Source organism: Streptomyces sp. NPDC001515 (assembly GCF_053597115.1).
Window position 1 is genome coordinate 57,672 of record NZ_JBSFHN010000028.1, and the last position, 55,793, is coordinate 113,464.

Consider the following 55,793-nt stretch of genomic DNA (forward strand, 5'->3'; position numbering starts at 1 on the left):
TGGTCGACCTGGCCGCCGCTGATCTGCTCCGGCGACATGTAGTGCGGGGTGCCCATGGCGATGCCCGCGCCGGTGAGGCGGGAGGTGACGGAGATGTCGTGGCCGAGCCGGGCGATGCCGAAGTCGCAGATCTTCACGGTGCCGTCGGTGAGCCGCATGATGTTGGCGGGCTTGAGGTCGCGGTGGACGATGCCCTGCTGGTGGGTGTAGCCGAGGGCGTCGGCGACCTGCTCGGCGATGTCCACGACGTCGTCCACGGGCAGCGGGTGCTGTTCGTTGTCCTCCAGGAGCTGGCTGAGGTTGCGGCCTTCGAGCAGTTCCATGACGAGGTAGAGCACGCCTTCGTACTCGCCGAAGTCGTGGACGACGGTGACGCCCCGGTGCTGGAGGGCGGCCGCGACGCGGGCCTCGCGGCGGAAGCGCTCGCGCAGGATGCGGGTGAAGTCCTGGTCGTGCTGCGGGCCCATGGGCTTCAGGCATTTGACGGCGACCTGGCGGCCCAGCGACTCGTCGCGGGCGCGCCACACCTCGCCCATACCGCCGCGCCCGATCAGATCGAGCAGTCGGTACCGGCTCTGGATCAGCCTGGTCTCCGCCATCCCCGCAGTCGCCCCCGTCACTCCGCCCGCTGTCCCTGCGCCCTCCCCGGCCCGTCCAGTATGGCCGCCTGCCTTTTCCGTGTGTACGGGGTGGGGCGGCTGCCGGGTCCGAGCCGCGCCATCGCGTTCACGATATGTCCGGGCGGCAGTCTCCAGCGCAGCCGGGCGGGGACGGCGCGGAGCACGGTCCCGGTGGCGCGCAGCCGGCGGTCGACGACGGCGGGGCGCGGCGCCGGACGGCCGTACAGCTCGTGCGCGAACGGCGGCAGCGACTGGTAGGCGAGGCCGGCGACGCACCGCCAGAGCACGGCGCGCGCCGGGACGAGCAGCGGTGGCACGGGCGGCCGGCTCAGGAAGGCGTCGACCTCGGCGGCCTCCGGCGATCCGGCCAGCTCCGGCCGTACGCGGGCGAAGTACGCCTCCAGTTGGGCGACGCTCGCCGGGACGTCGGCCGGGTCGAGTCCGACGAGGCGGGCGCTGTGGCGGTGCTCGTCGACGTACCGGTCGGCCTGGGCGTCGGTGAGCAGGAAGCCGGAGCGGCGTTCGACGCGGAGGTAGGAGTCGACCTCGGCGCAGTGCACCCACAGCAGCAGGTCGGGTTCGTCGACCCCGTAGGTCTCCCCGGTCGCCGGATCGGTGGCCTTGAGCAGGCGGTGGATCCTGCGGACCCGGGCGCCGGCCTTCTCGGCGGCCTCGGCGGTGCCGTAGGTGACGGTCCCGACAAAGCCGGCCGTCCGCATCAGCCGCCCCCAGGCGTCCTTGCGGAAGTCGGAGTTCTGCATCACGCCGCGCACGGCGCGGGGGTGGAGTGCCTGGAGGTACAGGGCGCGCACGCCCGCGACCCACATCATCGGGTCACCGTGCATCTGCCAGGTGACCGATGAGGGGCCGAAGAGGCCGGGGTCGGCGTCGGTCATGTACTCGTCCCTCCCGCCGAGCAGCGTACCGGCGCACCCGCCTCGTCCCTAAAGGTTCGCTCGTCCGTGCGATCCGCGCGCCCCGACAATTGGTCTGTACCAAATCGGCCGAACCCCTTGCCGGAAACGCCGCCCCTGGGCAGGATTCGACTCGCGATCAAGCAGGACATCACTCGACTTCTCCTGTCTTGTCGCACTTCGGTGTGCGCGCCGCCCCCGGCACCCCAGGGGTCGCCCACGCCTCGTACATGCGCCTCCCGCTCTCACGCATCGTCAACGGACGAAGGAGTTCCCATGTTCACGAAGCCCTCCACGCACCGGCGCCGCGTCGCCGGCCTCGCCGCCTTCGCGGCGGCCGTCGCGGGCACGACGCTCGCCCTGGCCCCCGCCGCCCAGGCGGCCCCCGGCACCTGCACCGTCTCGTCCACGAGCGGCGCGGTCTCCAGCCTCTGCACCAGCGGCACCGGTCTCCACCGCGTCCACGCCGTGCTGAACCCCCTCGACCCCAGACTCCCCCAGCGCATCGTCCTCGGTAACTGGGCCGCGGTCGGCCAGACCTCCACCGCCGCCAACCCGTGGGGTCCGTCCTACGTCGCCAACGTCTGGGTCGACCGCGTCGACTAGACACACCGGGAGCGGCGCGCCGGCGGGCTCCCCTTCCGCCGGCGCGCCGGCTCAGCGCCGCACCCGGGGCATCCCCAGTCCGATCCAGGAGATGATCTCCCGCTGGATCTCGTTGTTGCCGCCGCCGAAGGTGAAGATGACGGCGGACCGGTAGCCGCGTTCGAGTTCGCCGTGCAGGACGGCACCGGCGGAGCCCTCCTTGAGCGGGCCGGCCGCGGCGACGACCTCCATGAGCCAGGCGTAGGCGTCGCGGCGGGCCTCGGAGCCGTAGACCTTGACGGCGGAGGCGTCCTGGGGGGTGAGGGTGTGGTTCTCGACGGCGGAGACCATCTGCCAGTTGAGCAGCTTCATGGCGTCGAGCCGGGTGTGGGTGAGGGCCAGACGGGCCCGGACCCAGCCGAGGTCGATCACGCGGCGCCCGTCGGCGAGGCGGGTTTCGGCGGCCCAGCGGCGGACGTTGTGGAGGGCCCGGATGGCCATGGTGCCGTGGGCGGCCAGGGTGACGCGTTCGTGGTTGAGCTGATTGGTGATCAGCCGCCAGCCCTGGTTCTCCTCGCCGACGCGGTGGGAGACGGGGACGCGGACGTTCTCGTAGTAGCTCGCGGTGGTGTCGTGCGAGGCGAGGGTGTTGATCAGGGTGCAGGAGTAGCCGGGGTCGGCGGTCGGCACGAGGAGCATGGTGATGCCCTTGTGCGGGGGCGCGTCCGGGTCGGTGCGGGCGGCGAGCCAGACCCAGTCGGCGGTGTCGCCGTTGGTCGTCCAGATCTTCTGCCCGTTGACGACGTACGTGTCCCCCTCGCGCACCGCCCGCGTCTTGAGGGCGGCGAGGTCGGTCCCGGCGTCGGGCTCGCTGTAGCCGATCGCGAAGTCGATCTCGCCGGAGAGGATTCCCGGCAGGAACCGGGCCTTCTGCTCCTCGGTGCCGAACCGCATGAGGGTCGGACCCACGGTGTTGAGCGCCATCAGGGGCAGGGGGACGCCCGCCTGGGCCGCCTCGTCGAAGAAGATGAACTGCTCCATCGCGGACAGCCCCCGTCCGCCGTACTCGGTGGGCCAGCCGACACCGAGCCAGCCGTCGGCGCCGAGCCGGCGGATCGCCTCGCGGTAGAAGCGCTTCTGCGCGGCCGGGTCGGCGTAGCGCGCGTAGGCGTTGTCGGGGACCAGGGCGGCGAAGTACGTGTGCAGTTCGGCGCGCAGCCGCTGCTGTTCCGGCGTGTATTCGAGGTGCACGGCCCCTCCAGGAGTCTCGCGTCGCGTCGACCGTCTGCGGCGGCGCACACAGTAGAACGTGTTGCAAGAATCCGGAAGGGGCGGGGCCCGGGGGTCCGCCCCGGGCGGTCAGCGCTTGACGGCGCGCAGGACGACGAACTTCGGGTCGCCGGCCACCGTCGTGCAGTTGCCGAAGATCCGGCGCAGCCGGGTGTGGTAGCCGAGGTGGCGGTTGCCCACCACCCACAGTTCCCCGCCGGGGCGCAGCGCGGTGCGCGCCCCCTGGAACATCGCGCGGGCCGTCGCGTCGGTGGTGGCCTGATGGGAGTGGAAGGGCGGGTTGTTCAGCACCAGGTCCGCGCTGCCGGGCTCGGCGTCGGCCAGCCCGTCGCCGACGACGAAGCGGGCGCGTGCGTCGGAGCCGGTGTTGGCGCGGAAGGTCGCCTCGGCGGAGGCGACGGCCCCGTAGGACTCGTCGACGAAGGTGACCTCGGCCTCGGGGTTGGCCAGCGCGGCGGCGAGGCCGAGGACCCCGTTGCCGCAGCCGAGGTCCACGACGCGGTCGGGGCCGGTGCGGTCCGGGAGGTGCTTGAGGAAGAAGCGGGTGCCGATGTCGAGCCGGTCGGCGCAGAAGATCCCGGCGTGGTTGACGACGGTGCGTCCGGCGACGGTCCCGGCGTCCTCGGGCAGCGTGTAGCGGTACGGCCAGGGGCTGGGCCCGGGGTCGGCCGCGGGGTCCGGGGTGCAGTGGATCAGCCGCGCCTTGCCCACGGCGAGCGAGGTCCGGGTGGGGCCGATGATCCGCTCGAACAGGGCGAGGGTGGAGGTGTGGATCTCCTTCACCATGCCGGTGCCGACGACGACGGTCCCGGCGTGGACGGCCGGGGCCAGCCGGTGCAGCTCGTCCTCCAGGAGCGCGAGGCTCTTGGGCACCCGGACCAGCAGCACGTCGACGCGGGCCGGCGGGACGTCGCGCACGGACAGCCGGCGCACGGTGGCGGGGTCGATCCCGTTGCGCTCCAGGTTCGCGGTCGTGGCCCGCCGGGCCAGGTAGGAGTCGCCGATCTGTACGGGGCGGTGCGCCGCCAGCGCCGTGGCGAGCGCGCCCCAGCGGTCACCGACGATCACCACGCTGCCGGACAGGTCGACGGGACCGCCCTCGCCCTCTCCCTCCAGATGGCGCAGGAGATAGGCGTCGGCGGCGTCCCAGGCCCGGAACGGGTCGCGCGGGTTCTCGGGGAATCGGGCGAGGTCGTATCCGCCCGTTGACGTCGTCAAACGGTTCATAGCGCGTTCAGGCTAGCCGAGCGCGGGGCCCCGCCCGTACACCGCGGCCCGCGGACCCGGCGTCCCCGTGACCGGCTGCGGTCACGGGGACGCGGCCTGCTGCCGTACGCGGTCTACGGCAGCAGCTTGTCCATGGCCGCGCGGCCCTCCTCGGCGAGCCGCTGTTCCGCCCAGGCCAGGTTGCCGGGTGTCAGATCGCGCCCGGACGCGAGCACCAGGTCCTCGGCCGTCGGGTGGTCACTGCCCCCGGTGTGCAGCAGGCCGTCCGGGGTCACGGATTCGGGATCGTCACTCATGCCGCCCTCCTCGTCCTTGCGCCAATTCTCGCTCGGCGCCGACGGGCTCGCATCCGAGGGAGCGGGGACCGGGACCAGGCCCTCACTTGACCTGCACATGATAGGTACGCAGCGTTCACACCTCGGTCACGGTGCGTGTGGAAGGCTCCGGCTGACCACCCAGCTACGCGACCACCGCGGAGCCGTCCCCCACCCTGTGACGGCGCCGCGGTGCCCGTATTTCCGGAGAGGACACCCCACATGTCCCGTCGTCACCTTTCGCCCCGGCGCCCGCTGCTGACCGCCCTCGCGGCCTTCGCGGTGCTCGCCGGGACCGCGGCCGCCGCCCCGGCCGCGACACCGCCGTCCGCGCCGGCCGCGGCCACCCCGCTCTCCGCCCTGGACGACACCTATTACCAGGACGCCCTCGGCAAGACCGGCACCGCCCTCAAGAGCGCCCTGCACACGATCGTCCGCGACCAGTCCACGGTCAGCTACAGCCAGGTCTGGGACGCGCTGAAGAACACCGACGAGGACCCGGCCAACCCGTCGAACGTGATCCTGCTGTACACCGGGCGCTCCCAGTCCAAGAACGACAACGGCGGAAACGTCGGCCAGTGGAACCGGGAGCACGTCTGGGCCAAGTCCCACGGCGACTTCGGCACCGCCACCGGCCCCGGCACCGATCTGCACCACCTGCGCCCGGCGGACGTCGTCGTCAACTCCAAGCGCGGCAACAAGGACTTCGACAACGGCGGCAGCGAGCTGAGCGACGCGCCCGGCAACTACACGGACGGCGACTCGTTCGAGCCGCGCGACGCGGTCAAGGGCGACGTGGCCCGGATGATCCTCTACATGGCCGTCCGCTACGACGGCGACGACGCCTTCGCCGACCTGGAACCGAACGAGCTCGTGAACAACGGCTCCGCGCCGAACATCGGGCGGCTCTCCGTACTGAAGACCTGGAGCCAGGAGGACCCGCCCGACTCCTTCGAGAAGCGCCGCAACGACGTGATATTCGAGGACTACCAGCACAACCGGAACCCGTTCATCGACCACCCGGAGTGGGTGGAAGCCATCTGGTGAACCCGGCAGGGCGGGGCGCCGGGTTCAGCCGGTGCCCCGCCCCAGGCACCAGTCCACCGCCTCCTCGCGGGTGGCGAAGGTGCGCGGGTCGCCGTCCTCGTGGCCGGGGCGGCTCAGCAGGCCGCCCGGATCGGCCGCCGCTGCCCGCCGGCCGTCGGCGGTGAGCCGGGCCAGCCCGTCGCGCAGCATGGCACGGGCCACCCCGCCGACCCCGGTCACCCGCACCAGGTCCAGCACCGCGCCGCTCCGGCCCGGCTCGGCCTCGTCCAGGGCGTGGAGCACGCGTTCGGCGGCGGTGAAGTCGAGGGCGCCTTGGGCGGCGACGACCGCCACGTCCTCGTTGGCGGCGCGCTCCCGCCCGGCCGGGGCGGTCGGCAGATCGTCCGCGGTGGTGACCAGGGTGACGGTGGAAGCGGCGAGGGCGGGGTTGCGCATCAGGTGCAGACCGAGCCGCCGGGAGAGTTCCGCGAGGGCGAGGCGGCCGCGCACGGAAGTCCCCGTCGCGTCCAGGAGCGGACTGTACGTCGCGACGCCGAACCGGGCTGGGCCCGCGGCGATCAGCCCGCCCGAGACCCCGCTCTTGGCCGGCAGGCCGACGCGCAGCAGCCACGCGCCCGAGGAGTCGTACATCCCGCAGGTCGCCATGACGGCGAGGACCTGGGCGGCGACCGTCTCGGTCACCACCTGTTCGCCCGTCAGCGGATTGACCCCGCCGTGCGCGAGGGTGGCCGCCATCACCGCCAGGTCCAGCGCGGTGACGCGCACCGCGCACTGGCGGAAGTACGTCTCCACGGCCGCGACCGGGTCCACGGGCAGGGGCCCGGTGCTCCGGATGAGGTAGGCGAGGGCGCGGTTGCGGTCGCCGGTGAAGGACTCGGAGGCGTACACCTGCTCGTCGACGTCGAGGCGCCGGCCGGCGAAGCGGCTCAGGCAGTCCAGGATGCGGGTGAAGCGGGGGGCCTCGGGGGTGTGGGGGATCAGCGCGGTGGTGACGATCGCACCCGCGTTGACCATGGCGTTGGCCGGGCGGCCGGTGGTGCGTCCGAGGCTGATCGCGTTGAACGCCTCGCCGCTGGGTTCGGCGTCGACCCACCGGGAGACCTCGTCGAGGCCGAGCAGGGACAGCGCCAGGGCGTAGACGAACGGCTTGGACACGGACTGGGCCGTGAACGGCACGCCGGCGTCGCCGACGCTGTAGCGGTGGCCGTCCATGCTGACCAGGGCGATGCCGAAGGCGTCCGGATCGGCGAGGGCCAGTTGCGGGATGTAGTCCGCGAGTGCGCCCTCGCCGGCTTCCGCGTACCCGGCGTGCAGGTCGTTCAGCGCGTCCGTGACCGCGTCGGTGGCGGGGCTCACCGTCGCCGGGCCGTCAGCCGCGCTCGGCCTGGGCGATCCGGGGGAACGACTTCACTCCGGCGGCCTTGCGGCTGTTGGCGTGCCGGCTGACGGTGGTCGCCGGCCGGACGTCGTCGAAGCCGAGGACCACGGAGTCGAGGACCGTGCCGGAGGCGTCCACGAACTCCACGCGCACGGCGAAGAAGGCGGCCTTGTCGCCGGAGTTGGTGACCCGGACGAGCGCGCTGCGGAACTGCTCCGAGGGGGCGACGGGCAGTCCCTTGACGGAGACGTCGTCGACGGCGTCGCCCTTGCCCGTGACTCCCTTGAGCAGGGTCACCGCCCGCTGCCGTTCGCGCTCCGCGTCGGCGGAGACGGAGGCCGCGAAGTCCTGCTGGGTGCGCGGGCTCTCACTGGCCGAGGGGGACTCGGCGGGCGCCGCCGAGACCGTGCGGGTGCTGCGGGCCGTGCCCGCCGACGAGGTGTCGGAGTCGCCGCACGCGGCGGCGGTGGCGCCGAGCGCGAGCGCGAGCACGGCGGTGGTCAGGGTGCGGGCCGCGCGGCGGCCGGGGGCGCGTCGGACGGGACTGGTCTGGTGCACGGACGCTCCGTCTGCTCGTGAGGGCGGATGACCAACTCGCCCATACTAGGATCAAAAGGTATGAATTGACCCGTCGAATCACCCGTCCCGCACGGCAGTGCGCGCAAGTCCCCCGGGAGGGAACTGATGGATACGGACGCCCTGACCGCCGGTCTGCTGCGAGAGCTCCGCGCGGCCAAGACCTATCCGGCGCTGTCCCTGACCATGCCGACCCACCGCAAGGCCCCGGACAACGCGCAGGACGCCGTACGGCTGCGCAACCTGGTCTCCGAGGCCGCCGCCCGGCTGGACGCCGACCCCGCCGTCGGCCGCGAGGCGGGCGCCGCGGTCCGCGCCCAGCTGGACCGGGCGGTCGCCGAGATCGACCCCCGGCGGGCGCTGGACTCGCTGGTGCTGCTCGCCACGGCGGACGAGTACCAGATCTGGCAGTTGCCCCGCACCGCACCAGAACGGGTGGTGCTCAGCGACACCTATCTGACCCGCAACCTGGTCGCCGCGAAGGCCCAGGCACAGCCCTTCTGGGTGCTCACGGTCGCCGCCGACCACGCCGCGCTGTTCAGCGGGACCGCGGACTCCGCGCACGAGGAGCACCTCGGCGGCTTCCCGCTGACGGCTCCGCGGGAGGAGCCCAACCCGCAGCGCGAGGAGCGCATCGGGGACACCCCGAGCACCTTCAGCGACGAGGAGACCCGGCAGTTCCTGCGCGGGGTGGACGAGGCGCTGCGCGGGGTGCTGGCCACCGACCCGCGCCCGCTCTACCTGGTGGGCCTGGCCCCCGCCCTCGCGCTCTTCGACGAGGTGGGCGAGACGGGCGCGACGGCGGCCGGCCGTGTCACCAAGGGCGCCCCCGCCGACACCACCCCGAGCGGTCTGCTCACCGAACTGCGCCCCGCGCTGGAGGCCCGCCGCGAGCGGTTCGCCGCCGAGATCGACGGCCGGCTGGACGAGGCGCGCGGCCGGCGTGCCTTCGCCGGCGGCCTGGACGAGGTGTGGGCGGCGGTCCGCGAGGGGCGCGCCGGCCTGGTCGCGGTGGAGGAGAACTACCAGCAGACCGTCCGGGTGGACGAGGAGCACCTGGTGCCGGTCAACGCCGACGCGGTCGACCCCGCCGACCACCGCTACCGCGAGGACGTCGTCGACGAACTGGTGGAGGCGGCGCTGGACAGCGGCGCCGACGTGGTCTTCGTCGCCGACGACGCGCTCAAGGAGCACGGCCGGATCGCCGCGGCGCTGCGCTACTGAACCGCGTCCGCCGCACGGCGGGGCGAGGAGCCCGGACGGATTCCTCCGTCCGGGCCCCTCGCCGTGCGCCGGTCAGCCCTGCCAGGTCCAGTCGGCCACCTCGGGAAGGTCGGTGCCGTGGACGCGGATCCAGTCATGGTGGCGGGCGCGGGTGTCCGCCATTGCCTGACGCACCGCCACGGCCCGGACACCGAGCCCGGGAACGCGGTCGATCACGTCCATGACGAGCCGGTAGCGGTCGAGGTCGTTGCGGACGACCATGTCGAAGGGCGTGGTGGTGGTGCCCTCCTCCTTGTAGCCGCGTACGTGCAGGTGGGGGTGGCCGGCCCGGCGGTAGGCCAGCCGGTGGATCAGCCAGGGATAGCCGTGGTAGGCGAAGATGACCGGCTTGTCCCGGGTGAACAGGGCGTCGTACTCGGAGTCCGGCATGCCGTGCGGATGCTCCCCGTGCGGCATCAGCCGGGCCATGTCGACGACGTTGACCACCCGTACCGCCAGTTCGGGCAGATGGCGGCGGAGCAGGCCGGCCGCGGCCAGGGTCTCCAGGGTCGGGACGTCGCCGGCGCAGGCGAGGACGACATCGGGTTCGCGCCCGCCGTCCTCGGTCCCCGCCCATTCCCACACCCCGGCGCCGCGGGCGCAGTGGGCGCGGGCCTGGTCCAGGGTGAGCCAGTCGAAGCTCGGCTGCTTGCCCGCCACGATCACGTTGACGTAGTCCCGGCTGCGCAGCGCGTGGTCGGCCGCCGCGAGCAGAGTGTTCGCGTCCGGCGGCAGATAGACGCGCACGACCTCGGGGCTCTTGTTGAGGATGTGGTCGACGAAACCGGGGTCCTGGTGCGAGAAGCCGTTGTGGTCCTGGCGCCAGACGTGCGAGGTGAGCAGGTAGTTGAGGGAGGCGATGGGGCGGCGCCAGGGCAGCCGGCGGGAGGTGCGCAGCCATTTGATGTGCTGGTTGACCATCGAGTCGACGATGTGCGCGAACGCCTCGTAGCAGGAGAAGAGGCCGTGCCGGCCGGTGAGGAGATAGCCCTCCAGCCAGCCCTGGCACAGGTGCTCGGAGAGGACCTCCATGACCCGGCCGTCGCGGGCCAGGTGCTCGTCGGTCGGCAGGGTGGCGGCCTCCCATGCCTTGCCGCTCGCGGCGTAGACCGCGTCCAGCCGGTTGGACGCGGTCTCGTCGGGGCCGACGATCCGGAAGTCGCGGCGCTCCGCCGTGGCCGCCATGACGGCCTCCAGCAGCCCGCCCAGAACCCGGGTCGGTTCGTGCAGGGCCTTCCCCGGAGCGGTCACCTCGACGGCGTGCCGCTCCAGCGGGGGCACCGGCAGATCGCGCAGGAGCAGCCCGCCGTTGGCGTACGGGGTCGAGCCCAGCCGGGCCGCGCCCTCGGGGACGCAGGCGAGCACCTGCGGGGTGGGGCGCCCGTCGGCGTCGAAGAGCTCCCCGGGCCGGTAGGAGCGCATCCACCGCTCCAACTGCCGCAGATGCTCGGGGTTGTCCCGGACCCCGGGCAGCGGGACCTGGTGGGCGCGCCAGGTGCCCTCGACCGGGAGGCCGTCGACCTGACCGGGACCGGTCCAGCCCTTCGGGGTGCGCAGGACGATCATCGGCCACCGAGGGCGGTCGGTGGCGCCGCCGTCGCGGGCGGCCCGCTGGATCTCCCGGATGCGCTCGTACGCGGTGTCCATCGCGCCGGCCATGGCCCGGTGCACGGTGAGCGGGTCGTCGCCCTCGACGTACAGCGGGTCGTGGCCGTAGCCGCGCAGCAGCGCGTCCAGTTCGGGTTCGGGGATGCGGGCGAGCACCGTGGGGTTGGCGATCTTGTAGCCGTTGAGGTGGAGGACCGGCAGGACCGCCCCGTCGTGGACGGGGTCGAGGAACTTGTTGGCGTGCCAGGAGGTGGCCAGCGGCCCGGTCTCCGCCTCGCCGTCGCCGATGACACAGGTGACCAGCAGGTCGGGGTGGTCGAGCGCTGCGCCGTAGGCGTGGGCGAGGGCGTAGCCCAGTTCGCCGCCCTCGTGGATGGAGCCGGGGGTCTCCGGGGCGACATGGCTCGGGACGCCGCCGGGGAAGGAGAACTGGGTGAAGAGCCGGCCCATTCCGGCCGCGTCCCTGGTGACGTCGGGGTACGTCTCCGAGTAGCTGCCCTCCAGCCAGGAGTTGGCGAGGACGGCGGGGCCGCCGTGTCCGGGACCCCAGACGCACAGGGCGTCGGCGGAGCGAGTGCGGACGAGGCGGTTGAGGTGGGTGTAGACCAGGTTGAGGCCGGGTGAGGTGCCCCAGTGGCCCAGCAGCCGGGGTTTGATGTCCGTGGGGACCAGCGGCCGGGTCAGCAGCGGGTTGTCCATCAGGTAGATCTGCCCGACGGCGAGGTAGTTGGCCGCCCGCCAGTGGGCGTCGAGCGCGGCCGCCTCCTCGTCGGACAGGGGGGTGGGCGGCGGGGCGTCGCTCATGGTCACCTCTCGGGGCGGTCGGGGCGGGACGGTGGCCCGGAGTGCTCAGTGCGGGTCGGGGCCGTACCAGACGGTGGTGGCGTTGCAGAACTCCCGGATGCCGTGGCCGGCCAGCTCGCGTCCGTAGCCGGAGCGCTTCACCCCGCCGAACGGCAGCGCGGGGTGGGAGGCGGTCATGCCGTTGAAGAACACCCCGCCGGCCTCCAGGTCGCGCACGCAGCGCCGGCTCTCCTCGGCGTCCCTGGTCCAGACGTTGGAGCTGAGGCCGAACGGCGTGTCGTTGGCGATCTCCAGGGCCTCGTCCAGGCTCTCGGCGCGGTAGAGCGTGGCGACGGGGCCGAAGGTCTCCTCGCGGTGGACGCGCATGGCGGGGGTGATGCCGGTCAGGACGGTGGGGGCGTAGAACCAGCCGTTCTCCAGGCCCCCGGCCAGTCCCTCGGGCGCACCGCCGCCGCACAGCGCGCGGGCGCCCCGCCGCAGGGCGTCGTCGACGAGTTCCGCGAGGTCGTCGCGGCCCTGGCGGCTGGAGAGCGGGCCGACGTCGGTGGACTCGTCCATCGGATCTCCGACGGTGAGGTCGCGCATGCCCACGGTGAAGCGTTCGGCGAACTCCTCGTACACCTCGGAGTGGACGATGAACCGCTTGGCGGCGATGCAGGACTGGCCGTTGTTCTGGACCCGGGCGGTGACGGCGGTGCGGGCCGCCTTGGCGACGTCGGCCGAGGGCAGGACCAGGAAGGGGTCGCTGCCGCCGAGTTCCAGGACCGTGTGTTTGACCTCGTCGCCCGCGACGGCGGCGACGGCGCGGCCGGCCGGTTCGCTGCCGGTGAGGGTGGCGGCGGCGATCCGGGGGTCGCGCAGGATGTCCTCGACGGCGCCGGAGCCGATCAGGAGCGTCTGGAAGCAGCCGGCGGGGAATCCGGCCCGGTGGAAGAGGTCGCCCAGGTAGAGGGCGGTCTGCGGCACGTTCGAGGCGTGCTTGAGGAGCCCGGTGTTCCCGGCCATCAGCGCGGGGGCCGCGAAGCGGACGACCTGCCAGAGCGGGAAGTTCCAGGGCATCACCGCCAGGACGGTGCCCAGCGGCCGGTAGCGGACGTAGGCGCGGGAGGCCCCGGAGTCCTCGACGTCGGCCGGGGCGGGGTGCTCGTCGGCGAGGAGTTCCTCGGCGTGGGCCGCGTACCAGCGCATCGCCTTGGAGCACTTCGCGGCCTCGGCGCGGGCGGCCTTGAGGGGTTTGCCCATTTCCAGGGTCATGGTGCGGGCGATGTCCTCGCGGTCCTCGTCGAGCAGGTCGGCGGCCCGGTTGAGCAGTCGGGAGCGTTCGCCGAATGGGGTGGTGCGGTACTCCCTCCGGGCCGCCTCGGCCGCCGCGAGCCGTTGTTCGATGCCGTCCGCGTCCAGGGCGTCGAACGTCCTGAGGGTTTCGCCGTTCGCCGGGTTGACCGTCGCGATGGGCATGACGGTGTCCTCCTTGCCTCGGTACTTCGACCGTGCCGTGCCCCGCCCGGCGGCGCAAACGCGGGCCGCGCCCCCCGCACGCACGGCCGGCGCGGACCGGGCCCGCGCGGGGCGGGCGGTCCGCGCCGGCCGGGGCGCGTTCCGGGGGCCGGGGGCGGCGGGGCCGCCCGGCTCCGGCCCCGGTCAGACGAGGGCGGGGGCGTCGGTCCGGACCGGGGCGGCCGGCGGAAGGTCCGTCACCGCGGCCGGGGTCCGGCGGAATTCGCGTACGCCCGGCAGCGGGGGCAGCGGCACGCGCTCGATGTGCTGCGGCTCCTGCGCGTAGCGGGTGAACCAGACGACCTTGCCCCCGGCGGTCCGGCAGGTGCCCCAGCTGTCGCTGAGCGCCATGACCCGGCTGAGGCCGCCGCCCTCGTGGAGCAGACGCGGCATCTCGGAGCCGTTGTCGGCGACGGAGACCGTCAGGTGCCGTCCGGACCAGCGCAGTTCGACGACGCAGTCGTTGTCGTCACCGACGTGCCGGTGGACGTTGGTCAGCAGCTCCTCCACCGCGCGGCACACGGGCCGTACATGCGGTTCGAGACGCCAGTGGCGGAGGTGTGCGGCGACGATCCGTCGCAGCTGGGGCACACGCTCTGCCGAAACCTGTAGTTCGACCAGATAGTGCCGGTCGAGTGGAACGGTCATCGTCGAGGCTCCTCACATCGAGGCCCATCGCTTCGCCCGTCTGAACCAACGACCCCCGAGTACGAAGAGTGAGCAGATGTCACTTCTGGGTCACTCCTTAGGGTGAGCCCCCTGCGCCGGTCGCGCAACACGTACGGGCGCGCACCCCCCGTGACCGGCGCGCATGCCTCGTACGGACGCACCGTTCCACTCCCCCGGGCGACGGCCGGCTACCGGTTCTCCAGGCGGAGGCGGACCTCTTCCTCCTGGTCGCCGGAGACCGTTCCGGTCACGGTCACGGCGAAGGCTCCGGCCAGCCCCTGCCGGAGCCGGTCGACGGCCCAGTAGCCGCCCTGCACGTCGAGGGTGACGGGTCCGCCGAGGCGTACCGTCCCGGACACCACCCGGGCCTCGTCGACGTCGACGGTCGCGGCCCAGGCGGTGGGACGTGGACCGGTGAGGTCCTCGGGTACGTCGACCGAGGCGCGGTCGGTGGTGAAGGCGGCCCGCAGCACGTCGAAGACCGTGCCCGCGTCGGCCTTGTCGCAGCCGCTGACGACGACCGACACCTCGCGGCCGTAGCGGCTCTCCTCGGTTCGCGGCTTCTCGTGTGTCATGTTCACCGGGTTTCCCTCCGTAGGGTTCCCTTCCAGGCTCTCCCCGGGGCGGGTGCGCGGCGACACGGGCGGCCGGTCCGGCCCTGCGGGTACGGGCGCGCCCTCGCCCGGCATCCCGAAACGCGATGCGGTGCAATATCCACTTAAAACATGAAATTGCCGCCCGATGCCGAGTGACGGCCCACCCCCGGGGTATCCGGCAGATATGGATGTATCGGATGGAGCCCTGAATACCCTGGCCACCACGCTCGCGGACGGACGGGGGGCGGCCGGGGTGGTGCTGGCCGTGGTCGGCGTGGCCCTGGTGGCGCTGCTGATCGGCGCCTTCTGGCTGGGCCGGAAGCGGCGCGCGGAAGAACTGCCGCCGCCCCGCCCCGACGAGCAGCCGGTCCCCCCGGACCACCGCACCCATGTGGAGGAACGCGAGGTCCACGGCGACGACAGCTTCCCCGCCGACGGCCGCGGTCTGTCGCCGTACGAACTCGGTGACCACGGCAACGAGACCCTTCGCCGCGACGACGAGCGGCGCGAATGAGCGGCCGCCGACGGGCGGGGGAAGCGGTGGCGCCATGACCCGCACCACGGGCGCCGCCCCGCGCGCGCCGCTGACCGGACCCACGGCCCCCTGCTGGGTCAATCTGATGACCCGGGACCTGGAGTCGGCCCAGACGTTCTACGGGGCGGTGATGGGCTGGACCTTCCGGCAGGGCCGGCTCGGCCGGGAGTTCGCGGTCGCCCGCCGGGGCGACGTACCGGTGGCCGGGCTCGGCGCCGTGGCCGGCGCCTATCAGGTCGCGGTGGCCTGGACGCCGTACTTCGCGGTCCGGGACGCCGATGCCGCGGCCTCCCGGATCCGGGAGCGCAGCGGCACGGTCGCGGTCGGCCCGCTGACCCTCAACAAGGGGCGCGGCGCCCTGGCCGCCGACCGGGACGGCGCGTCCTTCGGCATCTGGGAACGCACCGCGCCCACCACCCCTTCGCCGTCCCCCCACGTCCGTGCGCACGCCTGGCTGCGGCTGCGCACCCGGAACGCCTTCGACGCCGCGATCTTCTACGGCGAGGTGCTGGAGTGGGCCAGCGGACGGCCCGGTGCCTGCGAGGTGGCGTACGAGAAGGAGGAGGTGATCGTCCGGTGCGGCGGGCGGCAGCTCGCCCGGATCGGCTCCGGCGCGGTCGAGGCGGCCCCCGATCCGCTGGTCAGACCGCACTGGCAGGTCAACTTCCCGGTGGACGACCTCGCCGCGGCCGTCGCCACGGCCCGGGAGCACGGCGGCTCACTGGTCGAGGAGCTGTCCCGCCCCGACGGGAACGAGGCGACCCTGGTCGACCCGGAGGGCGGCCTCTTCACGGTCACGGACGGCGGGTCCTCCTGAGGCCCCGCCGTCACCGCTCCGTCCGGCCGCGCTCACGGGCCAGCGCCCACGCCGGGAAGACGAACCAGCAGACGAGGAACCACAGGGCCATCGCGCCGACCAGCCAGAGGGCGAGCGCGTTGTGCAGGGCGACCCGCAGGATCAGCAGGAGCGCCGCGCACATGGTGCAGAACAGCAGCACCAGGCCGATCACGGTGAGGCGCGAGGCCCAGGTGACGGTCTGGGGCTTGAGCCGGCGTCCGGTGAGCAGCCGGTGGTAGGTCACCGGGCCGATGAGCGCGCCGGCCGTCGCGGAGCCGAGCATCACCGTGACCACGTAGATGGTCCGGTCGGTGTCGGAGAGTTCGGCGAAGCGGGGCTGGAAGACGACGGCGAGCAGAAAGCCGAAGAGGATCTGGACGCCGGTCTGGGCGACGCGCAGCTCCTGGAGGAGGTCGGACCACCGCCGGTCCGCGCGCTCCTCCGGTGTCTCGTGGCGTCCCCACTCCGGCTCCGGGCCGTGCCGCCCGTCGGGGGTCCGGCTCACCTGGGCCTCCGTTCCGGTGTGCGACGGGCACACCTGATCGCCTGCCGACACGTTAGGCCATAGGGTCCCCGGTCCGGGGGAGGCGGGCGTCGCGCTCCAGCCGCGCGCGCAGGGTGGCGGCGAACTCCTCACCCCTGACCGGCCGGGTGCGCAGCGCCACGACGTGTTCCCCGGCGGCGCGCCCGGGGCCGCACAGCGCACGGATCCACGGCACGCTCAGCGGGAAACCGGCCGCGGGGCACCGACCGGCGCGGAGTCCGTCATATCGATGGGGAGCAGCAGTTCGGGGCGGTCCCACATCACGGCGGGGGGAGCGGCCCGCACGGTGCCGGTCCGCCGGGCGCCCATGGCGGCGTAGAAGCCCTCGGCGGGGGGATGCGAGACGACGCGCACGCCGTCCAGGCCCGCTTCGCGCGCCTCCGCGCGCAGATGCCCGATCAGCAGTCGGCCGATCCCGGTGCCCTGGGCGGCGTCCGCGACGAACATGAGGTCGAGCTCGGGCGGGTCCAGGAGGAGGGCGTAGAAGCCGAGCAGCCTGCCCGTGGTCTCCCCCACGGCCGCGTGCACCCGGTGCGTCTCGATGTAGTCGGGTCCCACCCGGTATCCGGCGACCATGGGGGCGTACGGGCCGCCGTACGCCCCCGAAGCGCGGACCAGCCGGCTCAGCCGTCCGGCGTCGCGGGCCCCGGCCCGCCGGATGCGGACGTCCTCGCCCCGTGCCCGCCGGGCGCGGTCCCTCGTTCCTGATCTCACGCAACGAGTATGACGTGCGCGAACGGCTGCCCCGGACCGCCGCGGGGCGGGCGTAGGTGCCCGGCGCGGGCGGCGGCACGGGGATGGACTCCTTCGGGAAGCTCGGGTGCTGCGGTCGCTCCACGACACGGGTCGCGCCGGCGCCGCCCCGGTCAGTTGGGGTGGACGTCCGCGCTCCCGGGCGCCCGGAACGCCGGGCCGAAGCCGGGGGCGGCCACGACCAGGTCCTCCCGCAGCCGCCGCAGCGCCGCGTCGGGAACGCGCAGTCCGTTGCGGAGGTAGCCGTCCAGTCCGCCCCACCGCTCGTCCATGGCGTCCAGCGCGGTGTCGAGGTAGCGGGTGCGGACCTCGATGATCGCGGAGGCGATCTCCGGGTCGCCGCCCGCGTCGAGATAGCCCTGGACGTACGGCCTGAAGGCGACTCGGACCACCGGGTTCACCGCGAGGAACTCCGTGCGCACGGTGTCCCGGGAGGCGCCGAGCACGAGGAGCAGGACGGCGGCGGCCCAGCCGGTGCGGTCCTTGCCGGCGGTGCAGTGGAAGAGCACGGGGCGCGCCGCGTCGTCGGCGGCCGTCTCCAGGAAGGCCCGGTAGGCGGCTCCGGCCCGGGGCGAGAGCACCATCTGCCGGTAGGTCTGGGCGAACAGTTCCTCCGCCTTGCCGCCGCCCAGCAGCCGTTCGGCCTCGACCGGGTCGCCGAGCAGGGCGCGGAGCCGGGCCGGTGCCACGCCCGGGTCGTCGCCGAGGACGTCGGCGACGAACAGGCGGGCGCCGGGCGGCAGGCGGTCGGGGGCCGAGGAGCGTTCGTCGGCCGTGCGCAGGTCGACGACCGTACGGATGCCGAGGGCGGCGAGGGTCGCGTCGTGCGCCGCGTCCAGTCCGTGGAGCTGGCCGGAGCGCAGCACCGCGCCCGCGCGTACCTGTCTGCCCGGTCCGAGGGCGATGCCGCCCAGATCCCGCAGATTGAGAACGGAGGCTGCCGGGAGGGCCCTGGCGGTGTGCACGATGAACGTCCCCTTTTCCCGGCCGGTGTCCGAAGCGACGCCGGGCCGGCCGGATAAAAATCGCATGATGGCGAGACAGCGACGGAGCGAAACGCCGATGATCATCGATCGGGCCGTCGCCCGACGGGAAACGCGGGACGCCGGGCGGGAGCCGCGTGCGCTCAGCCGGCCAGCAGTCTGGCCTTCTGCGCCTCGAACTCGGTGTCGGTGAGGATGCCCTGCTTCTTGAGCTCGGCCAGGCGTTCCAGCCGGCTGATCAGATCGTCGGCCGGCGCGGCGGCGGGCTGCGGGGCGGCCTGCGTCTGCATCTGCTCGCGCAGCCGCTGGTCGGCCAGTTGCTGGGCCTCGTCCTCGGCGAACCGTTCCTGCTGGTGGCGCTGGACGCGGCCGCTGACAGCGGAGGCGGTACCCGCCACCACGGCGGTACGCGCCACCGTGCCGAGCAGGCCGGGGCCTCGGCGGTTCATTCCGGGTCCTCGAAGAATCGGCATGTCGACACGTCTTTCGGTGCGGGGGCGGGGGTCACCCGGTGGCGGCAGCGGCCAGGGCCGCCTCGGCCACCTCGGCGGGGATGCGCTCATGGGCGACGAGCAGGCCGCCGGACTCACGGACCGCCTCGGTGAGCGGCACCGCCCACAGGTCCTCCCAGACGACGAGCGCCGCGGAGCTGCCGGGCGGCACGTTCGCGCCCAGCGTCGCGATGTCCTCGTCGTTGAGCAGACCGGTGACACGGCCGTCGACGGGTTCGAAGGAGACGAGGTCGTCGGGGTCGAGGTCCTCCAGCTCGATCGTCTCGACCGTGCCGTCCTCCGCGCGGTGCACGAAGGCCAGGTCGATGATCCGCACGGCCTTCGACGCGACCGCCTCCGCGAGCGCGGGGGCGATGGCACCGGTGAACCGGCTCCCGGGAAAGGCGACGACGAGGTACTCCACAGGTCCCACAGCCACGGGCGTGTCCTCTCCGGATGAATGGATTGACAGCAGCATAACTTCGGACATTTACGGCTGCACCGCGAGAAATCATCCAGACATGCTCGAACCTCACTGGAGCCGGATCCGGGGTTACGCGACGGTATGTAAGGGATCACGTGCGCGGAGGGAGGGAAAGGTCACAGGTCGAGCCTCTGCAGCCCCTCCGGGACCTGTCCTAGCATCTGGGCATGACGGTCCAACCTGCCGACGGGCTTTCGCTGGCCGCCGAATTCCCCGATCCCGCCCATGAGCAGTGGCAGAGCCTTGTGGAAGGCGTGCTGCGCAAATCGGGCAAGGACGTGACGGGTTCGGCCGCCGAGGAAGCACTGTCCACCACGGTCGAGGACGGGCTCCTCACGCGCCCCCTCTACACCGCGCGCGACGACGCGCCCGACGCCGGCCTCCCGGGCTTCGCCCCCTACACCCGGGGCAGCACGCCCCAGGGCAGCGCCGAAGGCGGGTGGGGCGTACGCCAGCGGCACGCCTCGACCGATCCCGGGAAGCTGAACGAGGCCCTGCTCACCGATCTGGAGAACGGCACCACGTCGCTGTGGCTCGCCGTCGGTGACACCGACGGCGTCCCGGTTTCGGGCCTCGCCCGCGCCCTGGAGGGCGTGCACCTCGATCTGGCCCCGCTGGTCCTGGACGCCGGAGCCGAACTGGACGCCGCCGCCACGGAGTTGTTCCGCATCCAGGAGGAGCGCGGACTCGCGGCCGACGCCCTGCGCGGCGGTCTCGGCGCCGATCCGCTGGGGCTCGCCGCCCGCAGCGGCGAGGAAGCCGACCTGACGTCGGCCGTCCGCTGGGCGCGGCACTGCGCCGCCGGGTTCCCCGGGCTGCGCGCCCTGACCGTGGACGCCCTGCCGTACCACGAGGCCGGCTCCTCGGCCGCCGAGGAGCTGGGCGCCTCGCTGGCCACCGGCGTCGCCTATCTGCGCGCGCTCACCGGAGCCGGGCTCGACACCGAGCAGGCCCTCGGCCAGCTGGAGTTCCGCTACGCGGCGACCGCCGACCAGTTCCTGACCATCGCCAAGCTGCGCGCCGCGCGCCGTCTGTGGGCGCGGGTCGCGGAGGTGTGCGGGGCGCCCCGGGCCGGGGCGCAGCACCAGCACGCGGTGACCTCGCCGGTCATGATGACGCGGCGCGATCCCTGGGTGAACATGCTGCGGACCACGCTGGCCTGTCTGGGCGCGGGGGTGGGCGGGGCCGAGACGGTCACCGTGCTCCCCTTCGACCACGCCCTCGGACTGCCGGACGCCTTCGCCCGGCGCATCGCGCGCAACACCTCCACGATCCTGCTGGAGGAGTCGCACCTGGCCCGGGTCATCGACCCGGCGGGCGGTTCCTGGTACGTGGAGCGGCTGACCGACGAACTCGCACAGTCCGCCTGGGCGTTCTTCCAGGAGATCGAGCGGGCGGGGGGCCAGGCCGCCGCGCTCGGCTCGGGCCTGGTCGCGGAGCGGATCGCCGCCACCTGGGCGGCCCGCAGCAGGGACCTGGCCCGGCGCAAGGAACCGATCACCGGGGTCAGCGAGTTCCCGCTGCTCGACGAGCGCCCCGTGGAGCGCGAGCCGCTGCCGCGTCCCGCCGCCCGGGGCGGTCTGCCGGTGGTCCGCCGGGACGAGGCGTTCGAGGCGCTGCGCGCCCGGTCCGACGCCCGTCGGGCGGCGGGCGGCAGCCGGCCCACGATCTTCCTGGCCGCGCTCGGCCCCGCCTCGGTGCACACCGCGCGCGCCTCGTTCGCCGCGAACCTCTTCCGGGCGGGAGGCATCGAGCCCGTCCACGAGCCGGTCCAGGTGGACGCGGACACGGTCGCCGCGGCCTTCGCGGCCTCCGGGAGCGAGGTGGCGTGCCTGTGCTCCAGCGACGCGCTCTACGCCGAACAGGCGGAGGAGGTCGCCCAGGCGCTGGTCGCCGCGGGTGCGCGACGGGTGTACCTGGCGGGCAGGCCCGGCACGTACCGGGGCGTGGACGAGTACGTCCACGTCGGCTGCGACGTGGTGGCCGTGCTCTCTTCCCTTCTCGACCGGATGGGTGTGGCGTAATGCGGATCCCCGACTTCTCCGACATCGACCTCGGGCCGGGCGACGGCGCCGGGGTGACCGAGGACCAGTGGCGCTCGGCCGTCAAGGAGTCCTCAGGTACCTCCGACGACGATCTGCTCTGGCAGACCCCGGAAGGGATCGCGGTCAAGCCGCTGTACACCGGCCGGGACCTGGAGGGCGTCGACTTCCTCGGCACGTACCCGGGCATCGCCCCGTACCTGCGCGGGCCCTACCCCACCATGTACGTCAACCAGCCCTGGACGATCCGGCAGTACGCCGGGTTCTCCACGGCCGAGGAGTCCAACGCCTTCTACCGGCGCAACCTCGCGGCCGGGCAGAAGGGCCTCTCGGTCGCCTTCGACCTGCCGACCCACCGGGGCTACGACAGCGACCACCCCCGGGTGACCGGTGACGTCGGCATGGCCGGGGTCGCGATCGACTCGATCTACGACATGCGCCAGCTGTTCGACGGCATCCCGCTGGACCGCATGTCCGTGTCGATGACGATGAACGGCGCGGTGCTGCCCGTGCTCGCGCTGTACATCGTGGCCGCCGAGGAGCAGGGCGTACCGCCCGAGAAGCTGGCCGGGACCATTCAGAACGACATTCTGAAGGAGTTCATGGTCCGCAACACCTACATCTATCCGCCGAAGCCGTCGATGCGGATCATCTCCGACATCTTCTCGTACACCTCGCGGAAGATGCCGCGCTACAACTCGATCTCCATCTCCGGCTACCACATCCAGGAGGCCGGGGCGACGGCCGATCTGGAGCTGGCCTACACCCTGGCGGACGGGGTGGAGTACCTGCGGGCCGGGAGGGACGCCGGGCTGGACGTGGACGCGTTCGCGCCGCGGCTCTCCTTCTTCTGGGCGATCGGCATGAACTTCTTCATGGAGATCGCCAAGCTGCGGGCGGCCCGGCTGCTCTGGGCCAAGCTGGTCCGGGAGTTCGGTCCGAAGAACCCCAAGTCCCTGTCGCTGCGCACCCATTCGCAGACCTCGGGCTGGTCCTTGACCGCGCAGGACGTGTTCAACAACGTCACGCGCACCTGCGTCGAGGCGATGGCCGCCACCCAGGGCCACACCCAGTCCCTGCACACCAACGCGCTCGACGAGGCGCTGGCCCTGCCGACGGACTTCTCGGCACGCATCGCCCGCAACACCCAGCTGCTCCTCCAGCAGGAGTCCGGCACCGGCCGGGTCATCGACCCGTGGGGCGGCAGCGCGTACGTGGAGAAGCTGACGTACGACCTGGCGCGGCGGGCCTGGCAGCACATCGAGGAGGTGGAGGCGGCGGGCGGCATGGCCAAGGCCATCGACGCCGGCATCCCCAAGCTGCGCATCGAGGAGGCCGCGGCCCGCGCCCAGGCCCGGATCGACTCCGGCCGGCAGCCGGTGATCGGCGTCAACAAGTACCGCGTGGAGACCGACGAGCAGATCGACGTGCTCAAGGTCGACAACAGCGCCGTGCGCGCCCAGCAGATCGAGAAGCTGCGCCGGCTGCGCGAGGAACGCGACGAGGACGCCTGCCAGGACGCGCTGCGCGCGCTGACGGCGGCCGCCGGGCGCGATCCGGGTCCGGGGCTCGACGGCAACCTGCTGGCGCTGGCCGTGGACGCGGCGCGCGCGATGGCGACCGTCGGCGAGATCTCCGACGCCCTGGAGAAGGTGTTCGGCCGGCACGCGGGCCAGATCCGTACGATCTCCGGTGTGTACCGCAACGAGGCAGGGGAGTCGCCGTCCGTGGACCGCACCCGCGCGCTGGTCGACGCGTTCGAGGAGGCGGAGGGACGGCGCCCGCGCATCCTGGTCGCCAAGATGGGCCAGGACGGCCACGACCGGGGGCAGAAGGTGATCGCGACCGCCTTCGCCGACCTGGGCTTCGACGTGGACGTGGGCCCGCTGTTCCAGACGCCGGGCGAGGTCGCCCGGCAGGCGGTCGAGGCGGACGTGCACATCGTGGGCGTCTCGTCGCTGGCCGCCGGCCACCTCACGCTCGTTCCGGCGCTCCGCGAGGAGCTGGCCGCGGAGGGGCGCGAGGACATCATGATCGTGGTGGGCGGGGTGATTCCGCCGCAGGACGTGTCCGCCCTGCACGAGGCGGGTGCCGCGGCCGTGTTCCCGCCCGGGACGGTGATCCCGGACGCGGCCCACGATCTGGTGACGCGGCTGGGCGCCTCGCTCGGCCACGAGCTGTGAGCCGCTGATCCCATGGCGGCGAGGATCGATCTCGACGGATATGTGAAGGGGGTGCTCGACGGGAAGCGGGCGCACATCGCGCGCGCCATCACGCTCGTCGAGTCCACCCGGCCCGACCACCGGGACCTGGCGCAGCAGTTGCTGCGGGCGCTGCTGCCGTACTCGGGCCGGGCCCGGCGCATCGGCGTCAGCGGCGTGCCCGGGGTCGGGAAGTCCACGTTCATCGACGCGCTCGGCACGATGCTCACCGGGCTCGGGCACCGGGTCGCGGTGCTGGCCGTGGACCCGTCGTCCAGCAGGACCGGCGGCTCCATCCTGGGTGACAAGACCCGGATGGAGCGGCTGGCGGTGGATCCGGCGGCGTTCGTCCGCCCCTCCCCCACCGCGGGCACGCTGGGCGGGGTGGCGAAGGCGACCCGGGAGTCCATCGTGGTGATGGAGGCGGCGGGCTACGACGTGGTGCTCGTGGAGACGGTCGGGGTCGGCCAGTCGGAGACGGCGGTCGCCAACATGGTCGACACGTTTCTGCTGCTGACCCTGGCCCGTACGGGTGACCAGCTCCAGGGCATCAAGAAGGGCGTGCTGGAGCTGGCGGACGCCATCGCGGTGAACAAGGCCGACGGACCGCACGAGCGGGACGCCCGCTCGGCGGCGCGCGAACTGGCGGGGGCGCTGCGGCTGATGCACCCGGCCGACGCGGCCTGGACGCCGCCGGTGCTCACGTGCAGCGCGCGCGAGTCCACCGGTCTGGACACCCTGTGGGAGCGGCTGGAGCAGCACCGGGCGCTGCTGGAGTCGACCGGCGCCCTCGCGGCCCGGCGCAGCGAGCAGCAGGTCGACTGGGCCTGGACGATGGTGCGCGAGGAGCTGCTGGAGAGCCTGCGCGCCCATCCCGGGGTGCGTGCCCTGGCACCGGAGGTCGAACGCCGGGTCCGCGAGGGCACGTTGCCGGCGACCTCGGCGGCCGAGCGGATCCTGGCGGTGTTCCGGGGCGAGGACGCGCCCGGCACGGCCGACTGATCCCCCGGGCACGGACGCCGGCCCCCACAGGGTGCCGGCGTCCGGTCAGGTCCGGGCGTGGAGCGCGGCGGTGTGCTCGCGGACCTGCTCCGGCGTCAGATAGGCGTCGGTGTACTCGAAGTCCCGGAGCGTGGCGGGCTTGCGTGACTGGAAGCCGGTGCGGACGAAGTCGTCGCCGGCCGCCGCGTTGATCAGCCAGTTGGTCATCACCCGGGCCTTGGCCACCTGGGTGCGCAGCGCCGACCAGTGGTAGCCGCGGGCCACGGCCTGCGCGGCGATGCCGTGCATCTCGATGCCGAGCGGCTTGGAGACGGCGTCCTTGCCGCCGAGGTCGACCACGAGCCCGAGGTCCTTGTGGACGTAGGGCTGGAGCGGCTGGTGGCGCAGGGTGGCCAGCAGGTTGTCGGCGAGCTTGCGGCCCTGGCGCATGGCGTGCTGGGCGGTGGGCGGGCAGACCGCGCCGTCGCCCTTGACCAGGTCCGGCACGGCGGCCGCGTCCCCGAGGGCGAAGATGCCGTCGAAACCGGGCAGGGTCATCTCGGGGGTGACGGCGAGCCGTCCGCGCACAGTCTCGGCGCCGAAGGTGGCCACCAGCGGGCTGGCCGCCACACCGGCCGTCCAGATCAAGGTGCGGCAGGGCAGCACCCGGCCGTCGGTGAACGTCACCGATTCGGGGCCCGCCTCGGCCACCGAGACCCCGAGCGACACCTCGATGCCCCGGTCCCGGAGCACCCGCAGCGCGCTCTCGCCGAGCCTGTCGCCCAGTTCGGGCATGAGCTTCGGGGCGATGTCGATCAGGTGCCACTTGACGAGCCGGGGGTCCAGCCGGGGGTAGTGGCGCAGGGCGTTGCTGGTGAGGCGCTGGAGGCAGGCGGCCGTCTCGGTGCCGGCGTATCCGCCGCCGACGACGACGAACTGGAGCCGGGAGGCCCGTTCCCCCTCGTCGTCGCTGGCGTCGGCCAGGTCCAGCTGGGCGATGACGTGGTCGCGTACGTACGCCGCCTCCGCGAGCGTCTTCATGCCCCGGGCGTGGTCGAGGAGTCCGGGGATGTCGAAGGTGCGGGTGACGCTCCCGGGGCTGAGCACGAGGTAGTCGTAGGGCTCGTAGACGATCTCGTCGGTGATCTTGCGGATGACGCAGATCTTGGCCTTGGCGTCGACGCCGATCGCCCCGCCGGGAACGATGCGGGTGCGGTGCCGGCTGCTGCGGCGCAGCGACACGGCGACGGACTGCGGGGTGAGGACGCCGGAGGCGACCTGGGGCAGCAGGGGCAGATAGAGCTGGTACGAGAACGGGGCGACGAGCACGATGTCCGCCTCGCCCGGCCGGAGCCGGCGCTCCAGACGGCGTACGCACTCGACCCCGGCGAAACCTGCTCCGACAACGAGAATCCTGGGTCGTGCCACAGTCTTCGTCCCTTCTCGGGTCTGCACGGTCGTCCGTGCGCCTGCCCCGTGACACGCGCCCGTCACCTCTCATCTTCACGAGACGGCGGTGAGTCCGCCTCCCGGGACGGCGGAACGGACGACCCGGCCCGGCTCAGCGGGCGAGGCCGCAGACCAGGGCGCAGACCCCGGCCGCGGTGGCCGCGCAGAGCAGTGCGGCGGCCACGCAGCGGGCCCTGAGGAGGCGGTAGCGCTCGGTGTACTCGCCGCGCAGTTCGGCGGACCGGTCCGCGACGCGGACGAGCATCGCCCGCGAGACGGCGGCCCGGTCGGCGGCGTAGACCCGCTCGACGTCCTCGCGCTGGGCCGTGGTCAGCCACGGCAGCGCGTCGGTGAAGCGGCGCGCCTGGTGGCGTGCCTGCTCCAGTTCGGCGCTCCAGAGCAGATAGCCCTCCATACGGGCCAGGCCCCGGGCGCATTCACGGTCGTGGTCCGGGCGCATCGCCCCCTCCTCTCCCCGCGTGCCCCTCCTCACGCCTGCCGGTCCCCCGGGGCCACGGTCATGGAGTCCTCGGTGCGGTTCATGGCCTCGTCGAGTTCGCGTACGGCGGGGTGGTGCAGGTCGAAGGCCGGGGACTCGGAGCGGATCCGGGGCAGGGTGACGAAGTTGTGGCGCGGCGGCGGGCAGGAGGTGGCCCATTCGAGGGAACGGCCGTAGCCCCACGGGTCGTCCACCCCGACCATCTCCCCCTGGGTGGCGGTCTTCCAGACGTTGTAGAGGAAGGGCAGCATCGACAGGCCCAGCAGGAAGGAGGAGATCGTCGAGACGGTGTTCAGCGCCGTGAAGCCGTCGGCGGCCAGGTAGTCGGCGTAACGGCGGGGCATGCCCTCGGCACCGAGCCAGTGCTGCACCAGGAAGGTGCCGTGGAAGCCCACGAAGAGGGTCCAGAAGGTGATCTTGCCGAGCCGTTCGTCGAGCATCTTGCCGGTGAACTTCGGCCACCAGAAGTGGAATCCGGCGAACATCGCGAAGACCACGGTGCCGAAGACGACGTAGTGGAAGTGCGCGACCACGAAGTAGGTGTCCGAGACGTGGAAGTCCATCGGCGGCGAGGCGAGGATGACGCCGGTCAGCCCGCCGAAGAGGAAGGTGACGAGGAAGCCGACGGACCAGAGCATCGGCGTCTCGAAGGAGAGCGAGCCGTGCCACATCGTGCCGATCCAGTTGAAGAACTTCACCCCGGTGGGGACGGCGATGAGGAAGGTCATGAACGAGAAGAAGGGCAGCAGCACCCCGCCGGTGACGTACATGTGGTGCGCCCACACGGTGATGGACAGGCCCGCGATGGCGATGGTGGCGCCGATCAGCCCGATGTAGCCGAAGATCGGTTTGCGGCTGAAGACCGGGATGATCTCGCTGACGATCCCGAAGAAGGGCAGCGCGATGATGTAGACCTCGGGATGGCCGAAGAACCAGAAGAGGTGCTGCCAGAGCAGCGCGCCCCCGTTCGACGGGTTGAAGACCTGGGCGCCGAACTTCCGGTCCGCCTCCAGGGCGAGCAGGGCGGCGGCCAGGACGGGGAAGGCCAGCAGGACCAGGACCGCGGTCAGCAGCACGTTCCAGACGAAGATCGGCATCCGGAACATGGTCATGCCGGGGGCGCGCATGCAGATGATCGTGGTGATGAAGTTGACCGAGCCGAGGATCGTGCCGAAGCCGGAGAAGGCCAGACCCATGATCCACATGTCTCCGCCGATGCCGGGCGAGCGGACGGCGTCGGTCAGCGGGGAGTAGGCGAACCAGCCGAAGTCGGCGGCGCCGTTGGGCGTGAGGAAGCCGGCGACCACCAGGAGCGAGCCGAAGAGGTAGAGCCAGTAGGCGAACATGTTCAGCCGCGGGAACGCCACGTCGGGGGCGCCGATCTGGAGCGGCATGATCCAGTTGGTGAAGCCGGCGAAGAGCGGGGTGGCGAACATCAGCAGCATGATCGTGCCGTGGATGGTGAACGCCTGGTTGAACTGCTCGTTGGAGATCAGCTGGAGTCCGGGGCGGGCCAGTTCCGCGCGCATGACGAGGGCGAGGATGCCGCCGAGGAGGAAGAACGCGAACGAGGTGACCAGGTACAGGGTGCCGATGGTCTTGTGGTCGGTGGAGGTCAGCCAGGTGACGACCACCTTGCCCCGCTGCCTGCCGCGCACCGGGAGTTCGTTGGCGTAGTCCGCCTCCTCCTCCGTCGGCCCTGCCGTGCCCGTCGTCGTCACTGGGCGCTCCCTCGTTCGTCACCGTGCCTGGTTGCCGGTTGCAGCAAACCAGCCGGCGGCCCGCCGGGGGCGGCCCGGCGCCCGTCACGGGGCGGGTTTCACCCGTCAGGGGGTCCCCGTCGCTCCCGGGCGGCGGACAGCGGGCGGGAGCGGGCCGGGACACGGCTCCGCCCCGGCACGGCGCACGGCCGGCCGGGGCGGAGGGGCCGCGGGGCTCACGGGCGAGGCGGGGGTCCGCCGCCGCCCGGGGGCTCCGGTCGGATCAGGCGAGGCTCGCGATCGCCTGGTTGAACGTGGCCGAGGGGCGCATGACGGCGGCGGCCTTGGCCGGGTCGGGCTGGTAGTAGCCGCCGATGTCGGCCGGCTTGCCCTGGACCGCGATCAGCTCGTCGACGATCGTCTGCTCCTGCTCGGACAGCGTCTTGGCGAGCGGGGCGAACGCGGCGGCGAGTTCGGCGTCGTCGTTCTGCTGCGCCAGCTCCTGGGCCCAGTACAGGGACAGGTAGAAGTGGCTGCCGCGGTTGTCGATGCCACCGAGGCGGCGGGAGGGCGACTTGTCCTCGTTGAGGAACGTGGCCGTGGCCCGGTCCAGCGTGTCGGCGAGGACCTGGGCGCGGGCGTTGCCCGTGGTCTGCGCGAGGTGCTCGAAGCTGACGGCGAGGGCGAGGAACTCGCCCAGGCTGTCCCAGCGCAGGTAGTCCTCCTTGACGAGCTGCTGCACGTGCTTGGGCGCGGAGCCGCCGGCGCCCGTCTCGAAGAGACCGCCGCCGTTCATCAGCGGGACGACGGAGAGCATCTTCGCGCTGGTGCCGAGCTCCAGGATCGGGAAGAGGTCCGTCAGGTAGTCGCGGAGCACGTTGCCGGTGACGGAGATGGTGTCCTCGCCGCGGCGGATGCGCTCCAGGGAGAAGGCGGTGGCCTTCTCCGGCGACATGATCTCGATCCGCAGGCCGTCGGTGTCGTGCTCGGCGAGGTAGGTCTTGACCTTGGCGATGAGCTGCGCGTCGTGGGCGCGGTCCTCGTCGAGCCAGAAGACGGCCGGGTTGCCGGTCGCGCGGGCGCGGGTGACGGCCAGCTTGACCCAGTCCTGGATCGGCAGGTCCTTGGTCTGGCACATGCGGAAGATGTCGCCGGCGCCGACGGTCTGCTCCAGCACGGCGTTGCCGGCGGCGTCCACGACGCGGACGGTGCCGGTGGCGGGGATCTCGAAGGTCTTGTCGTGGCTGCCGTACTCCTCGGCCTTCTGCGCCATCAGACCGACGTTGGGCACGGAGCCCATCGTGGACGGGTCGAAGGCGCCGTTGGCGCGGCAGTCGTCGATGACGACCTGGTAGACGCCGGCGTAGCTGCTGTCCGGGAGGACGGCGACGGTGTCGGCCTCCTGGCCGTCCGGGCCCCACATGTGGCCGGAGGTGCGGATCATGGCCGGCATGGAGGCGTCGACGATGACGTCGCTGGGGACGTGCAGGTTGGTGATGCCCTTGTCGGAGTCGACCATGGCGAGGGCGGGGCCCTCGGCCAGCTCGGCCTCGAAGGCGGCCTTGATCTCGGCGCCGACGTGCGGCACGGAGTCGAGGCCCGAGAGGATCGCGCCGAGGCCGTCGTTCGGGCTGAGGCCCGCGGCGGCGAGGACGTCGCCGTACTTGGCGAAGGTGTTCGGGAAGAAGGCGCGGACCACGTGGCCGAAGATGATCGGGTCGGAGACCTTCATCATCGTGGCCTTGAGGTGCACGGAGAAGAGCACGCCCTCGGCCTTGGCGCGGGCGATCTGCGCGGTGATGAACTCGCGCAGCGCGGCGACGCGCATCACGGCGGCGTCCACGACCTCGCCGGCCAGGACCGGGACGGACTCGCGGAGCACGGTGGTGGTGCCGTCGTCCGCGACCAGCTCGATGCGCAGCGAGCCCGCCTCGGCGATCACGGCGGACTTCTCGGTGGAGCGGAAGTCGTCGACGCCCATGGTGGCGACGTTCGTCTTCGAGTCGGCGGTCCAGGCACCCATGCGGTGCGGGTGGGTCTTCGCGTAGTTCTTGACCGAGGCGGGGGCGCGGCGGTCGGAGTTGCCCTCGCGCAGGACGGGGTTGACCGCGCTGCCCTTGACCTTGTCGTAGCGGGCGCGGACGTCCTTGTCCTCGTCGGTCCGCGGGTCGTCCGGGTAGTCCGGGAGGGCGTAGCCCTGCGCCTGGAGCTCGGCGATCGCGGCCTTGAGCTGCGGGATCGAGGCCGAGATGTTCGGCAGCTTGATGATGTTCGCGCCGGGCGTGGTGGCCAGGGCGCCCAGCTCGGCGAGCGCGTCGTCGATGCGCTGGCTCTCCTGGAGGCGCTCCGGGAAGCTGGCGATGATCCGGCCCGCCAGGGAGATGTCACGGCTCTCCACGGTGACACCGGCCTTCGAGGCGTACGCCTCGATCACGGGCAGGAACGAATACGTCGCCAGGGCCGGGGCCTCGTCGGTGTGTGTATAGATGATGGTCGAGTCAGTCACCCTGTGCTCCGCTCCACGTCTGCAACATTGCTTGACATCAAGATATCTCGTGATCGCCACTGTCTCGACAGGGCCCCGTCCCGTCCAGTCCGGAACCGGCCGTACCGCCCCCGAGTCCGGGATTTGCGCGCGCCGTGCGGGCCTGGCAGCGTGCGACCGCATGAGTACGCAGAGCGGGCCCGGCGAGGCCCTCGAGCAGGCGGTACGGCTCCGCGAGCGGCGGACGCCGCGGGCGTGCGAGCAGTTGGTGGCCCTGGCGGCCCGCCACCCCGGTCATGCCGGGGTCGCCTATCAGACCGCCTGGGCCCATGACGCGCTGGGCCTGGAGACCGGGGCCGTGCCGTACTACGAGCGGGCCCTGGAGGGGACGGGGCTCGCCCCCGAGGACCGCCACGGCGCGTTCCTCGGGCTCGGCAGCACCCTGCGGGTGCTGGGCCGGTACGCCGAGGCGCGCGCCGTGCTGGAGCGCGCGCTGGCGGAGTTCCCGGACGACGCCGCGCTGCGGACCTTCCTGGCCATGGCGCTGTACAACCTCGGGCAGGCGCGGGAGTCGGTGGGCCTGCTGCTGAAGGTGGTGGCCGAGACCGGCGCGGACCCCGGGCTGCGGGCGTACGCGCCGGCCGTCGCGCACTACGCGGACCGCCTGGACGAGGTGGAGTGACCCCGCTCACGGCCGGTGCGAGCGGGGGACCTCCTCGCCCGTCGGGACCGGCCCGGGCGGGGTGCCGTCGCCGAACGGGCGGCCGCCGAGCTGTTCGCGGTGGTGCGGGGTGAGCCAGCCGGCGAGGTCGGGCCCGGCGGGCACGATGCCGGTGGGGTTGATGCCGGTGTGGACCCGGTAGTAGTGCTGCTTGATGTGGTGGAAGTCGACCGTGTCCCCGAATCCGGGGGTCTGGTAGAGGTCCCGGGTGTAGGCCCACAGGACGGGGTCCTCGGTCAGCTTCGTGCGGTTGCACTTGAAGTGGCCGTGGTAGACGGCGTCGAAGCGGACCAGCGTGGTGAAGAGCCGGATGTCGGCCTCGGTGATCGTGTCCCCGACCAGGTAGCGCTGTCCGGCGAGCCGGTCGGACACCTGGTCCAGGCGGCCGAACAACGTCGCGTAGGCGCTGTCGTAGGTGCTCTGGCCGTCCGCGAACCCGGCCCGGTAGACGCCGTTGTTGACGTCCCGGTAGATGCCCTCCATGACCTCGTCGATCTCCTCGCGCAGCGGCTCGGGGTAGAGGTCGGGCGCCCCGGGGCGGTGCAGCGCGGTCCATTCGGTGGCGAGGTCCAGGGTGATCTGCTGGAAGTCGTTGGTGACGAGCCGGCCGCTGGGGACGTCGACGATCGCGGGGACGCTGACGCCTCCGGGGTAGTCGCGCTCCCTGGCGTCGTACGCCTCGCTGAGGTACCGGATGCCGAGCACCGGGTCCCGCCCGCCCGGGTCCAGGGTGAAGCGCCAGCTGCGGTCGTCCTGGAGCGGGTCGGCGACGGCGAGCGAGAGGGCGTCCTCCAGGCCGAGCAGCCGGCGGGAGACCAGGGCGCGGCTCGCCCAGGGGCAGGCGCGGCTGACGACGAGGCGGTAGCGCCCGGCCTCGACGGGCCAGCCGTCGCGTCCGTCGGCGGTGACGCGGTCGGCGAAGTGGCTCCGGGAGCGCTTGAAGGGCTTGTGCCCGTAGGAGCTGTTGCCGTCCTGGGCGGTGGGGCCGGGTGCGTTCATCTCGATTCCCTGCGGTCGGTGGCGGCGGACGGGGAGTGCGCTGTACGGTTCCTGCCCCGCTTGGCGCCGCCCACGTCGGCGAGCGCCACCAGGAGGGCGGCGACCACGAAGGCGACGGAGACCACGAGCCCGTGGTCGTAGGCGGTGGACCAGGCGGCGGAGCCCACCTGGGCGAAGAAGACCGAGCCGACGGCGGCGATGCCGATCGCGGAGCCGACGCGCTGGCCGGTCTGGAGGGTGCCGCCGGCGCTGCCCGCGCCGGCCACCGGCACCTGGGACAGGGTGAGGGTCTGGTTGGGGGCGATGACCAGGCCGCTGCCCAGTCCGGCGAACAGCAGGGGGGCGGCCATCGCCCAGCCGGCGCCCCGGCCCGATTCCAGGTGGACGGCGAGGGCCGTGGCGGCCAGGCCCACCGCGACGGCGGCCAGTCCCACGACGACCAGCGGGCGCCCGTACCGCCCCACGAGCCGGCCGCCCGGACTGGCGGCGACGGCGGAACCCAGCGCGAACGGGGTGATGGACAGCCCGGCCTGGAGGGCGGTGTAGTGCAGCCCGCTCTGGAGGTAGAGCGTCGTGATGAAGAAGATCGAGGTGAATCCGGCGAAGTACAGCAGGATCAGCAGACAGCCCAGCCAGTAGGAGCGGACCCGGAAGAGCGCGAGGTCGACCACGGGGGTGGTGCCGCGCCGCCCGCACCGGGACTCCCAGCCGACGAAGACGGCCAGTACGGCGGCCGAGAGGGGCAGCAGGAGCCATTTGCCGTTGCCGGACCACTGGTGGGCCTGGACGAAGGGCAGCAGCAGCGTCAGGACGCCGGCGCCCAGCAGCAGGACGCCGACCGGGTCGAGGTCGCGCAGCCGAACCGGACCGGCCGAGGGGGTGTCCGGGAGCAGCCGCCGGGCCAGCAGCAGGCAGACGATGCCCAGCGGCAGGTTGACGTAGAACACCCAGCGCCAGCCCTCGTCGGCCCCGGCCGCCTGGATGAGCAGTCCCCCCAGGAGGGGGCCGACGGCGGTGGAGATCCCGACCACGGTGCCGAACATGCCGAAGGCGCGGCCCCGCTCCCGGCCCGAGAACATCTGCTGGATGAGCGCGGAGATCTGGGGCGAGACGAGGCCGCCGGCGAGTCCCTGGACGAGCCGGGCGACGACCAGCCAGGTGCTGGACTGGGCCGCGCCGCAGGCGGCGGAGGACAGGGTGAAGAGCGCCAGTCCGATCATGAAGACCTGGCGGCGGCCCCGCGCGTCACCGAGCCGGCCGGCGGGGATGAGGAAGAGGCCGAAGGCGAGGGCGTAGCCGGAGAGCACCCATTGCAGGTCCGACTCCGGGGTGTGCAGCCCCTCGCGGATGGAGGGCAGCGCGACGTTGACGATGGAGACGTCCAGCAGGGTCATGAACCCGGCGACGAGACAGACCGCGAGGGCCCGCCAGCGCCGTGGATCGGGGCCGTCGCCCTCCCCGGCAGCGCTCGTGTCCGGCCCCGCCGGGCCCCCGTGTGCCGCACTCTCCGCCATGGCTCGCACCCTAGGCCGCGCGGCGCGGATCCTCATCCCGGCAGGGCCACCCGGCCCAGCGCAACGCGCACCTCGCACATGCGAGGGTTAACCGCAGAAGATGCTTGCATATGCAAGCATTCAGGTTCTACGGTACGGCATATGCAGTCCTACACCATCGGGCAGGCCGCCCGTCTGCTCGGTGTCAGCCCCGACACCGCGCGCCGCTGGGCCGACGCCGGCCGGGTCGCCACCCATCGCGACGAGGCCGGCCGCCGGCTCATCGACGGCCGCGCGCTGGCCGCGTTCTCGGTCGAGGTCGCCCAGGGCGGCTCCGGCGAGGAGGAGGTCCCGTACACCTCCGCGCGCAACGCGTTCCCGGGCATCGTCACCGCCGTCACGCTCGGCGACGTGGCGGCGCAGGTGGAGATCCAGGCCGGTCCGCACCGGCTGGTGTCGCTGCTGACCAGGGAGGCCGTCGAGGAGCTGGGGCTGGAGGTCGGCATGCGGGCGACCGCCCGGGTGAAGTCCACCAGCGTGCACATCGACCGCGCCTGAGCGTTCGGGGGCGCGCCGCCCTCAGGCCGCGCCCTTCTTCGCCGCGTCGAGGATCTTGACCACGGTGTGGAAGAAGCGGGTGGTCGCGTCGTGGCCGAGCACCCGCTCCTGGAAGCCCTTCGCCGCCGGTGCCCGCCCGTTGATCAGGTACCAGACGACGAAGGCGTCGTACGCGGTGTGCCCGATGATCTCCATGTCGTTCTTCGCCGACCGCATGGGCAGCGACAGCCCCGGATCGATCCGCTCGGTGGTGAACACCACGCAGCAGCGCATGTCGTCGGTGACGGTGACGTCCGCGAACGGGTCCAGGGCGATCAGCGCCTCCAGTTCGGGGACCGTGCGCAGGCAGACGGCGACCCCGTAGCCCAGCTCGCGTTCCAGCCCGTCCGCGATGCGCGCGGCCAGCGCGGACCGGTCGCGCTCGTCGGACTCGAAGAAGACGTTGCCGCTCTGGATGTAGGTGCGGACGTCGGCGAAGCCCATGCCGCGGAAGAGCTCGCGCAGCCGGTCCATCTTCACCGAGCGGCCCGGCACGTTCACCCCGCGCAGAAATGCGATGTACAGCAAAGCGTTCACCTGTCCGTCGGTGGAGGAGTCACGGCCGCGCACGCCAGCGTAGCCCGACGCACATCGCGCCGCCGCGCGCAACCACGTCCCGTGAATCCCCGGCCGTGCACCGGAACTTCACGGCGGTGCGGTTCCGGTCCTTCGCAACGTGCCCTCCGGCGTCCTACGGTGGTGGGCGGCCCACGTCCCACCGGACCCCGGACACCGCGTACGCACGCGCGGACGTCTCGACAACTCGCCTGGGAGAAACCGTTGCGCATGCTGATCAACGTCCCCGAAACCGTGGTCGCCGACGCGTTGCGGGGGATGGCCGCCGCCCATCCGGACCTGGTCGTGGACGTGGAGAACCGGGTCGTCGTCCGGCGCGACGCGCCCGTCGCCGGACAGGTCGCCCTGGTCTCCGGCGGCGGTTCGGGGCACGAACCGCTGCACGCGGGGTTCGTGGGTCCCGGCATGCTGTCGGCGGCCTGCCCCGGTGAGGTGTTCACCTCGCCCGTTCCGGACCAGATGGTGCGGGCGGCGGCCGCCGTCGACAGCGGGGCCGGGGTGCTGTTCGTCGTGAAGAACTACACCGGCGACGTCCTCAACTTCGAGATGGCCGCCGAACTCGCCGAGGAGGAGGGGCTGCGGGTCGCCCAGGTCCTCGTCGACGACGACGTGGCGGTGACCGACAGCCTGTACACGGCCGGCCGCCGGGGCACGGGTGCGACGCTGTTCGTCGAGAAGATCGCCGGGGCGGCGGCGCAGGAGGGCGCGCCGCTGGACCGGGTGGCCGAGCTGGCCCGCCGGGTCAACGCCTCCTCGCGGAGCTTCGGGGTGGCCCTGACCTCGGTCACCACCCCGGCCAAGGGCTCCCCCACCTTCGACCTGCCGCCGGGCGAACTGGAGCTGGGCATCGGCATCCACGGAGAGCCGGGCCGCGAGCGGCGTCCGATGATGACCTCGCGGGAGATCGCCGACTTCGCGGTCGACGCGGTGCTGGCCGACCTGAAGCCGACCGCGCCCGTGATGGCCCTCGTCAACGGCATGGGCGCGACCCCGCTGCTGGAGCTGTACGGGTTCAACGCCGAGGTGCAGCGGGTGCTCTCCGAGCGCGGGGTCGTGGTGGCCCGGACGCTGGTGGGCAACTACGTGACCTCGCTGGACATGGCGGGCTGTTCGGTGACGCTCTGCCAGGTGGACGAGGAGCTGGTCCGGCTCTGGGACGCCCCGGTGGAGACCCCCGCGCTGCGCTGGGGCCGGTGACCGGCCGCCTCCGCCCGCCCGCCGTTCCTTTCCGCCCCACTCAGGAGACGCCTGTGCTCGACGCCGCTTTCTTCCACCGCTGGATGACCACGACGGCCGCCTCGGTCGACCGCGAGGCCGCGCGGCTGACCGAACTCGACTCCGCGATCGGCGACGCCGACCACGGCAGCAATCTGCAGCGCGGGTTCGGCGCCGTCGCCGCGGCGCTGGAGAAGGATCCGCCCGCCACACCGGGGGCCGTACTCGCCCTGGCGGGACGGCAGTTGATCTCGACGGTCGGCGGCGCGTCCGGACCGTTGTACGGGACGCTGCTGCGGCGTACGGGCAAGGCCCTGGGCGACGCCCCCGAGGTCTCCGGCGCGGACCTGGCGCGGGCGCTCGGGGAGGGCGTGGCGGCGGTGGAGCGACTGGGCGGCGCGCGGGCCGGCGACAAGACGATGCTGGACGCGCTGATCCCGGCGGCCGAGGCGCTCGGGACGTCGTTCGCGGCGGGCCGGGAGGCGGCCGACGCGGGGGCGCTGGCGACCGTGCCGCTGCGGGCCCGCAAGGGCCGGGCGAGCTATCTGGGCGAGCGGAGCGTCGGGCACCAGGACCCCGGGGCCACGTCCGCCGCGCTGCTGATCGACGCGCTGGCCCGGACCGCCGGGGCGACCGGGGAGGCGGCATGAGCGCGGGCGGGCAGGTCGGCATCGTGCTGGTCTCGCACAGCGGTCCGGTGGCCGAGTCGGTCGCCGAACTGGCCAGGGGGCTGGCGGCCGGGGGCGCCACGGCGCCGGTGGCCGCCGCCGGAGGCACCCCGGCCGGCGGCCTGGGCACCAGCGCCGAGCGGATCGCCGAGGCGGCCCGCGCGGTGGACGGGGGCGCGGGGGTCGCGGTCCTGGTCGATCTGGGCAGCGCCGTGCTGACGGTGAAGGCGATGCTGGCCGAGGGGGACGAACTCCCCGACGGAACCCGGCTGGTGGACGCCCCGTTCGTGGAGGGCGCGGTGGCGGCGCTCGTCACCGCGTCGGCGGGCGGGGACCTGGCGGCGGTGGTCGCCGCGGCCTCGGAGGCGTACGACTACCGCAAGGCCTGAACCGGCCGGGGTGCGTCCGGCGCCGCGCGCGCGGAGACTTGACGGCATGAACGCCTCCTCGTCCGCGCGGCGCAGCGCCGGGCTCCTGCTGTTCCGTACGGGCCCGAGCGGGACCGAGGTCCTGATCGGGCACATGGGCGGGCCCTTCTGGGCGCGCCGGGACAGCGCCGCCTGGTCCCTCCCCAAGGGCGAGTACGGGCCGCAGGAGGGGGCCCGGGACGCGGCCCGGCGGGAGTTCGAGGAGGAGTTCGGCCGGCCGGTCCCGGATGGAGACTGGCTGGACCTGGGCGAGTCGCGGCAGGCGGGCGGCAAGACCGTGGCGGTGTGGGCGCTGGCCGCCGACATCGATCCGGCGACGGCCGTCCCGGGGACGTTCACGACGGAGTGGCCCCGGGGGTCGGGGGTGCTGCGGGAGTTCCCGGAGATCGACCGCTTCGCCTGGTGTTCACCCGAGGTCGCGGCCGGCCGTCTCGTCACGGGTCAGCGGGTCTTCCTGGACCGGCTGGCCGCCCTCCTCGCGGACCGGCCGGGTCCGGCCTCCTGAGGGCGCGCCCTCGCGCACCGGTCCGACGGGGCGGTCGTCGCGCCGTGCCGGCCGGTCCCCCGTCGCGACGCGGGTGTCACCGGTTCGGCCCGCATCCGGCGCCGCCCCCGCGCGTTGTACCGGCGGGGCGGACGGTCTCCTCGCGTGTGGTCCGCCGGGTCGCGGAACCCTTCCCACCGCTTGAGCGTCTACAGTGACGTAGACCGACTACACCCATGTAGTCGGTCCGGGCGTTCCCCAGGGCCGCCCGTCACCCCCGGTGGGAGGCCCTTCACCGTGTCCGCTCCGCTCCTGGCCCCGCTGCCGCTCGCGGTGAACCCGCTGGACGCCGGTTCGCTGCTGTCGGCCTTCGGCGCGCTGGGGATCGCCGTCGTGCTCTTCGCCGAGACGGGTCTGCTCGTCGGCTTCTTCCTGCCCGGCGACTCCCTGCTCTTCACCGCCGGACTGCTCTGCGTCCCCGGCACCCACGGCCCCGCGCTCTCGCTTCCGCAGGTGCTGGCCGCCGCCGTGGCCGGTGCGCTGGCCGGTGCCCAGACCGGCTACTGGATCGGCCGGCGCGGCGGACGGGCGCTGCTGGCCCGCAGAAGCTCCGGCCGGCTCCACGAGGGCGCGGTCCGTGCCGAGGGCCTCCTCGCCCGCTACGGACACGGCCGCGCGATCGTCCTCGCGCGCTTCGTCCCCGTGGTCCGCACGGTGCTCAATCCGCTGGCCGGCGCGCTCGGCGTACCGGCGCAGGTGTTCGCGCTGTGGCAGGCCGCCGGCGGGATCGTCTGGACCGTCGGCCTGGTCCTCGCGGGGTACGCGCTCGGCTCGTCGGTCCCCGATGTGGACCGGTATCTGCTGCCGGTCGTCGCCCTGGTGGTCGTGGTCTCGCTGATCCCGCTCGCCGCCGAACTGCTGCGTGCCCGCGCCCGCCGGACCCCCGAAGGAGACAGCCAGTGACGGCTCTCGCGTTCACCGCCCCCTCGATCGACGGCGGGCTCTACACCCGGGTCACCGAACTGGCCCGTCACTCCCCCGGGCCGCTGGACGCCGCCGTCCGGCTCTGGACCGACTACGGCCTCGCCGTGTTCGCCGTGCTGATGCTGGTGTCCTGGTGGCGCTCGCGCTCCGGCGACCCCGCCAGGACCGCCGCGGCGCTGTGCGCCCCGCTGGTCGTGGTGGCCGCGTTCCTCGTCAACGACGTGGTGAAGTCCCTCGTCCAGGAGCAGCGGCCGTGCCGGACGCTCCAGGTGCTGACGGTGGAGGCCTGCCCGCCGCTCGGCGACTGGTCCTTCCCCAGCAATCACACGACCGTCGCGGCCGCGGCGGCGACCGCGATCTGGCTGGCCGACCGGCGACTGGGCGCCCTGGCCTGGGCCGCCGCGCTGCTGATGGGAGCCTCCCGGGTCTGGGTCGGGGCGCACTACCCGCACGATGTGGCGGTCGCCCTCCTGGTGGGCCTCCTGACCGCCTGGCCGCTGACGGCGGCGGCCAGGCGCTGCGCCCCGGCCGTGGAGCGGCTGCGCTCCGGCCCCTTGCGCCCCCTGGTGGCCGTGGACCGCTGACCGTCGGGGGCGCGCCTCGGGCGGGCGGGCGCGGTGGGCGTCACGGAAGGCGGATGACGGCGCGGCCCGCGTCCAGGTCGACGGTGGAGCGGTGCGGCGGGGCGCCGTCCTCCTCGTCGTCCCGCAGGAGCAGGGCGCTCTGCCGCTCCTTCAGCTCACTCTGCTTGCCGGGCGAGAACGTGGCGTGCAGTTGTTCGAAGCCGGTCGCCGAGATCTGCCCCTGGCGGGCGCCGTTGCGCCACGGGAGCAGCCCGGCCCGCCCCGCGCGCAGCAGCACCTGGTCGAGGAAGGCGGCCGCCGTGAGCCCGATCACGAGGCCGGGCAGCGTCATCAGCGCGAGGAATCCCATCCGGGCAGTCTCGCCGGGCCCACGCGGACGGTGCAAGCACGGGGGCGCGCCGACGGCCCGGTAGGGCGGCGCGGGGTGCGCCGGCCCACCGGGCCGTCGGAGCGGTGCGGGTCAGCCGTTGGGCAGGATGACCGCGCGGCCGTTGATCTTGCCGGCGTGCAGCCGCTCGTAGGCGAGCGGGGCCTCGTCGATCCCGTACGTCTCGACGTGGACCTGGACCGCTCCGGCGTGGGCCAGCTCCAGGACCTCGGCCAGTTCGGAGCGCGAGCCCCAGTAGGGGGCGGTCACCGTCGTGTTGAACGGCAGCACGCCGAAGCCGACGGGCAGGGTGCCGCCGCCGATGCCGACGATCGTGACGTCCGAGTCGATGGCGGCCGCGGCGCCGGCCGTGGCGACGGTCGGCGGCGCGCCGACGAAGTCGAGGACGACCTGGGCGCCGACGCCGCCGGTCAGCTCGCGGATCCGGTCGGCGGCGCGCGCGTCGGAGAGCACGGTCTCGTGCGCGCCGACCGTACGGGCCAGGGCCAGCTTCTCCTCGGTGACGTCCAGGGCGACGACCCGGACGGAGGTCAGGGCGCGCAGCAGCTGGATGGCGACGTGGCCGAGTCCGCCGGTGCCGATGACGACGGCGGTCGCGCCGGGGACCAGCTTGGGCAGGGAGCGCTTGATCGCGTGGTACGGGGTGAGGCCGGCGTCGGTGAGCGGGACGGCCTGGACGGGGTCGAGGCCGCGGAGCGGCACCAGGTGGCGCGGGTCGTCGACGACCATGTACTCGGCCATCGCGCCGGGCGAGCCGAGGCCGGGCGGGTTGATCCCGAGCTCCTGGGCGCGCAGGCAGTAGTTCTCCTTGCCCTCGGCGCACTTGACGCAGGTGCCGCAGCCCCAGGGGCCGTAGACGGCGACGGATTCGCCGACCGTGAGCCCGTCGACGCCGTCGCCGAGCGCGGCGACGGTCCCGACGCCCTCGTGGCCTAGGGTGAGCGGCAGCGGGTAGGGGAACTGCTCCGCGGGCCAGCTCATCACGGCGATGTCCGAGTGGCAGACGCCCGCGGCGCTGACCTTCAGCAGCACCTGCCCGGGGCCGGGCTCGGGGTCCGGAACGGTGACGACCTCGGGTGCGGCGCCGATCTCTCGGTACTGGACGGCTTTCATGGGTCCTCCTTGACCTCTGCTCTTCTCTTTCTCCCCCCCGTTCCCCCGTCCCGCCACTCAGGGGGCGGAGTAGCCGCCGTCCACCAGGTGGTAGCTGCCGTGGATGAAGGAGGCGCGGTCGGAGAGGAGGAAGGCCGCGAGTTCGGCCACCTCCTCCGCCGTGCCGAGGCGGCCGGCCGGGTGGAGGGAGATGAGGTGGTCGCGCGCCGGGCCCTCGGTGTTACGCAGCAGCGGGGTGTCGATGAAGCCGGGGCCGACGGCGTTGACGCGGACGTTCTGCGCGGCGTATTCGAGGGCGGCCGTCTTGGTGAGGCCGACGACGCCGTGCTTGGCGGCGACATAGGCCGGGGATCCGGCGAAGCCGTTGGTGCCGAGGATCGAGGACATGTTGACGACGGCGCCGCCGCCGGCCGCGACGATCGCGGGGAGTTCGTAGCGCAGGGAGTAGAAGACGCCGCTCAGGTTGGTGGCGACGACCCGGTTCCAGTCCTCGACGGTGTACTCGCCGGTGGGGGCGCTGGGGCCGCCGATGCCGGCGTTGTTCACGGCGAGGTGCAGAGCGCCGAAGGTCTCCACGGCGAACCGTACGCCGGCCTCGACGGAGGCGGGGTCGGTGACGTCCATGGCCACCGCGGCGGCCCTGCCCCCGGCGCTCTCCAGTGCGGCGACCGCCGCGCGGGCGGCCTTCTCGTCGTAGTCGGCCACGACGACCGAGGCTCCGGAGCGGGCGAGCCGGTGGGCGAGGGCGAGGCCGATGCCGGAGGCCCCCCCGGTGACGAGCGCGGTGCGCCCGGCGAACTCCTGGTCGGTGGGGGTGGTGGTGCTCATGATGGTGCGTTTCCTTCCGTGGTGCGGGGTGACGCCGGACCGGGGGCCTGGGTGAACAGCTCCCCCGCGAGGGCGTCGAATGCCTGCTCGACGAGTCGGGGCAGGTCGTCGGGGCAGCCCCCGCGCACCCAGGCGGTCTGGGCGGCGAGCAGCGCTCCGGCTCCGGCGGCGACCGCGACGGCGGGCCGGATGTCCTGGGCCGGGTCGACCCCGAGCCGGTCGGCCAGCAGGGCCACCGAGTCCTCCTGGGCCTCCACCCGGATGTGGTGGAAGGCCGCGTAGAGGGTCGGCTCCCGCTGGGCGAGGACCAGCAGGTCGTAGATCCGGGGGCGGCGGTGCCATGCCTCCGCCCGGGGGTCCTCCAGCCAGTCCCGTACGGCCGCGCGGTAGGCGGTGAGCGGGGGTTCACCGGCCGGGCGGGCCCGCAGGGCGTCGTTGATCCGGTCGCCGTCGTCCCGTACGGAGTCCAGGACGGCCGCTTCCTTGCTCGTGAAGTGCCGGCTGAAGGTGCGGCGGTCGACGTCGGCGCGTTCCGCGATCTCCTCGACCGTCACCTCCCGCAGGCCCCGGTCGAGCACGAGCGTGAAGGCGGCACGGGCCAGCGCGTCCCGGGTCCGGCGCGCCTTGCGGCTCCGCCGTTCCGGAGTCTTCCGTTCCGGATTCATATCTGCACCGTACACCCAAAAATGTCCCGACGCGACAGAAGTCTCGTCGGGACATGCGGGGCGGGTCACGCGGTCAGCCGACGGCCTCCACGGCCTGCCGGGCCCCGTATCCGTCGGGCGCGGGCCGGACCGGGTGGCCGGCCGGGGTGCGGCGCAGGGCCAGGACGGCGATGTCGTCGCGGCGCACTCCGTCCGAGAAGTCCTCCAGATCGGCCCGGAGCGCCTCCAGCACCTCGCACGGGTCCCGGTCCGCCCAGCGGCCGAGACGGGTCTCCAGCGGGTAGAACGCGCCGCGCGGGTCGCGGGCCTCGGTCACCCCGTCGGTGAAGAGCACCAGGGTCGCGTCGTCCGGGAAGTCCAGGCGCTCGGCGACGCGCGCCTCGCCGCTGAGCTCCGCCAGGCCGAGCGGAACGGAGGCGCTGCGCAGCGGGACGGCGGAGGCCACACCCTCGCGCAGCAGCCAGGGCGGCAGATGGCCGCAGTTGACCGCCCGGACACCGTGCTCGTCGAAGCCGATCACCAGGGCGGTCACGAACCGTTCGATGTCGCCGGTCTGGGCGGAGAAGGCGTTGTGCCGGGTGACGGCGTCCTCCAGGGCGTCGACCACCCCGGTGAGCGTGGGTTCGCGGATGGCGGCCTCGCGGAAGGCGCCGAGCACGGCGAAACCCGCCCCGATCGCCGGGAGCCCCTTGCCCTGGACGTCCCCGATGATCACCCGGGTCCCGTACGGCGACTGCACGATCTCGTAGATGTCGCCGCCGACCAGGCGGTCCTCCTCGATCGGCGCGTAGGTGCCGTGGGCGACGACCTGGTCGGTCAGGATCGGCAGGGGGCGCAGGATCTGCCGCTGGAGGGCGACGGCGGCGGTGCGCAGCCGCGCGATCTCGGTGGCGTGGCGGATGCGCACGGCACAGGCGCCGACGCCGAGGAAGCAGGCGAGCACGGTGAACGCGATACTGCTGGCGACGTCCCAGAAGGTGCCGCCGTTGACCAGCCGCGACACGACGGCCACGACCATGATCCCGGAGGCGACGGCCACGGTCTGGGCGACCGTGGCGAAGACCGAGACGAGCGCGGGCACCACGACGAGCAGCGGCACGATCCGCAGATCGTTGCCCGAGATCACGTCCAGCACGACGACCAGGACGGTGAGCAGGGACACGGCGCCGAAGAGGGCCCCGTTCCCGATCCGCTGCGCTCCGACGGCTTCCTCACCGGCGGCCGCACCCGGAAGCGCGATGCCCCGTGTCCTCGGCTGGTGGTGGAACCCGATCGTCACCGTCACACCCTCCTGGTCGGCCGGCCCGGTGCCGGCGGTCACATCCAGTGCACCCGAGGCGGTCGGCGCGGCACACGAGTCCTACGGCCTCACCCGGTGTGCCGAAGGTCCCGGCCCGGGGCGGTCCGCGACACACCGGGACCTCGGTCCCGCACGCGGCGGGCCGAAGGTCCCGGCCCGGGTCAGCGGGCGGCCGGCTCCCGGACGTCCTCCTGGCCCGCCCCGCCCCGGCCGGCGGGCGGGACCAGCGCCGAGAGGAACGGGACGGTGCGGCGCAGGACGAAGCCGAGGGACTCGTAGAGCCGCACGGCACCGGTGTTGGAGGCCGCGGCGTGCAGGAACGGGATGTCGCCGCGCCGGCGTATCTCGTGGGCGACGGCCCGGACGAGACCGCCGCCCAGCCCCTGGCCCCGGGCGGAGGCGTCGGTGCAGACGGCGCTGATCTCGCTCCAGCCGGGCGGGCGCATCCGCTCGCCGGCCATGGCGACGAGCCGTCCCTCCCGGCGCACGCCGAGGTAGGTGCCCAGCTCCACGGTGCGGGCCTCGAAGGGGCCGGGCCGGGTGCGGGCGACCAGGTCGAGCATCTCCGGCACATCGGCCGGACCGAGCCGGACGGCCTGCGGGAACGGTGCCGCGTCGACCTCTTCGCCCACGAGCTGGACGCCCTCGGCGTGGAAGACGATCTCCCAGCCCTCGGGCGGCGGCTCCCGGAAGGCGGTGATCGTGACGGCGCCGCCGGGCCCGGTGAGCGCGGCGGCGTCCGCCCAGTCGGCGGCGTCGGGCGCGTCCGGCAGGGCGACCCAGGGGGCGACGTCGGACGGGTAGCGCAGGACGCGGCCCCGGCGTCGGGCGAAGTGGGCGTGCGGGCCGCGCAGCGCGGCGCCGACCGGGTCGTCCAGGGGGTGGGTGCCGCGCGCGGCGGGGGCGGGGCTCATGCGGACACCTCGATGACGGTCTTGCCCAGGGCGTGGCCGCTCTCCACCGCGCGCAGGGCCTCCCCCGCCCGGTCGAGCGGCAGGATGCGGACGACGGGGGCGCGGAGCACCCCGGTGGCCGCGAGGTCCCCGACCGCGCGCAGGACCTCGGCGTTGCGGGCGCGCCGGACGGCCTCGCCGCCGAGTTCGGCGACCAGGCGCTTGTCGCCCGCGCCGATCAGGGCGGTGGCGGGGTCGGCGACCAGGGTGGCGGCCTCCCGCAGGGCGTCGCCGCCGACGAGGTCGAAGACCGCGTCGACGCCGTCGGGGGCCGCGGCCCGGACGCGGTCGGCGAGACCGGGGCCGGAGACGACGTGGACGGCGCCGAGGGATTCCACGAACTCCTTCTTGGCGGCGCTCGCGACTCCGATGACGCGGAGCCCGGCGTGCCGGGCGAGCTGGGCCGCCGCGGTGCCGACGCCGCCGCCGGCGCCGGTGATCAGGAGCGTGGCGCCGGGGGCGAGGCCGAGCTGGGCCAGGCCGTCGTAGGCGGTGGCCGCGGCCACCGGGAGCACCGCCGCGTCGGCGAAGGAGAGCGCGGCCGGCTTGTGCGCGCTCACCGCCGCGGGGAAGAGGGTGTGCTCGGCGTATCCGCCGGTCAGCGGGTTGCCGAAGACCTCGTCACCTACGGCGAAGCCCTCGGTGTCCGGGCCGACCGCCTCGACGGTCCCGGCGGCCTCGCTGCCGAAGACGGCGGGGAAGGGGGCGGCCTCGGAGCCCGGCCGGACGTATCCGTCGCGCAGCTTCCAGTCCACGGGGTTGACCCCGGCCGCGCGGACGGCCACGAGGAGCTCCCCGGGGCCGGGGACCGGGACGTCCCGGTCGACGAGGGCCTCCACCTCCGGCCCGCCGTTGCGGGTGAACACGTACGCCTTCGACATCGGTTCCCTCTCTGGTCGTGGTACGGGCGCGCGGGCCGGTCGCCGGTCTGCCCCCAGCAGCAGGAAAGTCCGTCCGGGGCGCGGGTATTCCCCGGCCCGGAGCGTCGAGGCCCCCGCCCCGCCCGGCGGGCGCTGATCAGTCGGCCGTACGGCGGGCGCGGATCAGTCGGCCGTACGGCGGGCGCGGGTCAGTCGGCCGTGCGGCGGAGCACGAGCGTGACGAAGCCCCAGCTGTCGCGGTAGACGCGCAGCCATTCGGTGCGGCGCCGGGCGGCCAGTTCCAGGATCTCGGCGCTGTCGGGGTGGCCGGGGTGGTCCAGGGCCCAGGCGGACAGCGAGCCCCAGCACGCCCACTCGTAGGCGTCGCGTTCGCCGCGGCCGCTGATGTGGCCGTGCACGGGGGTCCAGCCGTCGGCGGCCACCAGGTCGAGGGTGGTGGCGAGGTCGGCGGCCTCCCCGAGCATCTCGACGGCCTCGGGGGACGGTTCGGGCTCCCAGAAGCCGTCCCCGATCAGCACCCGGCCGCCGGGGGCGAGGTGGGCGCGGGCGGCGGCGAGCGTCGGCAGGAGCCCGCCGAAGACGTGCACGGCGCCGACGCTGAGGACCAGGTCGTACGGGTGCGGGGAGCGGAAGGCGGCGCCGTCGGCCCGGTGGAGGGTGAGGCGGTCGCGTACGCCGAGGCGGACGGCCTCGTCGGCGGCCCGGGACAGCGCGTCCTCGGCCAGGTCGACGCCCTCGGCGCGCAGACAAGGGTGGCCGGTCAGGGCGCGCAGGAGCCACTCCCCTCCCCCGCAGCCCAGATCGAGGGCGCGTGCCTCGCCGTCCGGGACCGCGTGGTCCAGGAGGGTGCGCACCGAGTCGTCGTCGAGCGGCGCCCTGACGGGGTGGCGGGCGTGGGCGAGGTCGGAGATCAGATCACGGTTCACCGGCGCAGCCTGCCAGGGGGCGGGCCCGGGCGCATGCCGTTTTCGGGGGACGGCGGTACGCGGAGATCCGGGTGGCGCGCACCGAGCGCGGTGATTTGGCGCGCACCGAGCGCGGTGATTCGTGCCCGGGTGCGCCGATCCACCCTTTGAGAATCAGCCGCGTACTTTTCGACTGTTTCTTCCCTTACGCCCACCTCCAATGTCCAATCCGTGGACGGTTATTAGCCACCCTTTGACGCCCCCAAAGCCTTCGGATACTGTCCACGCCCAGTTGGGCAGCAACAGTGGACAAAGTGAGATGGGTGGTTCCTGATGAACGCGGAGCCGGGTGGCAACCTCAGCCGACGCCGACTGCTGGGCCTCGCCGGCATCGGCGTCCTCGCCGCGTCCGGGGTCCTCGCCGCGTGTGCGCCGCCGCCCGCCAAGGACCCGGCCGACGGCTCGTCGGACCCGACGGCCCGCGCGCTCGGCGCGGACGCGCCCATCGACACGCTGACGCTCGCCCTGCCGTCCTCCCTCTCCAGCCTCGATGTGGGCCGGGAGTCCGGGGTCCTCAACTACCTGGTCGCGGTGCTCGCGCAGGAGTCGCTGCTGTCGGTCGACCCGTCCGGCAAGCTCGGCCCCGGGCTCGCCACCTCCTGGAAGCAGCCCGACGCCCGGACATACGTGTACACGCTCCGCCGGGGGGTGACCTTCACCGACGGCACCCGGTTCACCGCGGACGACGTGGTGGCCTCCATCGAGGCCATCCGGGACCCCAAGAACGGCTCCACCCTCGGGTACGCCTACGCGGGCGTCCAGTCCGTGAAGGCCACCGGGGACCACGAGGTCACCATCCGGCTGAAGGCTCCCGACGCCATGTTCGCCTGGACCACCACGGCCGGCGGCCTCCTCGTCAGCAGCCGCGCCTTCCTCGCCCGCAACAAGGGCCGGGTCGGCACGGCGAAGACGCTGCTGCTGGGCACGGGCCCGTACCGGATCACCGAGTTCGCCGCCGACGACCACGTCCTGCTGGAGCGCAACGACGCCTGGTGGGGCGAGAAGCCCGCCGTCCGGAAGCTGAAGCTCTCCTTCGTACCGGACGCCGGTACGCGGCTGGTCGCGATGAAGTCGGGCGCGGTGGACGGTGCGCTGAGCCTCGCGTCGGACGAGGCGCGCGGCTGGGAGTCCAGTGCCCGCGTCACGTACACCGGTGACCGTTCCGTGGTCTCCCTCGCCTTCGACACCGCGAAGGCGCCCTTCGACGACCCCCACGTCCGCCGGGCCATCGCGCACGCGGCGGACCGCGAGGGCATGGTCAAGGGCATCCTGCACGGCCGGGCCGAGGTCGCCGACGCGCTGCCCTCCCGCGACATGTGGGGCGATCTGATGACCGCCGAGGAGGTCCGCTCCGGCTACGACGCGATCCCGTCCCTGGACTTCGACCTGGACGCCGCCCGCGCAGAACTGGCCAAGTCCTCCGTCAAGGACGGCTTCACCACCGAACTGCACTACCCCAACAGCGGCCCCCAGCTGGGCAAGGCGGCCCTCGCGCTCGCCGCCTCGCTGAAGAAGATCGGCATCACGCTGAAGGTCAAGGAGATCACCCTGGAGCAGTGGGTGGCGGAGCTGGGCTCCGGCAAGCAGCCCCTGCAGTTCCTCTGGTACTTCCCCGTCACCGGCGACCCGGCCGAGCTGGCCGACCCGTACCTCAACGCGGCCGCCACCGCGACGGACATCGCGCACTACGACAACAGCACGGTCAACACCGCGCTGGACACCGCCAAGTCCGCGACGGACAAGAACGTGCGCGCCAAGGAGCTGATGAAGGCCGTGCAGACGGCCGGCGCCGATCTGCCCTACCTCCCGCTGTGGTGGGCGCAGACCGCCTCCGCGCTCTCGAAGCGCTATGTGCTGCTGGACCAGGGGCCGTTCGCGTTCATCGGCCCCTGGGCGACCCGCATCCGCAAGTCCGCCTGACGCCCCCGCCCACCCCGCCCAGTCCCCGAGGATCGGACCCCCATGCCCCGTACCGTCCCGCCCGGCGCACCGCGACGGCGCGCACAGGCCGCCGTGCGGCGCGTCCGCGAGGCGATGCTGCGCCTGGTCCACCCCGTCGAGGCCCGGATCAGCCCGGACGGCCGCGCCGTCGCGGTCGCGGCGGCCGGACCCGAGCGGGCCTCGCTGGTCCTCGCCCCGGTCCCCGCCGGACACCGGAGCGAGGGAGACGACGCGGTACCGGCGCCCCGGGCCCCGTCCGGACCGGACACCGCGGACCGCCACAGCCCGCGCTGGCTGCCGGACTCCCGGACCCTGCTGCACATCGCCGAGGAGGCGGGCGCCGCCGGGACCGAGGTGCGGATCGACGCCCTGGACACCGTGACCGGGACCGTGCGCACCGTCGCCCGGGTGCCCGGCGCCGCGGAGGACCTGCTGGTCTCGGACGACGGGACGCAGGCGCTGCTGCTCTGCGCCGAGGACGGCGCCGACCGCGACGGCATGCACCTGGGGCTGCCGGTGCGGCTGGGTCCGACCCCCTCGCCGGAACGTTTCGCCCCGGGCACCGGCCGCCGCTCCCTGCATCTGGTCGGCCTCGCCGACGGCTCGGTCCGCGAGGCCGGGCCGGCCGGGCTGACCGTCTGGAACGTCGCCTGGCGCGGCGGCGCGACGGCCGTCGCCACGGTCGGCGAGGACACCCTGCCCTCCGGCTACTACGACGCCCGGCTCGCCGCGCTGGACCTGGACGCGCGCACCGCCCGGACCGTCCACGAACCCCTGGGCCAACTGGCCGCCCCCGCCCTGTCCGCCGACGGCCGGACCGCCGCGGTGTGCGAGGGCATCTCCATCGTCGCCGGACGCCCCGTCGTGGTCGACCTGGCCACCGGCGAAACCGCGGTGGCCCTCGGGGTCGAGGACGCCACCTGGCTGCGCTTCGACGACGCCGAGCCCGGCGCGCTGTGGTTCGCGGGCTGGGACGGCACCGGCTCGCGCGTCGGCCGCACCGGTGGAGCCGCCACCACCGCCTGGTCCGCGCCCGTGACCCTGGGCGGCGCCGGCTACCAGCCGGAGCTGTCGCTCAGCGCCGACGGGCGGCTGGCCGCGACGGTGCTCGACGCGCCCGGCAGGCCCCCCGAGGCCGTCGTCGCCCGGACCGGTGGCGACCGGGCCTGGGACTGGACGCCCGTCACCGCCCTGAACACCCCCGCCGACCCCGCGCTCGCCGCCGTCCGCACCGAGCGGACCGAGTGGACCGCGCCCGACGGCCGGACCGTGGAGGGCCTGCTGCTCTCGGCCGGAGAGCACGAGGGACCGCGTCCGCTCGCCGTCCTCGTGCACGGCGGCCCCGCCTGGCTCTGGTCCGCCGGCTACGCGCCGGGCGACGTGCTGGGCCTGGCCCCCGCCCTGGCCGCCGCCGGCCATCTGGTGCTGCTGCCCAACCCGCGCGGCAGCAACGGCCGCGGGCTCGACCACGCCCGCGCGGTCGTCGGCGACGTCGGCGGCGCCGATCTGGAGGACGTGCTGTCCGGGGTGCGCCACCTGACCGGCGCGGGCCTCGCCGACCCGGACCGGGCGGCCGTGCTCGGCCACAGCTACGGCGGTTTCCTCGCCGCCCAGGCCGCGGCCCGTACCGACGTCTTCCGCGCGGCGGTCGTCGTCTCCGCCCCGACCGACTGGCTGAGCTTCACCCACACCAGTTGCATCGGCGGCGGCTACGACCGCGCCTACGCGATCGGCTCCCCCGACGCCCCGCAGGAACTGGTCCGGCGTTCCCCGGTCTTCGCCACGGGCGGGCGCGGCACCCCGACACTGATCGTGCACGGCGCCGAGGACCGGGTCACCCCGGCCGGCCAGGCGCACGAGCTGTACCGTGCGCTGCTGCGGACCGCCCTCGCCCCCGCCGAGCTGTACGTCTACCCGGGCGAGGGCCACGAGTTCACCGACCCGGAGCATCTCCTGGACGCGGCGGACCGGGTCACCGACTGGCTCACCACCCATCTGGCGCCGCGTCCCGCGACCGCCTCCACGACCGCCGTGCCGGAGGAGGCCTCCCCCGGGCCGGTCCCCGGCACGGCTTCCCCGGCGGGACCGGACGGTGTCACCCCCCTGGCATCCTCCGGTCCCGCCACCCCCCTCCCGGCGGGAGACCCGCGATGACGGCCACCGGCTCCGCGCGGCTGCGCGCCGCGCTCCCCCTGCGCCTCGTGGTGCGCCGGCTCGGCGGCACGCTGGGCCTGCTGTTCGTGCTGTCCGTCGCCGTCTTCGCGCTGCTCCAGGCGGCGCCCGGCGACCCGGCCCAGACCCTGCTCGGCCCGCGCAGCGCCACGCCCGAGGCGCTGGCCGCCGTCCGCGCCCGCCACCACCTCGACAGTCCGATGGTGGTGCAGTACGGCCACTGGCTCGGCGACGCGGTCCGGCTGGACCTCGGCACCTCCATCCGCACCGGCGAGAGCGTCGCCGCCGCGCTGGGCGACCGGCTGCTGCTCACCGGTCAGCTGGTCGGTCTGGGCTTCGCCGTCGCGCTGCTGCTGGGTCTGCCGCTGGGCGTCCTGGCCGGTCTGCGCAACCGGCGCCCCACCGACCGGGCCGTGCAGAGCCTCGGCGTGGTCGCCCTGTCCACCCCGGCGTTCGCGGGCGGGCTGGTGCTCATCTACGTGTTCGCGCTGATGCTCGGCTGGTTCCCCGCGTACGGGCCCGGCGAGGGCCAGGGCGCCGACCGGCTGAGACATCTGGTGCTGCCGGCCCTGGCGCTCGGCCTGGCCGTCACGGCCGTGCTGCTGAAACTGACCCGGGCCGCCGTGATCCGGGAACTGGAGCGGGAGCACGTCACGTTCGCCCGCGCCCGGGGCGTACGCGAACGGGACATCCTGCTGCGGTACGTGCTGCGCGGCACGCTCGTCCCGGTGCTGACCGGCATCGGTCTGGTCCTCGCCTATCTGCTGGCCGGAACGGTCATGGTGGAGCAGGTCTTCGCGCTGCCGGGCCTCGGCCAGCTGCTCGTCGACTCCGTCACCTTCCGGGACGTCCCGGTCGTCCAGGCCGAGGCGCTGCTGATCGCCGCCCTGGTCTGCCTCGCCAATCTCGTCACCGATCTCGCCCAGCCGCTGCTGGACCCCCAGCTGAGAACCGCGCCCGCCGCCGGGGCGTCGGCCCCCGTCCACGAGGAGGGGAAGGCATGAAGTCCCGGTCCCTTGCCCGCCGCAGGGTCAGCCCGCTGACCCTGTGCTGCACCGTTGTGCTGGTCCTGTTCGCGCTGGCCGCCGCCTTCGGGCAGGCCCTGCTGCCCGGCTGGGACGAACAGGACCTGGCCGACGGCGCCGCCATGCCGGGCGGCGGCCACCTCCTCGGCACCGACGAACTCGGGCGCGACATCGCGCGGATGGTGGTCGCCGGCGCGCGGAGCACCCTGGTGGGCGCGGCGCTGGTCGCGGTCGGCTCGATGGTCATCGGCAATGTCCTCGGACTCCTCGCCGGCTACCGGGGGGGCTGGACCGACGCCCTCGTCCGGCGCTGGGCCGATCTGCTGCTGGCGCTGCCCGCGCTGCTGGTCACCATCGTCGTCGCCGGGATCGGCGGAGGCGGCTACGCGCTGGCCGTCGGCGTGCTCGTGGTGCTGACCTCCCCCGCCGACATCCGCCTGGTGCGCGCCGCCGTGCTGGAGCAGCGGCACCGGGCGTACGTGGAGGCGGCGGAGACGCTCGGGCTCTCCCGCTTCACGGTGATGACCCGGCACATCTGGCCCAACGTCCTGCCGGTCGTGGTGGCCAACACCCTGCTGAACTTCGCGGGCGCGATCGTCGCGCTCAGCTCGCTCTCCTTCCTGGGGCTCGGAGTGCCGCCGGGCGCCCCCGACTGGGGCCGGATGCTCTCCGAGAACCGCACCCTGCTGTACGACAACCCGTCCGCCGCCCTCGCCCCCGCGCTGCTGATCGTCGCGGCGGCGGTGGCCCTCAACCTCCTCGGCGACCGGCTGTTCGAGGCGTTCTCCGACCGTGGGAGGTCCTGATGGCGGCCCAGCCCGCGACCGACAGCCGTACCGCCGCCGACGCGCCCGGCGGCGGTCCCCTGCTCGCCGTCGAGGGGCTGCGGGTCGCGGCGACCGCCGCGCCCGGCGGTCCCGTGCCGATCCTGGACGGCGTCTCGCTGGAGGTCGGCCCCGGCGAGTGCATCGGCATCGTCGGGGAGTCGGGCAGCGGCAAGTCGCTGGCCATGCGGGCGGTGGCCGGGCTGCTGCCGGCCGGGACCGGGGTGACGGACGGTTCGGTGCGCATCGACGGCCGGGAGGTCCTGACCCTGTCGCCGCGCGCCCGCCACGCGCTGCGCGGCCGGCGCGTGACGCTGCTGATGCAGGACCCGTTCACGATGCTGCACCCCCAGCTGACCTGCGGGCGCCAGATCGCGGACGGGCTGCGTGACCTCGACGGGGAGCACACCCGGCGCCGGGCGAAGCGGGCCCGGCGCGCGGACGTCGAGCGGCGGCTCGCCGAGGTCGGCCTCTCCCCCGACGTCGCGGACCGCTATCCCCACGAACTCTCCGGCGGCATGCGCCAGCGGGTCGCCGCGGCGGCGGCGCTCGCCGGCGATCCCGAACTCCTCATCGCGGACGAGCCGACCACCGCCCTGGACGCCGCCAACCAGCGTGCCGTGCTCGATCTGCTGCGCGGTCTCCAGCGCAGCCGCCGCATGGGCCTGGTGCTCATCACCCACGACCTGCGGGTGGCCTTTTCCGCCTGCGACCGGGTGTACGTGCTGTACGCCGGGCAGGTCCTGGAGCAGGGCCGGTCCAAGGACCTGGAGTCCGCCCCGCTGCACCCGTACACCGCCGGGCTGCTGGCCTCCGAGCCCTCGGTCCGGGAGCGGTACGCCGAACTCCCGGCCATCCCCGGCTCGGTGCCCGCCCCCGGGGCGCGCGGCGGGGGATGCCCGTTCGCCGACCGCTGCGCCCACGCGGCGCCGGTCTGCCGGGACGCGCCCGTGACGCTGCGTCCGCCGGTCGCGCCCGGCGACGGGGACGGCCGGCTCTCCGCGTGCGTGCGGCTCGACGAGATCCGCGACGGGCTCGCCGCCCCCTCCGCGCGCACCCCCGTCGGACCGGCGCCCGCGCCCTCCCCCGAGGAGCCGGCCGAGGACGCCGCGCTGGTGGCCACGGCAGTCGACCGGACCTTCACCTCCTCGGCCGGCGACCGCGCCGCGCTGCGCGACGTGAGTCTGACGGTCCCCCAAAACACCGTCGTCGCCCTGGTCGGTGAGTCCGGTTCGGGCAAGACGACGCTGGCCAGGATCGCGGTCGGGCTGGAGACCTTCGACGGCGGCGAGGTGTCCGTCGGCGGGATCGCGCTGCCCCGGGGCCGCCGGCCCGGGACCTCCGACCGCCGGCGCCTGGCGGAGCAGGTCCAGATCGTGTTCCAGGACCCCTACTCCTCGCTCAACCCGCTGCGCACGGTGGGCGCGACGCTGCGCGAGGCGCTGGCCGCCGCCTCCGGCGGGCGCGGCCGGGCGGAGTCCCCCGCCGTGGACGCGCTGCTCGCCCAGGTGGGGCTGCCCGCCTCGTACGCCTCGCGCCGGCCGGCCGCGCTCTCCGGCGGCGAGCGTCAACGGGTGGCGCTGGCACGGGCACTGGCCGCCCGGCCCCGGCTGCTGATCTGCGACGAGGCGGTGGCGGCGCTCGATGTGTCGGTCCAGGCGCAGTTGCTCAATCTGCTGGTCTCGCTCCAGCGCGCGGAGGGCTTCGCCGTCCTGTTCATCACCCACGACCTGGGGGTGGTGCGGCAGATCGCGGACCGGGTGGCGGTGATGCACCGCGGCCGGATCGTCGAACGGGGCACCGCGTCCGAGGTGTTGGACGCGCCCCGGCACCCCTGGACCCGGCGGATGATCGACGCCCTGCCGGAAGGGGCGGGCCCAGGGCCGAGTCGCTGACCGGCCGGTCCCGCACCGGTAGAGTGTGGCGCTGACCTGCGCGTACCACCGAGAGCGAGGAGGAACGGTGTCCGAGCCGACCATCACCGCCCGTCCGCCCGAGGCCGTTCCCCCGCCGCAGGCCCGGGAAGCGGGTACCACCGGGGTACGGACCGCGCTGGCCGGAAACCTCAACCGCCGCAGGCTGGCGCGCGGCTGGAGCCTGCGCGAACTGTCGGCGGCGACCGGGGTGAGCAAGGGGCTGCTCTCGCAGATAGAGCGGGCGGAGGCCAACCCCACGGTGGACGTGCTGGTCCGGATCGCGGAGGTGCTGGGCACCGACTGCACCGATCTGCTGCGCCGGCCGCTGCTGGAACCGGAGATCGTCCGGGCGTCCTCGCTCGTCGAGCCGGATGACGAGACCACGGTGAGCCTGCTGTATTCCGGCCATGAGCAGGGCCGCATGGAGATCTACCGGACCCGGCTGCACCCGCATGCCCAGAGCCAGGTCAGTTCGCACGGGGACCAGTCCGTGGAACACGTGCTGGTGATGTCGGGCCGGGTGACCCTGGTGGTCAACGACGTCCCGCACCTCTTGGAGGCGGGCGACAGCGCGCGGTTCTCCGCGCAGTACAGCCACTACTACACGACCGAGGACTCACCGGCCGTCACGCACACCGTCGTCGGCTATCCGCGCGACTGATCCGGCGCGTCCGCGCCGGTCGGCCGGGGGTCGATTTCGACTCAACCACCATCCGATATGCGTCGGCCGGCCCCCGGGCCCGGCCGCCTGTGGCACTCTGGAGAGGACCGCCCCACCGGGCTCCCCCGTACCGGTGGGGCGGTTCTTCGTACCGGTATGCCCGTCACCTCCCCGATATGACGGAACGTCATGCCATGTCCTTTCCCGGGGCTCTTCGGGTACCGGCCGAAATCCGGCCACGATATGGCCGATTTCCTGTTCTCGCGCATGAGCGCCCCCTGACCGGGCAGACGCCCAGACCTCATGGCCTACCACCAGGGGAGCGTGACGACATGACGGCGCACACTGCGCGGACTGCCGAGGCGGAGCGAGCGGAGAGTGCAGGAACGGCACCGGTCACCGGATACGAGGAGCCGGCGGGGACCACGTCGTCCCCCGGGGAACTCGGCGATCTTCCGTGGATCGAGGACGCGGGGAAGGTGGCCCCGACGGACGCGCGGGAGCTGTCCCGCCTCTTCTTCGACCGCCTCCGCACGCTGGAGGAGGGGACGCCCGCCCACCAGTACGCGCGCAACACCCTCATCGAGATGAACCTGTCGCTCGTCCGGTTCGCCGCCGGGCGGTTCCGGAACCGGGGCGGCGGCGACATGGAGGACATCGTCCAGGTCGGCACCATCGGGCTGATCAAGGCCATCGACCGCTTCGACCTGTCCCGCGAGGTCGAGTTCACCTCCTTCGCGGTGCCGTACATCACCGGCGAGATCAAGCGCTTCTTCCGCGACACCAGTTGGGCGGTCCACGTCCCGCGCCGGCTCCAGGAACTGCGCGTGGACCTCGCCAAGACGAAGGAGACCCTCGCCACCGAACTGGACCGGGACCCGACCGTGCCGGAGCTGGCCGAGCACCTGGGGCTGAGCGAGGACGAGGTCACCGAGGGGATCGTGGCCGCCAACGGCTATACGGCGGGCTCCCTGGACATGCCCGCGGCCCCGGCGGACGCGGGCCGCAAGAGCACGGCCGGACGCACCTTCGCCGATGT

At 73.6% G+C, this 55,793-nt stretch carries 55 protein-coding genes (2 of these 55 cut by a window edge); 23 read left to right on the forward strand and 32 right to left on the reverse strand.

All coding sequences use genetic code 11. The features are described from left to right. Both ACWCXC_RS26760 and ACWCXC_RS26765 read right to left on the reverse strand, forming a co-directional pair. Positions 1–599, reverse strand: the 5' end (the start) of a protein-coding gene (locus ACWCXC_RS26760) for a tetratricopeptide repeat protein (protein ID WP_450890754.1). 1,627 nt of this gene lie to the left of the window's left edge; only the first 599 of its 2,226 coding nucleotides appear in the window; the start codon lies at positions 597–599; its stop codon lies beyond the left edge, outside the window. Between the two features lie 17 nt (positions 600–616). Continuing rightward, positions 617–1,516 (reverse strand): oxygenase MpaB family protein, encoded by a 900-nt coding sequence (locus ACWCXC_RS26765; RefSeq protein WP_450890755.1) that lies wholly within the window; start codon positions 1,514–1,516, stop codon positions 617–619. A gap of 294 nt (positions 1,517–1,810) precedes the next feature. On the opposite strand from ACWCXC_RS26765, the gene ACWCXC_RS26770 reads away from it, so the two are divergent. Beyond that, on the forward strand, positions 1,811–2,140 hold the full coding sequence (locus ACWCXC_RS26770) for a hypothetical protein (protein WP_450679887.1): 330 nt from the start codon (positions 1,811–1,813) through the stop codon (positions 2,138–2,140). A 51-nt stretch (positions 2,141–2,191) separates the two neighbouring features. On the opposite strand, the gene ACWCXC_RS26775 is transcribed toward ACWCXC_RS26770, so the two are convergent. From ACWCXC_RS26775 to ACWCXC_RS26785, 3 genes are all read right to left on the reverse strand, one after another. Continuing rightward, the gene (locus tag ACWCXC_RS26775) at positions 2,192–3,370 is read right to left on the reverse strand and encodes an acyl-CoA dehydrogenase family protein (protein WP_450890756.1); all 1,179 of its coding nucleotides are present in this window, start codon (positions 3,368–3,370) and stop codon (positions 2,192–2,194) included. A 108-nt stretch (positions 3,371–3,478) separates the two neighbouring features. Next, complete coding sequence (locus ACWCXC_RS26780) at positions 3,479–4,636, reverse strand: methyltransferase (protein ID WP_450679885.1); 1,158 nt, start codon at positions 4,634–4,636, stop codon at positions 3,479–3,481. 113 nt (positions 4,637–4,749) lie between these two features. Then, the gene (locus tag ACWCXC_RS26785; RefSeq protein ID WP_450679884.1) at positions 4,750–4,932 is read right to left on the reverse strand and encodes a hypothetical protein; all 183 of its coding nucleotides are present in this window, start codon (positions 4,930–4,932) and stop codon (positions 4,750–4,752) included. A gap of 240 nt (positions 4,933–5,172) precedes the next feature. Here ACWCXC_RS26785 and ACWCXC_RS26790 point away from each other — a divergent pair, with 240 nt between their 5' ends. After that, positions 5,173–5,997 (forward strand): endonuclease I family protein, encoded by an 825-nt coding sequence (locus tag ACWCXC_RS26790; RefSeq protein ID WP_450679883.1) that lies wholly within the window; start codon positions 5,173–5,175, stop codon positions 5,995–5,997. 24 nt (positions 5,998–6,021) lie between these two features. Here the strand turns inward: ACWCXC_RS26790 and glsA are convergent, their stop codons facing one another. Beyond that, entirely contained in the window at positions 6,022–7,353 is a 1,332-nt protein-coding gene (gene glsA / locus ACWCXC_RS26795; RefSeq protein WP_450890757.1) for a glutaminase A, read from the reverse strand. 13 nt (positions 7,354–7,366) lie between these two features. After that, positions 7,367–7,933, reverse strand: coding sequence for a hypothetical protein (locus tag ACWCXC_RS26800; RefSeq protein WP_450679881.1), 567 nt, complete (start codon positions 7,931–7,933; stop codon positions 7,367–7,369). Between the two features lie 126 nt (positions 7,934–8,059). On the opposite strand from ACWCXC_RS26800, the gene ACWCXC_RS26805 reads away from it, so the two are divergent. Continuing rightward, positions 8,060–9,175, forward strand: a complete 1,116-nt coding sequence (locus tag ACWCXC_RS26805) for a baeRF3 domain-containing protein (RefSeq protein WP_450679880.1) — start codon at positions 8,060–8,062, stop codon at positions 9,173–9,175. Positions 9,176–9,247: 72 nt separating this feature from the next. On the opposite strand, the gene ACWCXC_RS26810 is transcribed toward ACWCXC_RS26805, so the two are convergent. The 4 genes from ACWCXC_RS26810 to ACWCXC_RS26825 all read right to left on the reverse strand — a co-directional run bounded on the left by ACWCXC_RS26810 (position 9,248) and on the right by ACWCXC_RS26825 (position 14,367). Beyond that, positions 9,248–11,626 (reverse strand): phosphoketolase family protein, encoded by a 2,379-nt coding sequence (locus tag ACWCXC_RS26810; protein WP_450679879.1) that lies wholly within the window; start codon positions 11,624–11,626, stop codon positions 9,248–9,250. A 45-nt stretch (positions 11,627–11,671) separates the two neighbouring features. Then, a complete protein-coding gene (locus tag ACWCXC_RS26815) occupies positions 11,672–13,084 on the reverse strand; it encodes an NADP-dependent succinic semialdehyde dehydrogenase (protein ID WP_450890758.1) in 1,413 nt (470 codons plus the stop codon). A 183-nt stretch (positions 13,085–13,267) separates the two neighbouring features. Next, positions 13,268–13,771, reverse strand: a complete 504-nt coding sequence (locus ACWCXC_RS26820) for an ATP-binding protein (RefSeq protein ID WP_450679877.1) — start codon at positions 13,769–13,771, stop codon at positions 13,268–13,270. A 209-nt stretch (positions 13,772–13,980) separates the two neighbouring features. Then, positions 13,981–14,367: a hypothetical protein gene (locus ACWCXC_RS26825; RefSeq protein ID WP_450679876.1), complete on the reverse strand. Its 387-nt coding sequence runs from the start codon at positions 14,365–14,367 to the stop codon at positions 13,981–13,983. A 205-nt stretch (positions 14,368–14,572) separates the two neighbouring features. On the opposite strand from ACWCXC_RS26825, the gene ACWCXC_RS26830 reads away from it, so the two are divergent. Next, positions 14,573–14,902 (forward strand): DUF6479 family protein, encoded by a 330-nt coding sequence (locus ACWCXC_RS26830; RefSeq protein ID WP_450679875.1) that lies wholly within the window; start codon positions 14,573–14,575, stop codon positions 14,900–14,902. Positions 14,903–14,936: 34 nt separating this feature from the next. Then, positions 14,937–15,740, forward strand: coding sequence for a VOC family protein (locus tag ACWCXC_RS26835; protein ID WP_450890759.1), 804 nt, complete (start codon positions 14,937–14,939; stop codon positions 15,738–15,740). Between the two features lie 10 nt (positions 15,741–15,750). On the opposite strand, the gene ACWCXC_RS26840 is transcribed toward ACWCXC_RS26835, so the two are convergent. The 6 genes from ACWCXC_RS26840 to ACWCXC_RS26865 form a co-directional block, all read right to left on the reverse strand. Next, positions 15,751–16,266 (reverse strand): DUF6328 family protein, encoded by a 516-nt coding sequence (locus ACWCXC_RS26840; RefSeq protein ID WP_450890760.1) that lies wholly within the window; start codon positions 16,264–16,266, stop codon positions 15,751–15,753. Between the two features lie 52 nt (positions 16,267–16,318). Beyond that, entirely contained in the window at positions 16,319–16,480 is a 162-nt protein-coding gene (locus ACWCXC_RS26845; RefSeq protein ID WP_450679872.1) for a hypothetical protein, read from the reverse strand. 2 nt (positions 16,481–16,482) lie between these two features. Next, positions 16,483–17,019, reverse strand: coding sequence for a GNAT family N-acetyltransferase (locus ACWCXC_RS26850; RefSeq protein ID WP_450679871.1), 537 nt, complete (start codon positions 17,017–17,019; stop codon positions 16,483–16,485). A 152-nt stretch (positions 17,020–17,171) separates the two neighbouring features. Then, the gene (locus tag ACWCXC_RS26855) at positions 17,172–18,023 is read right to left on the reverse strand and encodes a tyrosine-protein phosphatase (RefSeq protein WP_450890761.1); all 852 of its coding nucleotides are present in this window, start codon (positions 18,021–18,023) and stop codon (positions 17,172–17,174) included. A 161-nt stretch (positions 18,024–18,184) separates the two neighbouring features. Next, positions 18,185–18,490, reverse strand: a complete 306-nt coding sequence (locus tag ACWCXC_RS26860) for an SHOCT domain-containing protein (protein WP_450890762.1) — start codon at positions 18,488–18,490, stop codon at positions 18,185–18,187. A gap of 55 nt (positions 18,491–18,545) precedes the next feature. Further along, a complete protein-coding gene (locus ACWCXC_RS26865) occupies positions 18,546–18,971 on the reverse strand; it encodes a DUF6325 family protein (RefSeq protein ID WP_450679868.1) in 426 nt (141 codons plus the stop codon). Positions 18,972–19,183: 212 nt separating this feature from the next. Here ACWCXC_RS26865 and mutA point away from each other — a divergent pair, with 212 nt between their 5' ends. Genes mutA through meaB form a run of 3 tightly spaced genes read left to right on the forward strand, consistent with a single transcriptional unit; the run spans position 19,184 to position 24,261 of the window. After that, complete coding sequence (gene mutA / locus ACWCXC_RS26870; protein WP_450679867.1) at positions 19,184–21,040, forward strand: methylmalonyl-CoA mutase small subunit; 1,857 nt, start codon at positions 19,184–19,186, stop codon at positions 21,038–21,040. After that, positions 21,040–23,241 (forward strand): methylmalonyl-CoA mutase, encoded by a 2,202-nt coding sequence (gene scpA / locus ACWCXC_RS26875; RefSeq protein ID WP_450679866.1) that lies wholly within the window; start codon positions 21,040–21,042, stop codon positions 23,239–23,241. Before mutA ends, scpA begins: the two co-directional genes overlap by 1 nt. A 12-nt stretch (positions 23,242–23,253) precedes the next feature. Continuing rightward, a complete protein-coding gene (gene meaB / locus ACWCXC_RS26880) occupies positions 23,254–24,261 on the forward strand; it encodes a methylmalonyl Co-A mutase-associated GTPase MeaB (RefSeq protein WP_450679865.1) in 1,008 nt (335 codons plus the stop codon). A gap of 45 nt (positions 24,262–24,306) precedes the next feature. Here meaB and ACWCXC_RS26885 read toward each other — a convergent pair whose 3' ends face one another. The 4 genes from ACWCXC_RS26885 to ACWCXC_RS26900 form a co-directional block, all read right to left on the reverse strand. Further along, the gene (locus ACWCXC_RS26885) at positions 24,307–25,668 is read right to left on the reverse strand and encodes an NAD(P)/FAD-dependent oxidoreductase (RefSeq protein WP_450890763.1); all 1,362 of its coding nucleotides are present in this window, start codon (positions 25,666–25,668) and stop codon (positions 24,307–24,309) included. A gap of 133 nt (positions 25,669–25,801) precedes the next feature. Then, positions 25,802–26,149, reverse strand: coding sequence for a hypothetical protein (locus ACWCXC_RS26890; protein WP_450679863.1), 348 nt, complete (start codon positions 26,147–26,149; stop codon positions 25,802–25,804). 29 nt (positions 26,150–26,178) lie between these two features. Beyond that, positions 26,179–27,909, reverse strand: a complete 1,731-nt coding sequence (ctaD, locus tag ACWCXC_RS26895; RefSeq protein WP_450679862.1) for an aa3-type cytochrome oxidase subunit I — start codon at positions 27,907–27,909, stop codon at positions 26,179–26,181. A 262-nt stretch (positions 27,910–28,171) separates the two neighbouring features. Then, positions 28,172–30,394: an NADP-dependent isocitrate dehydrogenase gene (locus ACWCXC_RS26900; RefSeq protein WP_450679861.1), complete on the reverse strand. Its 2,223-nt coding sequence runs from the start codon at positions 30,392–30,394 to the stop codon at positions 28,172–28,174. A 160-nt stretch (positions 30,395–30,554) separates the two neighbouring features. Between ACWCXC_RS26900 and ACWCXC_RS26905 the strand changes: the two genes are divergently transcribed. Next, positions 30,555–31,055, forward strand: coding sequence for a tetratricopeptide repeat protein (locus tag ACWCXC_RS26905; protein WP_450890764.1), 501 nt, complete (start codon positions 30,555–30,557; stop codon positions 31,053–31,055). A gap of 6 nt (positions 31,056–31,061) precedes the next feature. Here ACWCXC_RS26905 and ACWCXC_RS26910 read toward each other — a convergent pair whose 3' ends face one another. After that, the gene (locus ACWCXC_RS26910) at positions 31,062–32,093 is read right to left on the reverse strand and encodes a glutathione S-transferase family protein (RefSeq protein ID WP_450679859.1); all 1,032 of its coding nucleotides are present in this window, start codon (positions 32,091–32,093) and stop codon (positions 31,062–31,064) included. Then, the gene (locus tag ACWCXC_RS26915) at positions 32,090–33,607 is read right to left on the reverse strand and encodes an MFS transporter (RefSeq protein WP_450679858.1); all 1,518 of its coding nucleotides are present in this window, start codon (positions 33,605–33,607) and stop codon (positions 32,090–32,092) included. Before ACWCXC_RS26915 ends, ACWCXC_RS26910 begins: the two co-directional genes overlap by 4 nt. A gap of 141 nt (positions 33,608–33,748) precedes the next feature. Here ACWCXC_RS26915 and ACWCXC_RS26920 point away from each other — a divergent pair, with 141 nt between their 5' ends. Further along, a complete protein-coding gene (locus tag ACWCXC_RS26920; protein ID WP_450679857.1) occupies positions 33,749–34,144 on the forward strand; it encodes a TOBE domain-containing protein in 396 nt (131 codons plus the stop codon). Positions 34,145–34,165: 21 nt separating this feature from the next. Here ACWCXC_RS26920 and ACWCXC_RS26925 read toward each other — a convergent pair whose 3' ends face one another. Then, complete coding sequence (locus tag ACWCXC_RS26925) at positions 34,166–34,711, reverse strand: DUF1697 domain-containing protein (RefSeq protein ID WP_450890765.1); 546 nt, start codon at positions 34,709–34,711, stop codon at positions 34,166–34,168. A gap of 252 nt (positions 34,712–34,963) precedes the next feature. On the opposite strand from ACWCXC_RS26925, the gene dhaK reads away from it, so the two are divergent. The 6 genes from dhaK (at position 34,964) to ACWCXC_RS26955 (ending at position 39,122) form a co-directional block, all read left to right on the forward strand. Beyond that, entirely contained in the window at positions 34,964–35,956 is a 993-nt protein-coding gene (gene dhaK / locus ACWCXC_RS26930) for a dihydroxyacetone kinase subunit DhaK (protein WP_450890766.1), read from the forward strand. Between the two features lie 53 nt (positions 35,957–36,009). Continuing rightward, entirely contained in the window at positions 36,010–36,624 is a 615-nt protein-coding gene (gene dhaL / locus ACWCXC_RS26935) for a dihydroxyacetone kinase subunit DhaL (protein WP_450890767.1), read from the forward strand. Next, positions 36,621–37,031, forward strand: coding sequence for a PTS-dependent dihydroxyacetone kinase phosphotransferase subunit DhaM (locus ACWCXC_RS26940; RefSeq protein ID WP_450679853.1), 411 nt, complete (start codon positions 36,621–36,623; stop codon positions 37,029–37,031). The genes dhaL and ACWCXC_RS26940 overlap by 4 nt, the downstream gene beginning before the upstream one ends. Positions 37,032–37,077: 46 nt before the next feature. Next, positions 37,078–37,575: an NUDIX domain-containing protein gene (locus ACWCXC_RS26945; RefSeq protein ID WP_450890768.1), complete on the forward strand. Its 498-nt coding sequence runs from the start codon at positions 37,078–37,080 to the stop codon at positions 37,573–37,575. Positions 37,576–37,851: 276 nt separating this feature from the next. Then, positions 37,852–38,517 carry a DedA family protein gene (locus ACWCXC_RS26950; RefSeq protein WP_450890769.1) on the forward strand — a complete coding sequence of 222 codons (666 nt, stop codon included), beginning with the start codon at positions 37,852–37,854 and terminating at the stop codon, positions 38,515–38,517. Next, on the forward strand, positions 38,514–39,122 hold the full coding sequence (locus ACWCXC_RS26955; protein WP_450890770.1) for a phosphatase PAP2 family protein: 609 nt from the start codon (positions 38,514–38,516) through the stop codon (positions 39,120–39,122). The genes ACWCXC_RS26950 and ACWCXC_RS26955 overlap by 4 nt, the downstream gene beginning before the upstream one ends. 40 nt (positions 39,123–39,162) lie before the next feature. Here ACWCXC_RS26955 and ACWCXC_RS26960 read toward each other — a convergent pair whose 3' ends face one another. The 8 genes from ACWCXC_RS26960 to ACWCXC_RS26995 all read right to left on the reverse strand — a co-directional run bounded on the left by ACWCXC_RS26960 (position 39,163) and on the right by ACWCXC_RS26995 (position 46,176). Next, entirely contained in the window at positions 39,163–39,471 is a 309-nt protein-coding gene (locus tag ACWCXC_RS26960; protein ID WP_450679849.1) for a DUF6191 domain-containing protein, read from the reverse strand. A gap of 111 nt (positions 39,472–39,582) precedes the next feature. Further along, positions 39,583–40,623: an NAD(P)-dependent alcohol dehydrogenase gene (locus ACWCXC_RS26965; protein ID WP_450679848.1), complete on the reverse strand. Its 1,041-nt coding sequence runs from the start codon at positions 40,621–40,623 to the stop codon at positions 39,583–39,585. Positions 40,624–40,680: 57 nt separating this feature from the next. Next, a complete protein-coding gene (locus ACWCXC_RS26970) occupies positions 40,681–41,451 on the reverse strand; it encodes an SDR family NAD(P)-dependent oxidoreductase (protein ID WP_450890771.1) in 771 nt (256 codons plus the stop codon). Then, a complete protein-coding gene (locus ACWCXC_RS26975) occupies positions 41,448–42,116 on the reverse strand; it encodes a TetR/AcrR family transcriptional regulator (RefSeq protein ID WP_450679846.1) in 669 nt (222 codons plus the stop codon). The genes ACWCXC_RS26970 and ACWCXC_RS26975 overlap by 4 nt, the downstream gene beginning before the upstream one ends. A 73-nt stretch (positions 42,117–42,189) precedes the next feature. After that, entirely contained in the window at positions 42,190–43,395 is a 1,206-nt protein-coding gene (locus ACWCXC_RS26980) for a PP2C family protein-serine/threonine phosphatase (RefSeq protein WP_450679935.1), read from the reverse strand. Between the two features lie 182 nt (positions 43,396–43,577). After that, on the reverse strand, positions 43,578–44,330 hold the full coding sequence (locus ACWCXC_RS26985; RefSeq protein ID WP_450679845.1) for a GNAT family N-acetyltransferase: 753 nt from the start codon (positions 44,328–44,330) through the stop codon (positions 43,578–43,580). Beyond that, a complete protein-coding gene (locus ACWCXC_RS26990; protein WP_450679844.1) occupies positions 44,327–45,250 on the reverse strand; it encodes an NADP-dependent oxidoreductase in 924 nt (307 codons plus the stop codon). The genes ACWCXC_RS26985 and ACWCXC_RS26990 overlap by 4 nt, the downstream gene beginning before the upstream one ends. A 188-nt stretch (positions 45,251–45,438) precedes the next feature. Then, positions 45,439–46,176 carry an SAM-dependent methyltransferase gene (locus ACWCXC_RS26995; protein WP_450890772.1) on the reverse strand — a complete coding sequence of 246 codons (738 nt, stop codon included), beginning with the start codon at positions 46,174–46,176 and terminating at the stop codon, positions 45,439–45,441. Positions 46,177–46,488: 312 nt separating this feature from the next. On the opposite strand from ACWCXC_RS26995, the gene ACWCXC_RS27000 reads away from it, so the two are divergent. From ACWCXC_RS27000 to ACWCXC_RS27030, 7 genes are all read left to right on the forward strand, one after another. Next, positions 46,489–48,135: an ABC transporter substrate-binding protein gene (locus ACWCXC_RS27000; protein WP_450890773.1), complete on the forward strand. Its 1,647-nt coding sequence runs from the start codon at positions 46,489–46,491 to the stop codon at positions 48,133–48,135. A gap of 42 nt (positions 48,136–48,177) precedes the next feature. Next, the gene (locus ACWCXC_RS27005) at positions 48,178–50,310 is read left to right on the forward strand and encodes an alpha/beta hydrolase family protein (RefSeq protein ID WP_450890774.1); all 2,133 of its coding nucleotides are present in this window, start codon (positions 48,178–48,180) and stop codon (positions 50,308–50,310) included. After that, positions 50,307–51,332 carry an ABC transporter permease gene (locus ACWCXC_RS27010; RefSeq protein WP_450679840.1) on the forward strand — a complete coding sequence of 342 codons (1,026 nt, stop codon included), beginning with the start codon at positions 50,307–50,309 and terminating at the stop codon, positions 51,330–51,332. Before ACWCXC_RS27005 ends, ACWCXC_RS27010 begins: the two co-directional genes overlap by 4 nt. Beyond that, complete coding sequence (locus tag ACWCXC_RS27015; protein WP_450679839.1) at positions 51,329–52,159, forward strand: ABC transporter permease; 831 nt, start codon at positions 51,329–51,331, stop codon at positions 52,157–52,159. Before ACWCXC_RS27010 ends, ACWCXC_RS27015 begins: the two co-directional genes overlap by 4 nt. Then, complete coding sequence (locus tag ACWCXC_RS27020) at positions 52,159–54,072, forward strand: ABC transporter ATP-binding protein (RefSeq protein ID WP_450890775.1); 1,914 nt, start codon at positions 52,159–52,161, stop codon at positions 54,070–54,072. Before ACWCXC_RS27015 ends, ACWCXC_RS27020 begins: the two co-directional genes overlap by 1 nt. A 67-nt stretch (positions 54,073–54,139) precedes the next feature. Beyond that, a complete protein-coding gene (locus ACWCXC_RS27025) occupies positions 54,140–54,754 on the forward strand; it encodes a helix-turn-helix domain-containing protein (RefSeq protein ID WP_450890776.1) in 615 nt (204 codons plus the stop codon). 332 nt (positions 54,755–55,086) lie between these two features. Beyond that, positions 55,087–55,793: the 5' portion of an RNA polymerase sigma factor SigF gene (locus ACWCXC_RS27030; protein ID WP_450679836.1), read on the forward strand. 229 nt of this gene lie beyond the right edge of the window; the window shows 707 of its 936 coding nt (coding positions 1–707); it begins with the start codon at positions 55,087–55,089; its stop codon lies off the right edge, out of view.

Coding starts and splice junctions, on each gene's coding strand:
- ACWCXC_RS26765 (WP_450890755.1), bottom strand. CDS start 1,516: ATGACCGACGCCGACCCCGGCCTCTTCGGCCCCTCATCGGTCACCTGG.
- ACWCXC_RS26770 (WP_450679887.1), top strand. CDS start 1,811: ATGTTCACGAAGCCCTCCACGCACCGGCGCCGCGTCGCCGGCCTCGCC.
- ACWCXC_RS26780 (WP_450679885.1), bottom strand. CDS start 4,636: ATGAACCGTTTGACGACGTCAACGGGCGGATACGACCTCGCCCGATTC.
- ACWCXC_RS26785 (WP_450679884.1), bottom strand. CDS start 4,932: ATGAGTGACGATCCCGAATCCGTGACCCCGGACGGCCTGCTGCACACC.
- ACWCXC_RS26790 (WP_450679883.1), top strand. CDS start 5,173: ATGTCCCGTCGTCACCTTTCGCCCCGGCGCCCGCTGCTGACCGCCCTC.
- ACWCXC_RS26805 (WP_450679880.1), top strand. CDS start 8,060: ATGGATACGGACGCCCTGACCGCCGGTCTGCTGCGAGAGCTCCGCGCG.
- ACWCXC_RS26810 (WP_450679879.1), bottom strand. CDS start 11,626: ATGAGCGACGCCCCGCCGCCCACCCCCCTGTCCGACGAGGAGGCGGCC.
- ACWCXC_RS26815 (WP_450890758.1), bottom strand. CDS start 13,084: ATGCCCATCGCGACGGTCAACCCGGCGAACGGCGAAACCCTCAGGACG.
- ACWCXC_RS26820 (WP_450679877.1), bottom strand. CDS start 13,771: ATGACCGTTCCACTCGACCGGCACTATCTGGTCGAACTACAGGTTTCG.
- ACWCXC_RS26825 (WP_450679876.1), bottom strand. CDS start 14,367: ATGACACACGAGAAGCCGCGAACCGAGGAGAGCCGCTACGGCCGCGAG.
- ACWCXC_RS26830 (WP_450679875.1), top strand. CDS start 14,573: ATGGATGTATCGGATGGAGCCCTGAATACCCTGGCCACCACGCTCGCG.
- ACWCXC_RS26835 (WP_450890759.1), top strand. CDS start 14,937: ATGACCCGCACCACGGGCGCCGCCCCGCGCGCGCCGCTGACCGGACCC.
- ACWCXC_RS26860 (WP_450890762.1), bottom strand. CDS start 18,490: ATGAACCGCCGAGGCCCCGGCCTGCTCGGCACGGTGGCGCGTACCGCC.
- mutA (WP_450679867.1), top strand. CDS start 19,184: ATGACGGTCCAACCTGCCGACGGGCTTTCGCTGGCCGCCGAATTCCCC.
- scpA (WP_450679866.1), top strand. CDS start 21,040: ATGCGGATCCCCGACTTCTCCGACATCGACCTCGGGCCGGGCGACGGC.
- meaB (WP_450679865.1), top strand. CDS start 23,254: ATGGCGGCGAGGATCGATCTCGACGGATATGTGAAGGGGGTGCTCGAC.
- ACWCXC_RS26890 (WP_450679863.1), bottom strand. CDS start 26,149: ATGCGCCCGGACCACGACCGTGAATGCGCCCGGGGCCTGGCCCGTATG.
- ACWCXC_RS26905 (WP_450890764.1), top strand. CDS start 30,555: ATGAGTACGCAGAGCGGGCCCGGCGAGGCCCTCGAGCAGGCGGTACGG.
- ACWCXC_RS26910 (WP_450679859.1), bottom strand. CDS start 32,093: ATGAACGCACCCGGCCCCACCGCCCAGGACGGCAACAGCTCCTACGGG.
- ACWCXC_RS26915 (WP_450679858.1), bottom strand. CDS start 33,607: ATGGCGGAGAGTGCGGCACACGGGGGCCCGGCGGGGCCGGACACGAGC.
- ACWCXC_RS26920 (WP_450679857.1), top strand. CDS start 33,749: ATGCAGTCCTACACCATCGGGCAGGCCGCCCGTCTGCTCGGTGTCAGC.
- ACWCXC_RS26940 (WP_450679853.1), top strand. CDS start 36,621: ATGAGCGCGGGCGGGCAGGTCGGCATCGTGCTGGTCTCGCACAGCGGT.
- ACWCXC_RS26945 (WP_450890768.1), top strand. CDS start 37,078: ATGAACGCCTCCTCGTCCGCGCGGCGCAGCGCCGGGCTCCTGCTGTTC.
- ACWCXC_RS26960 (WP_450679849.1), bottom strand. CDS start 39,471: ATGGGATTCCTCGCGCTGATGACGCTGCCCGGCCTCGTGATCGGGCTC.
- ACWCXC_RS26965 (WP_450679848.1), bottom strand. CDS start 40,623: ATGAAAGCCGTCCAGTACCGAGAGATCGGCGCCGCACCCGAGGTCGTC.
- ACWCXC_RS26970 (WP_450890771.1), bottom strand. CDS start 41,451: ATGAGCACCACCACCCCCACCGACCAGGAGTTCGCCGGGCGCACCGCG.
- ACWCXC_RS26975 (WP_450679846.1), bottom strand. CDS start 42,116: ATGAATCCGGAACGGAAGACTCCGGAACGGCGGAGCCGCAAGGCGCGC.
- ACWCXC_RS26985 (WP_450679845.1), bottom strand. CDS start 44,330: ATGAGCCCCGCCCCCGCCGCGCGCGGCACCCACCCCCTGGACGACCCG.
- ACWCXC_RS26990 (WP_450679844.1), bottom strand. CDS start 45,250: ATGTCGAAGGCGTACGTGTTCACCCGCAACGGCGGGCCGGAGGTGGAG.
- ACWCXC_RS27000 (WP_450890773.1), top strand. CDS start 46,489: ATGAACGCGGAGCCGGGTGGCAACCTCAGCCGACGCCGACTGCTGGGC.
- ACWCXC_RS27005 (WP_450890774.1), top strand. CDS start 48,178: ATGCCCCGTACCGTCCCGCCCGGCGCACCGCGACGGCGCGCACAGGCC.
- ACWCXC_RS27010 (WP_450679840.1), top strand. CDS start 50,307: ATGACGGCCACCGGCTCCGCGCGGCTGCGCGCCGCGCTCCCCCTGCGC.
- ACWCXC_RS27015 (WP_450679839.1), top strand. CDS start 51,329: ATGAAGTCCCGGTCCCTTGCCCGCCGCAGGGTCAGCCCGCTGACCCTG.
- ACWCXC_RS27020 (WP_450890775.1), top strand. CDS start 52,159: ATGGCGGCCCAGCCCGCGACCGACAGCCGTACCGCCGCCGACGCGCCC.